This window comes from Lichenihabitans sp. Uapishka_5, from assembly GCF_033947565.1.
GTDB lineage: Bacteria > Pseudomonadota > Alphaproteobacteria > Rhizobiales > Beijerinckiaceae > Lichenihabitans.
The window spans coordinates 1-54780 of the sequence record NZ_JARPVX010000021.1 but is presented as its reverse complement, the minus strand read 5'-3'; the positions used below and the strand labels follow the sequence as shown (position 1 = coordinate 54780).

The 54780-nt window shown below is 68.6% G+C and carries 48 protein-coding genes; 24 read left to right on the top strand and 24 right to left on the bottom strand.

Annotation, left to right across the window (positions count from 1 at the left end; genetic code table 11):
- Both P7D22_RS10440 and speB read right to left on the bottom strand, forming a co-directional pair.
- Positions 1-1387: amino acid permease (locus P7D22_RS10440; protein ID WP_319934166.1), on the bottom strand; the 1387-nt coding region annotated here is incomplete at its 3' end.
- 192 nt (positions 1388-1579) lie between these two features.
- Positions 1580-2620, bottom strand: a complete 1041-nt coding sequence (speB, locus tag P7D22_RS10435) for an agmatinase (protein WP_319934165.1) — start codon at positions 2618-2620, stop codon at positions 1580-1582.
- A gap of 717 nt (positions 2621-3337) precedes the next feature.
- On the opposite strand from speB, the gene P7D22_RS10430 reads away from it, so the two are divergent.
- On the top strand, positions 3338-4225 hold the full coding sequence (locus tag P7D22_RS10430; protein ID WP_319934164.1) for an amidohydrolase family protein: 888 nt from the start codon (positions 3338-3340) through the stop codon (positions 4223-4225).
- Positions 4226-4271: 46 nt separating this feature from the next.
- Here the strand turns inward: P7D22_RS10430 and P7D22_RS10425 are convergent, their stop codons facing one another.
- The 4 genes from P7D22_RS10425 to P7D22_RS10410 form a co-directional block, all read right to left on the bottom strand.
- Positions 4272-5297 carry an ABC transporter permease gene (locus P7D22_RS10425; RefSeq protein ID WP_319934163.1) on the bottom strand — a complete coding sequence of 342 codons (1026 nt, stop codon included), beginning with the start codon at positions 5295-5297 and terminating at the stop codon, positions 4272-4274.
- 70 nt (positions 5298-5367) lie between these two features.
- Positions 5368-6906, bottom strand: a complete 1539-nt coding sequence (locus P7D22_RS10420; protein ID WP_319934168.1) for a sugar ABC transporter ATP-binding protein — start codon at positions 6904-6906, stop codon at positions 5368-5370.
- A gap of 329 nt (positions 6907-7235) precedes the next feature.
- The gene (locus tag P7D22_RS10415; protein ID WP_319934162.1) at positions 7236-8162 is read right to left on the bottom strand and encodes a sugar ABC transporter substrate-binding protein; all 927 of its coding nucleotides are present in this window, start codon (positions 8160-8162) and stop codon (positions 7236-7238) included.
- Positions 8163-8262: 100 nt separating this feature from the next.
- Positions 8263-9114 carry a TIM barrel protein gene (locus tag P7D22_RS10410; protein ID WP_442916073.1) on the bottom strand — a complete coding sequence of 284 codons (852 nt, stop codon included), beginning with the start codon at positions 9112-9114 and terminating at the stop codon, positions 8263-8265.
- A gap of 344 nt (positions 9115-9458) precedes the next feature.
- Here P7D22_RS10410 and P7D22_RS10405 point away from each other — a divergent pair, with 344 nt between their 5' ends.
- The 6 genes from P7D22_RS10405 (at position 9459) to P7D22_RS10380 (ending at position 16639) form a co-directional block, all read left to right on the top strand.
- Entirely contained in the window at positions 9459-10313 is an 855-nt protein-coding gene (locus tag P7D22_RS10405; protein ID WP_319934160.1) for a MurR/RpiR family transcriptional regulator, read from the top strand.
- A gap of 225 nt (positions 10314-10538) precedes the next feature.
- Complete coding sequence (locus P7D22_RS10400; RefSeq protein WP_319934159.1) at positions 10539-12464, top strand: bifunctional 5-dehydro-2-deoxygluconokinase/5-dehydro-2-deoxyphosphogluconate aldolase; 1926 nt, start codon at positions 10539-10541, stop codon at positions 12462-12464.
- Between the two features lie 45 nt (positions 12465-12509).
- Positions 12510-14357: a 3D-(3,5/4)-trihydroxycyclohexane-1,2-dione acylhydrolase (decyclizing) gene (gene iolD, locus P7D22_RS10395; protein WP_319934158.1), complete on the top strand. Its 1848-nt coding sequence runs from the start codon at positions 12510-12512 to the stop codon at positions 14355-14357.
- Between the two features lie 20 nt (positions 14358-14377).
- Positions 14378-15277: a myo-inosose-2 dehydratase gene (gene iolE / locus P7D22_RS10390; protein ID WP_319934157.1), complete on the top strand. Its 900-nt coding sequence runs from the start codon at positions 14378-14380 to the stop codon at positions 15275-15277.
- A gap of 90 nt (positions 15278-15367) precedes the next feature.
- On the top strand, positions 15368-16174 hold the full coding sequence (gene iolB, locus P7D22_RS10385; protein ID WP_319934156.1) for a 5-deoxy-glucuronate isomerase: 807 nt from the start codon (positions 15368-15370) through the stop codon (positions 16172-16174).
- Positions 16175-16330: 156 nt separating this feature from the next.
- Positions 16331-16639 carry a cupin domain-containing protein gene (locus P7D22_RS10380; RefSeq protein WP_319934155.1) on the top strand — a complete coding sequence of 103 codons (309 nt, stop codon included), beginning with the start codon at positions 16331-16333 and terminating at the stop codon, positions 16637-16639.
- A 166-nt stretch (positions 16640-16805) separates the two neighbouring features.
- Here the strand turns inward: P7D22_RS10380 and P7D22_RS10375 are convergent, their stop codons facing one another.
- The 3 genes from P7D22_RS10375 to P7D22_RS10365 all read right to left on the bottom strand — a co-directional run bounded on the left by P7D22_RS10375 (position 16806) and on the right by P7D22_RS10365 (position 20326).
- Complete coding sequence (locus P7D22_RS10375) at positions 16806-17750, bottom strand: substrate-binding domain-containing protein (RefSeq protein ID WP_319934154.1); 945 nt, start codon at positions 17748-17750, stop codon at positions 16806-16808.
- Between the two features lie 82 nt (positions 17751-17832).
- A complete protein-coding gene (locus tag P7D22_RS10370; RefSeq protein WP_319934153.1) occupies positions 17833-18843 on the bottom strand; it encodes an ABC transporter permease in 1011 nt (336 codons plus the stop codon).
- 1 nt (position 18844) lies between these two features.
- Complete coding sequence (locus tag P7D22_RS10365; RefSeq protein ID WP_319934167.1) at positions 18845-20326, bottom strand: sugar ABC transporter ATP-binding protein; 1482 nt, start codon at positions 20324-20326, stop codon at positions 18845-18847.
- A gap of 261 nt (positions 20327-20587) precedes the next feature.
- Between P7D22_RS10365 and P7D22_RS10360 the strand changes: the two genes are divergently transcribed.
- From P7D22_RS10360 to P7D22_RS10350, 3 genes are all read left to right on the top strand, one after another.
- Positions 20588-21577 (top strand): LacI family DNA-binding transcriptional regulator, encoded by a 990-nt coding sequence (locus tag P7D22_RS10360; protein ID WP_319934152.1) that lies wholly within the window; start codon positions 20588-20590, stop codon positions 21575-21577.
- Between the two features lie 29 nt (positions 21578-21606).
- Positions 21607-22665, top strand: coding sequence for a sugar phosphate isomerase/epimerase family protein (locus P7D22_RS10355; protein ID WP_319934151.1), 1059 nt, complete (start codon positions 21607-21609; stop codon positions 22663-22665).
- 225 nt (positions 22666-22890) lie between these two features.
- Positions 22891-23157: a hypothetical protein gene (locus P7D22_RS10350; protein WP_319934150.1), complete on the top strand. Its 267-nt coding sequence runs from the start codon at positions 22891-22893 to the stop codon at positions 23155-23157.
- Positions 23158-23200: 43 nt separating this feature from the next.
- Here the strand turns inward: P7D22_RS10350 and P7D22_RS10345 are convergent, their stop codons facing one another.
- Together P7D22_RS10345 and P7D22_RS10340 are read right to left on the bottom strand one after the other, a co-directional pair.
- Positions 23201-24118 (bottom strand): hypothetical protein, encoded by a 918-nt coding sequence (locus P7D22_RS10345; protein WP_319934149.1) that lies wholly within the window; start codon positions 24116-24118, stop codon positions 23201-23203.
- Between the two features lie 213 nt (positions 24119-24331).
- Positions 24332-25678: a formimidoylglutamate deiminase gene (locus P7D22_RS10340; protein ID WP_319934148.1), complete on the bottom strand. Its 1347-nt coding sequence runs from the start codon at positions 25676-25678 to the stop codon at positions 24332-24334.
- Between the two features lie 104 nt (positions 25679-25782).
- On the opposite strand from P7D22_RS10340, the gene hutI reads away from it, so the two are divergent.
- The 5 genes from hutI (at position 25783) to P7D22_RS10315 (ending at position 32519) form a co-directional block, all read left to right on the top strand.
- The gene (gene hutI / locus P7D22_RS10335) at positions 25783-27045 is read left to right on the top strand and encodes an imidazolonepropionase (protein ID WP_319934147.1); all 1263 of its coding nucleotides are present in this window, start codon (positions 25783-25785) and stop codon (positions 27043-27045) included.
- Positions 27042-28595 carry a histidine ammonia-lyase gene (gene hutH / locus P7D22_RS10330; protein ID WP_442916072.1) on the top strand — a complete coding sequence of 518 codons (1554 nt, stop codon included), beginning with the start codon at positions 27042-27044 and terminating at the stop codon, positions 28593-28595. The genes hutI and hutH overlap by 4 nt, the downstream gene beginning before the upstream one ends.
- On the top strand, positions 28592-29398 hold the full coding sequence (gene hutG, locus P7D22_RS10325) for an N-formylglutamate deformylase (protein WP_319934145.1): 807 nt from the start codon (positions 28592-28594) through the stop codon (positions 29396-29398). The genes hutH and hutG overlap by 4 nt, the downstream gene beginning before the upstream one ends.
- Positions 29395-31068: a urocanate hydratase gene (gene hutU / locus P7D22_RS10320; RefSeq protein WP_319934144.1), complete on the top strand. Its 1674-nt coding sequence runs from the start codon at positions 29395-29397 to the stop codon at positions 31066-31068. Before hutG ends, hutU begins: the two co-directional genes overlap by 4 nt.
- Positions 31069-31166: 98 nt before the next feature.
- Positions 31167-32519: an LLM class flavin-dependent oxidoreductase gene (locus tag P7D22_RS10315; RefSeq protein WP_319934143.1), complete on the top strand. Its 1353-nt coding sequence runs from the start codon at positions 31167-31169 to the stop codon at positions 32517-32519.
- Positions 32520-32813: 294 nt separating this feature from the next.
- Here the strand turns inward: P7D22_RS10315 and P7D22_RS10310 are convergent, their stop codons facing one another.
- Genes P7D22_RS10310 through P7D22_RS10290 form a run of 5 tightly spaced genes read right to left on the bottom strand, consistent with a single transcriptional unit; the run spans position 32814 to position 36567 of the window.
- Positions 32814-33611 (bottom strand): UTRA domain-containing protein, encoded by a 798-nt coding sequence (locus P7D22_RS10310; protein WP_319934142.1) that lies wholly within the window; start codon positions 33609-33611, stop codon positions 32814-32816.
- Positions 33608-34414: an amino acid ABC transporter ATP-binding protein gene (locus P7D22_RS10305; RefSeq protein WP_319934141.1), complete on the bottom strand. Its 807-nt coding sequence runs from the start codon at positions 34412-34414 to the stop codon at positions 33608-33610. The genes P7D22_RS10310 and P7D22_RS10305 overlap by 4 nt, the downstream gene beginning before the upstream one ends.
- The gene (locus tag P7D22_RS10300) at positions 34411-35073 is read right to left on the bottom strand and encodes an amino acid ABC transporter permease (RefSeq protein ID WP_319934140.1); all 663 of its coding nucleotides are present in this window, start codon (positions 35071-35073) and stop codon (positions 34411-34413) included. Before P7D22_RS10300 ends, P7D22_RS10305 begins: the two co-directional genes overlap by 4 nt.
- The gene (locus P7D22_RS10295) at positions 35070-35714 is read right to left on the bottom strand and encodes an amino acid ABC transporter permease (protein WP_319934139.1); all 645 of its coding nucleotides are present in this window, start codon (positions 35712-35714) and stop codon (positions 35070-35072) included. The genes P7D22_RS10300 and P7D22_RS10295 overlap by 4 nt, the downstream gene beginning before the upstream one ends.
- A 22-nt stretch (positions 35715-35736) precedes the next feature.
- Positions 35737-36567 carry a transporter substrate-binding domain-containing protein gene (locus P7D22_RS10290; RefSeq protein WP_319934138.1) on the bottom strand — a complete coding sequence of 277 codons (831 nt, stop codon included), beginning with the start codon at positions 36565-36567 and terminating at the stop codon, positions 35737-35739.
- Between the two features lie 247 nt (positions 36568-36814).
- Here P7D22_RS10290 and P7D22_RS10285 point away from each other — a divergent pair, with 247 nt between their 5' ends.
- The 4 genes from P7D22_RS10285 (at position 36815) to P7D22_RS10270 (ending at position 38958) form a co-directional block, all read left to right on the top strand.
- Entirely contained in the window at positions 36815-37231 is a 417-nt protein-coding gene (locus P7D22_RS10285; RefSeq protein WP_319934137.1) for a hypothetical protein, read from the top strand.
- 91 nt (positions 37232-37322) lie between these two features.
- Positions 37323-37832, top strand: a complete 510-nt coding sequence (locus P7D22_RS10280; protein ID WP_319934136.1) for a copper chaperone PCu(A)C — start codon at positions 37323-37325, stop codon at positions 37830-37832.
- Between the two features lie 46 nt (positions 37833-37878).
- The gene (gene copC / locus P7D22_RS10275; protein ID WP_319934135.1) at positions 37879-38247 is read left to right on the top strand and encodes a copper homeostasis periplasmic binding protein CopC; all 369 of its coding nucleotides are present in this window, start codon (positions 37879-37881) and stop codon (positions 38245-38247) included.
- A 42-nt stretch (positions 38248-38289) separates the two neighbouring features.
- Complete coding sequence (locus tag P7D22_RS10270; protein WP_319934134.1) at positions 38290-38958, top strand: SCO family protein; 669 nt, start codon at positions 38290-38292, stop codon at positions 38956-38958.
- 24 nt (positions 38959-38982) lie between these two features.
- Here P7D22_RS10270 and P7D22_RS10265 read toward each other — a convergent pair whose 3' ends face one another.
- From P7D22_RS10265 to P7D22_RS10255, 3 genes are read right to left on the bottom strand one after another with little or no spacing between them, the layout of a single operon-like run.
- Positions 38983-40200: a M24 family metallopeptidase gene (locus tag P7D22_RS10265; RefSeq protein ID WP_319934133.1), complete on the bottom strand. Its 1218-nt coding sequence runs from the start codon at positions 40198-40200 to the stop codon at positions 38983-38985.
- Positions 40201-40237: 37 nt separating this feature from the next.
- Complete coding sequence (locus P7D22_RS10260; protein WP_319934132.1) at positions 40238-41026, bottom strand: CbtA family protein; 789 nt, start codon at positions 41024-41026, stop codon at positions 40238-40240.
- A gap of 10 nt (positions 41027-41036) precedes the next feature.
- Positions 41037-41255 (bottom strand): CbtB domain-containing protein, encoded by a 219-nt coding sequence (locus P7D22_RS10255; RefSeq protein ID WP_319934131.1) that lies wholly within the window; start codon positions 41253-41255, stop codon positions 41037-41039.
- A gap of 564 nt (positions 41256-41819) precedes the next feature.
- On the opposite strand from P7D22_RS10255, the gene P7D22_RS10250 reads away from it, so the two are divergent.
- The gene (locus P7D22_RS10250) at positions 41820-45929 is read left to right on the top strand and encodes a bifunctional nitrate reductase/sulfite reductase flavoprotein subunit alpha (RefSeq protein ID WP_319934130.1); all 4110 of its coding nucleotides are present in this window, start codon (positions 41820-41822) and stop codon (positions 45927-45929) included.
- 44 nt (positions 45930-45973) lie between these two features.
- Here the strand turns inward: P7D22_RS10250 and P7D22_RS10245 are convergent, their stop codons facing one another.
- A complete protein-coding gene (locus P7D22_RS10245; RefSeq protein ID WP_319934129.1) occupies positions 45974-46984 on the bottom strand; it encodes a LacI family DNA-binding transcriptional regulator in 1011 nt (336 codons plus the stop codon).
- A gap of 99 nt (positions 46985-47083) precedes the next feature.
- Between P7D22_RS10245 and P7D22_RS10240 the strand changes: the two genes are divergently transcribed.
- Positions 47084-48256, top strand: coding sequence for a Gfo/Idh/MocA family protein (locus tag P7D22_RS10240; RefSeq protein ID WP_319934128.1), 1173 nt, complete (start codon positions 47084-47086; stop codon positions 48254-48256).
- Here the strand turns inward: P7D22_RS10240 and P7D22_RS10235 are convergent.
- The gene (locus tag P7D22_RS10235; protein WP_319934127.1) at positions 48247-50235 is read right to left on the bottom strand and encodes a response regulator; all 1989 of its coding nucleotides are present in this window, start codon (positions 50233-50235) and stop codon (positions 48247-48249) included. The genes P7D22_RS10240 and P7D22_RS10235 overlap by 10 nt on opposite strands.
- A gap of 131 nt (positions 50236-50366) precedes the next feature.
- Between P7D22_RS10235 and P7D22_RS10230 the strand changes: the two genes are divergently transcribed.
- Entirely contained in the window at positions 50367-51227 is an 861-nt protein-coding gene (locus tag P7D22_RS10230; protein ID WP_319934126.1) for an oxidoreductase, read from the top strand.
- A gap of 363 nt (positions 51228-51590) precedes the next feature.
- On the opposite strand, the gene P7D22_RS10225 is transcribed toward P7D22_RS10230, so the two are convergent.
- Complete coding sequence (locus tag P7D22_RS10225; protein ID WP_319934125.1) at positions 51591-52004, bottom strand: hypothetical protein; 414 nt, start codon at positions 52002-52004, stop codon at positions 51591-51593.
- Positions 51994-52164 carry a hypothetical protein gene (locus P7D22_RS10220; RefSeq protein ID WP_319934124.1) on the bottom strand — a complete coding sequence of 57 codons (171 nt, stop codon included), beginning with the start codon at positions 52162-52164 and terminating at the stop codon, positions 51994-51996. Before P7D22_RS10220 ends, P7D22_RS10225 begins: the two co-directional genes overlap by 11 nt.
- A 305-nt stretch (positions 52165-52469) precedes the next feature.
- Between P7D22_RS10220 and P7D22_RS10215 the strand changes: the two genes are divergently transcribed.
- Both P7D22_RS10215 and P7D22_RS10210 read left to right on the top strand, forming a co-directional pair.
- Positions 52470-53186, top strand: coding sequence for a DUF1345 domain-containing protein (locus P7D22_RS10215; protein ID WP_319934123.1), 717 nt, complete (start codon positions 52470-52472; stop codon positions 53184-53186).
- Between the two features lie 24 nt (positions 53187-53210).
- Complete coding sequence (locus P7D22_RS10210; protein ID WP_319934122.1) at positions 53211-54530, top strand: NAD(P)/FAD-dependent oxidoreductase; 1320 nt, start codon at positions 53211-53213, stop codon at positions 54528-54530.
- A gap of 53 nt (positions 54531-54583) precedes the next feature.
- Here P7D22_RS10210 and P7D22_RS10205 read toward each other — a convergent pair.
- On the bottom strand, positions 54584-54780 hold a 197-nt coding region (locus P7D22_RS10205), incomplete at its 5' end, for a hypothetical protein (protein ID WP_319934121.1).

The window sequence follows — 54780 nt, the reverse complement described above, 5'->3', positions numbered from 1 at the left end:
TCGGCGGCTGCATGCCGCTGAAGATCAGCACGGCGCAGATCAGCACGCAGACGAACGCCAGCGGCCGGAAGGCGGCGCCGATGTCGAACGGGCCCATCTTGGTCCACGAACGGCGATAGGCGAAGAAGCCCGCCGCGATCGGCACCGCATAGGAGATGTAGAGGAAGATCACGCAGACGGCCGCGATGGTGGTGTAGACCGGCGTGTAGACCGTGAAGGCGATCGACAAGATCACGGCCGTCCAGATCGCCGGCACCGGGGTGCGGTGCGCGGGGCTGACGCGCCGTAGCGTCCGCGAGCCCGGCAAGCCGCCGTCACGCGCGAAGGCGAAGATCATCCGGCTGGCCGAGGTCACCGTGGCGAGGCCGCAGGCATATTGGGCCAGCGCCACGATGACCCAGAGGATCAAGCGCCATGGGTCGGGGATCACGGCGTCGATGATGGCGAAGAAGCCGCCGCCGCCCTGGGATGCGGCCGCTTTCAGGTCGGGCGCCGCCACGACCACGGCCCCGAGCATGAGCCAGCCGAACAGCCCCGACCAGAACACCGAATGGATCATGCCGCGGGGCAGGGCGCGGCTCGCGTCATGGGTTTCCTCGGCCGTATGGGCGGAGGCGTCAAAGCCGGTGATCGTATAGGCGGGCAGCAGCAGCGCCAGCACGAACAGGTAGCCGAGGCTCTCGCTGCGGGGCCACACGCCGCCGCCGATATCGCCGCTGTAATTCGAGACCGTCCACAGGTTGGCCCAGGTGATGTGCGGCGCGAAGGCCAAGGCCAGCACTACCAGCAGGATGGCGCCCGCGAAGATCAGATAGCCCGACAGATCGGTGACCTTGGTGGTGAGCCGGATGCCGAAATGGTTGAACAGCCCCTGCGACACCGTGATGAGCCCCACCACGACGGCCTGCACCGCGATGCTGTAGGGGGTCGGCTCGGCCGGGGTCAGCGCCGCGGTGTCGAGGCCGAGATAGGGCGCGAATGCGTTCACGATGAACAGGTAGGTGCCCACGTTGATGGCGGCCAGCACGGCGATGAGGCCGATCAGGTTGAACCAGGCCGTGAGCCAGCCGAGAAAGCGGCCGCCCAGGATGGAGGCCCAGTGGTAAAGGCCGCCGGCCGTCGGATAGGCCGAGCCGATCTGCGCCATGGCGACGGCGAACAGCAGGGAGCCGAGCGCGCCCAGCGGCCAGACGATGCCGATCGAGGCGCCGCCGAGGCTGCTCAACCCTTGGCTGAAGGAGTTGATGCCGCCCGACAGGATGCAGATGATCGAAAACGAGATGGCGAAGTTCTGGAAGGTGCGCATGCCGCGCAACAGTTCCTGGGCATATCCGAGCTGATGCAGCGCGGCCTTGTCACCGTCGGTGATCGCGTTGTCTTGCGCCATGTGCGGGGTCCCTCCGGTTCGCGCTCCGCCCTGTTCCTGGCAGGTTGCATGCCAAGTGGTGGCGGGCGCCAGCCGGAACCCCGTCTTGGCCTGCAGCCGCGGGCGAGGGCGCGCCGGGCGACCCATGGCCTCATCCACCTCGGTCGCCCTGACAATCGGCGCAGGATACAGGCCGAGGGTGGACCCCGGGCGTCACGGCCGCGGACGGGTTGCCAGGCACAGGATTTCGAACAGCACCTGGGCGGCGATCTGCGCGGTCGCGCTGCTGGCGTCATATTGCGGGGCGACCTCCACGACGTCGCCGCCGACGACGTTCAAGCCGTCGACGCCGCGCAGGATCGCCAGCACCTCGCGCGGCGTCAGCCCGCCGACCTCGGGCGTGCCGGTGCCGGGTGCGAAGCCGGGATCGATGCTGTCGATATCGAAGCTGACATAGGTCGGGCCATCGCCGAGCACCGCCTTGGCACGGGCGATCACGGCCGGGAGGCCTAAAACATCGATCTCCTCTGCGTGGATCACCGTCATGCCGCTCTCGTAGGAAAACTCCCACAAATATTCGGCGCCGCCCCGGATGCCGATCTGGATCACCCGTTCGGGGTCGAGCACGCCGTCGAGCACCGCCTGACGGAAGGGCCCGCCATGGTGGAACTTCGACCCCTCATAGGCGCCGCTGGTGTCGCAATGGGCATCGATATGCAGCATGCCGACCGGTCGCTCGGCTCCCACGGCCTTCAGGATCGAGCCGGTGATCGAGTGGTCGCCCCCGACCGACAGCGGGATCACGCCCGCGGCCACGACCTTGCGGTAGAAGCTCTCGATGTCGGCATGGCATTGTTCCAGGCTGAAGCGGCTTTCCATCGGCACGTCGCCGATGTCGGCCACGCTGGCATCGGACAGCGGGGCGCGGCGCAACACATGCTCGTAGGGCCCGACGCGCTCGACCGCACGGACGGCGCGCGGCCCGAGGCGCGTGCCGGCCCGGTTGGTGACGCCGAGATCCATCGGCACGCCGATCAGCGCCACGTCGAGGCCGCCGAAATCCGGCAGCGTCGCCGCCTCGGGGCGGGATGGGGCGTCAAGCAGCGTCGCCACCTGGGCAAAGGGCCAGACGCGCCGGGCGCCGCCCGAGAACTGCGTGTCGGCCACACGCCGAAACCCGGGATGGAAGATGTCGCCGCCGCTCGCATCGGCGTAGCGCGCCCGGAGGGCCTGGAGTTTGGCTTGATCGACCATGATCGGTTACCTCGGTGGGGGAGCGGTCAAAGAACAGCGACGGCATCCGATTGAAGTTGTCGCGGAACGACCGCCCCACCGAAGCAACATAGCGGAGACCCGGCGAAAGAGACGTTCGATCCCAGGGGCAGGTGCGTGGAACACAGGCGTCAGGCGCATTAATGCTGCAGTGTCAGGCCATGTTTCGCGGCCTTGAACGATATTTGATGTGAGTTCGGCGCCTCGCCCGAGGCAGGACCGAGCATGAGCGACGCGCCATGCCGGCTGGAAGCTGCGCCAGCACGTGCTTCGGTATGGTATATATGCCTTGGGTATGCTTGCTGAGGCCAAATTCAAACATGCCGAGGTCGCGCCGCGGAAGCACTCTCTGCGTCGCCGCCGTCGCGGGCATCTTCCAGACCAACACGGGACCTGCTCGTCTGGCTGGCCCTGGGGCGGAAGCCGTGGCGGTCGTCAGTCAGCAGACCCCAGGAATCGTGCGTCGCAGTCCCGTGTTTGCGGTTGCGCCATCCCTTCGTATGCTGCTGCAGCGGCGTGACGTGTTCGGGAAAGGCAGGGCGTGATGCGCCTCAGACGGGACTGCTTCTGCGTGGCGGCGGCCGCACGAAGCTTCGGCCGGGCCGGCGTGCTGGTCTTCATGGCCAAAGGCGACGACCCGCTGCCGCTCTGTCCCGGCCGTCCGCGGGGGCGGCGCCGTGATGATCCGAGGCGGCTCGGATGACGCCGCGGGTCGACGCCCATTGCCACCTGTGGCGCCTCGAGCGGGGCGATTACGGCTGGCTCGACGGGGACGGGGGGCCACTCGCCCCCATCCGCCGCGATTTCGAGGTGGCGGACCTGCGTGCCGCCGGGGCCGCCATGGGGACGGAGGCGTTCGTGGCCGTGCAGGCGGCGCCAAGCGTCGCCGAAACGCGCCACCTGCTCGACCAAGCGCGGATCGCGCCCGAGATCGTGGGCGTGGTGGGCTGGGTCGACCTCTCCGACCCGGCCGCCGAGGCGGACCTGGAACGGCTTGCCGCCGATCCGCGCTTCGTCGGCGTGCGCCCCATGCTCCAGGACCTGCCGGACCCGGACTGGATCGCCACCCGGCCGGCGCCCGCCGCCATGGCGGCGCTGTCACGCCTCGGCCTGTGCTTTGATGCGCTGGTGACGCCGGTGCACCTGCAGGCCTTGCAGCACTTCGCCGAACGCCACGGCGATCTGCCCATCATGATCGACCACGCGGCCAAGCCCGCCGTCTCGGCCCCGGCCGACGATCCGCGTCATGCTTTGTGGCGGGTCGGCATGCAGGCGCTCGCCCACAGGCCGGGCGTCTGCGTCAAGCTGTCGGGCCTCCTTACCGAACTGCCGGCGGAGCGCCGCCGCACGCCGGACGACGCCGTCGCGGCTTTGCGGCCCTTGGTCGATCACCTGCTCGACTGGTTCGGGCCGGAGCGCCTCGCCTGGGGCTCGGACTGGCCGGTTCTCACCCTCGCGTCGCAGCCCGCCGTCTGGGCCGAGGTCAGCGAGCGCCTTCTGGCGCCGCTGAACGAGGCTGGCCGCGCCGCGGTGCGGGGCGACACGGCGTGCCGCTTCTACGGGCTAACGGTCGACGCCGTAGCCTGACCCCGCAAGGCGATCACCCCTTTGGGTCGCCATCGGCCCGTCAGCGTCAGGCCTTGCGGCGACGTTTCTGGCGGTATTGGTCGGCCACCACGGCGGCCACGATGATGATGCCCTTCACGATGCCCTGGAAATAAGCGTCGACGCCGATAAAGGTGAAGCCCGAGGTCATCACGCCGAGGATCAGGGTGCCGATCACGGTGCCGGTGATGCGCCCGGCGCCGCCCGACAAGCTGACGCCGCCGATCACCGCCGCCGCGATGGCATCGAGCTCATAGCCGAGGCCCATACTGGCCTGGCCGCTCTGCGCCCGCGCCGCCGTGACGAGGCCCGCCATGCCGGACAACACGCCGGCAATCGTATAAACCAGGACGATGTGGCGGCTGACGTTGATGCCGCTGACCCGTGCGGCCTGCGGATTGGCGCCGATCGCATAGGTGAACTTGCCGTAGCGGGTGTAGCGCAGCGCGATGTGGAAGATCACCGCCGTGACCAGGAAGATGATCACCGGCACCGCGCCGGAGCCGATCCAGGTGTAGGTGTCGGCCAGCATCGAGATGGGCTGGCCGCGCGTATAGACCTGGGCCACCGAGCGGGCCGTCACCATCATGCCCAGTGTGGCGATGAAGGGTGGGATCGCCGTGATGGCGATGAGGGAGCCGTTGATGCAGCCCGCGATGCCGCCGATGACGAGTCCGCACAGGGCCGGCACCACGAACGGCAGGCCGGCGAGGGACGGGAACACGGCCCGGGCGTAGCCGGGCTCCTGGGCGAGGCTCGCCGCCACCATGGCCGACACCGCCAGCACCGACCCGGACGACAGGTCGATGCCGCCGGTGATGATGACCTGCGTCACCCCGATGGCGATGAGGCCCACCACGGACACCTGCAGGATCATCACCAGCAGGCGCTGCTGGTTGCCGAGAAAGCTTTGCCCGCGCAGACCCCAGCCGAGCGCCTCGAACAACAGCGCGATGCCGATCAGCACCGCCAGGATGCCGAATTCGGCCGGCACGCGCCGGGTGCGGCGCGGCTTGCGGTCCGCCACCGCGATCGCATCGGTCAGGGGTTCCATGGGCGGGGCCTCCTCGAGCGTGTTGGTCCGGCCATCCTTGGGGCGCGCCGGTTGGGTGTTGTTGTGGTGGTCACGCCGCGGCGAGTCGCATGATGCTGACCTGATCGGCCTCGCCGCGATCCAGGATGCCGGTGACGCGGCCCTCATGCATCACCATGATGCGGTCCGACATGCCCAGCACCTCGGGCAGTTCCGACGAGATCATGATGACCGCGACGCCCTGGCCGGCGAGGCGCGAGATGAGGCGGTGGATCTCGGCCTTCGCGCCGACGTCGATGCCGCGCGTCGGTTCGTCGAGGATCAGGATCTTGGGGTTGGTCATCAGCCAGCGGCCGATCAGCACCTTCTGCTGGTTGCCGCCGCTGAGGTTCTCGATGCGCTCGTGCAGGTCGGGCGTCTTCACCCGCATGGCGTCCTTCATCGTCCCGCATTCGCGCTCGACCTTGCCCTGCTGCACGAAGCCGGCCGCCACATAGCGGTTCGTCAGCACCGCCATCTGCATGTTCTCGAGCACGCTGAGGCTGAGAAAGCAGCCCGTATCCTTGCGGTCCTCGGTCAACAGCGCCATGCCGGCCTTCATGCCGTCACGCGGCGAGCCGATGCGGATCGGCTTGCCATTGAGATGGATCTCGCCGCCGCTCGCGGGCGTCACGCCAAAGATGGTTTCGGCCACATTGGTGCGGCCGGAGCCGACAAGCCCCGCAAGGCCCAGGATCTCGCCGCGGCGGAGGTCGAACGACACGTCGCGGAACACACCCGCAAGGCTGAGGTTTCTGACGCTCAGCACCACCTCGCCGATCTGCGCGTCCTCCTTCGGGAACATCTGGGTGATCTCGCGCCCCACCATGGCCGAGATGACCTGGTCGCGCGTGATGTCCTTCGACGCGTGGGTGGCGATGTAGCGCCCGTCGCGGAAGATCGAGACCTCGTCCGCGATGGTGAAAAGCTCGTTCATCTTGTGCGTGATGTAGACGATGCCCTTCCCCTGGTCACGCAGGTCCCGGATGATGCGGAACAGGTGGTCGACCTCCCGGTCGGTCAGGGCCGAGGTCGGCTCGTCCATGATGAGCACGTCGGACTCATAGGAGACCGCCTTGGCGATCTCGATCATCTGCCGGTTGGCCACCGAATGGTCGCGCACCTCCGAGGCCGGGTCGATGTCGATGGCGAGGCGCTCGAACAGGGCGGCGGTGCGGCGGTTCATCTCGCGGTGATCGACGAAACCGAACCGCAGCGGCTCGCGGCGGATCCAGATGTTCTCAGCCACCGTCATGTAGGGCATCAGGTTGAGCTCCTGATGGATCATCGCGATGCCGGCCTCGAGCGCGTCGAGCGGCGTCGCGATGCGGATCTCGTTGCCTTTCAGCCGGATGGTGCCCGCATCGGGCTGGTACACCCCGGCGATGATCTTCATCAGCGTCGACTTGCCGGCACCGTTCTCGCCCATCAGGGCATGCACGCTGCCCCGGCGGATGCGGAGATCGACGTTGTCGAGCGCCACGACGCCCGGGAAGGCCTTGCGGACATTGCTGACCTCGAGCAGGTATTCCGCGTTGGGGACCACACCCGCCTCGCGGATCATCTTGAAGGTGTGCGGACTGAGCATCAGGCCTCTCCCATCATCGGTCGCGGCGGGCGTTCTGTGGCCCGCTTTACCGCCGGACATGTCGTGTCGATGCGGCGCCGTCTCCTTTGCCGCCAATGGCGCGTCAAGGTTGCGGGAGTGAGACCCGCGGGGGATGATGGCGATCAAGATGGTCGGGCCTCGGGACATGCCGCCGTTGCGGTCGAACGAGCGGACTAGTACGTGCCCGCCTCGGCCCACTCGAACGGCACATCGACGCGGGCGCCGACGGCCTTGCCGTCATCCTCAGCTTTATACGGTCGCCATCAAACCCTGGCTCCGCCCTTCCGACCGGACGTCGGAGCCAGTCGCGTCTACTGCATATAGGACTTGTAGTTGTCCTTGGTGACCTTCTCGAAGGGCACGTCGACGAAGGACGGCACCTTGTCGCCCTTGATGAGCGACAGTGCGGCGTCGACGGCGCCCTTGCCCTGGCCCTTGGCGTTCTGGAACACCGTTACGTAGAGGTTGCCGTTGGCCACTTCCGCGAGGCCGTCCGCGGTGGCGTCGATGCCGCCGATGCACAAGGTCTTCGGGTCGATGCCGGCCTGCTTCAAAGCCAGGATGGCGCCGATCGCCATCTCGTCGTTGTTGGCCGCGACGCCGCCGATCTTGTCGCCCGAGGTGATCCAGTTGTTCATCAGGTCGAGGGCCTTGTTGCGGTCCCATTCGGCCGTCTGCTTCTGGACGATCTTGATGTCGGGCGATTTGGCCGCCACGGCCTCGAAGGCAGCGGTGCGATCAAGCGCGCCGTTGTTGGAAAGCTGGCCCTGCATGATGACGACGTTGCCCTTGTTCTTCATGCACTTGGCGATCTCCTCGCCCTCATACGTGCCGGCGGCCTTTTCATTCGATCCCACGAAGGAGACCCCGGCCGGCAGCGTCTTGTCTTCCGGCTTGCGGTTCACGTAGACGAGCGGAATCTTGGCCGCCACGGCCAGTTGCGTCATCTTCGGCGTCGCCGAGGTGTCGACCGGGTTGACGATGATGGCGTCGACCTTCTGGGCGATGAAGTTCTGGATCTGGCTGATCTGCTTCGACGTGTCGTCATTGGCATCCTCTGCCTGCACCGTGACGCCGTTGGCCTTGGCCTCGGCATCCATGGCGTTACGCACGCTCGTCAGGAAGTTGTCGTCGAACTTGTCCATCGTGATGCCGATGGTGGTGGCCGAAGCGCTTCGCGCCATGCCGGACACCGACAGCGCCACGAGCGCCGCCGTCATCAAAAGCCTTGTCTTCATCGATCCCTCCCTTGTCCGGCTGCGCCGGATGCGTTGCCACTGGCGCCCTTGGGTGGGCGCTCGTTCGTCTTACCAGGCACGTGCGCGCGCCTGGGATGCTTCAGCGTCGCGGCTCAGCCGCGAGAGCGTCGCGGATCACCGCGATACTGGTTTCGAGCAGCCCGCGGATGTCGGCCGCGTCGGACACGCTGTCGGCAAAGGGCTCGAACGACAGAGGTCCCACGTAGCCGCCCGACACGAGGGCGCGGATCTGGCCGAGGGTGTCGAGGCGATCTCCGGCCGTGACCAGCACCCGGTGCGCGTCCTGCATGGCATCGCGCGCCACCGTGCCATCGACCACGCCCGAGATGTGCACGAGGCCCGTGCGGCCCGCAAAAACCTCGGTTTCGTCCGCCACGTGGTGGTGGAAGGTGTCATGCACGAGCCGGAACACGTCGGCGCCGCCGACGGCATCGATCGCCGCGATGGCGTCGCGCTTCAGGCGGAGCGAACATCCGGGGAACCCGAGCGGCTCCACGAGGCCGACGATCCCGGCCTGACGCAGCATCGGCGCCAGCGCCGTCAGCGCATCCCGCAGCGAAGCCGCGCGTTCTGCCGGACCCGCCTGATCGGCCGCATCGTTGAGCGGACACAGGACGATGCCCTTCGCGCCGCAGGCCGCCGCATAATCGATTAGCGTCGCGGCCAGTTGGGCGCGCTCGCGTGTCCAGATGTTGAAAGGATAAAGCGCGTTGATCGACAGGATGGTCAGGCCGCGCTTTTCGGCCTCGTGGAGGACCGTCTCGGGCAGCGTGCCGTCCGCGATCGCAACGCCCGGGAGCTCGTTCCGAAGCTCGACGTCGCCGACGCCGAGCGCCACCGCGAGATCCAGAAAATCCGTGAGGCTCGCCTTGGGCACCACGCGATGGTTGAGGGCGACGGCGTTCACAAAATCTCCCTCCGCAGAATACATTGTTGTTTTTATCTTTGAGCGGATCATGCATTCCAATTTAGGGAGCGTCAAGCGAGGATTGGAACGGTGGCTTTGCCAGGAACTGGCCAGCTGGTAGCCTGTTGAACTCTCAGGCGAGGCGGCGGCCAGAGCCACTGGGCGGCAGCTTGGCCCGACGCTGGCCGTCCCCGAGCGTTGAGTCCTGGATCGACATCGGACTATTTTGGAATGAACGGAAAGGCCGGTCTCCCGATCCGAAAGGTGCCTGCGGCGAAGCAACGGTTCGGGGTCGCGCCGGTCCGAGATCGCGGCAGGCCTGTACGACATGCGGCGGCAAGCCGGCTTCGGGCCGCATTGGGTGGATCATGACGGACACAAGCGAACGATCGGACGACACCGACGAGATCCCCCGGAACTTCGATGCCCTGCGGCAGGCGCTGATCGAGCGGAAGCGCAAGCTGCCGAAGCGCCTGGCCCAGGTCGCGGCCTTCACCATGGCCAATCCGGACGAGATCGCCTTCGGCACGGCGGCTAGCATCGCGCAGCGCGCCGCGGTCCAGCCCTCGACATTGGTCCGCTTCGCCCAGGCGCTCGGCTACCAGGGTTTTTCGGAGCTGCAATCCATCTTCCGCGAACGCCTGCGCGATCGGGTGCCCACCTATGAGGAACGCCTGCGCGCCGTGCGGGACCACTCGGATGCGGCGCTCAAGGTCGGGATCCTGTTCGAAGGCTTCGCCAATGCGGCGGAACACTCGATCCGCCACCTGCGCAACAGTTTGCGCCCCGAGACGCTCGACGATGCCGTGTCGCTGCTCGCCCCCGCCGAGACGGTCTACCTGATCGGTCAGCGCCGGTCGTTCCCGGTCACGGCCTATCTGAACTACGTGCTGGGCAAGCTCGGCGTCAAAAACGTGCTGATCGGCTCCGCCACCGGCAACGACCCGGAAACCCTGGCCTTCGCGACGCCGCGCGATGCGGCGATCGCGGTCAGCTTCACCCCCTATGCGTCGGCCACCGTCAGCTTCGCCCAGCGCATCGCGGATGGCGGAACGCCGCTCGTGGTGATTACCGACAGTCCTTTCAGCCCCCTGCTGCCGCCCGCCACGGCCTGGTTCGAGGTGGTTGAAGAAGACTTCGAAGGCTTCCGACCGATGGCCGCCACGCTGGCCCTGAGCATGGCTCTCGCGGTGGGGATCGCGGAGCGGCGGCGCGCCAGCTAGGAGCGGCCGTCCGAGTCTGGCAGGCCGCGGCACTGTCCCATGCCTGAAAGAACGCTCATTCCATGTTGATGGTTATGAGAACTCGTGTTTCATTTCCGCATCGGCGCTCGCCATCATGGTCGATCCACGGTCGGCCCAACGAGAACGAGACCGTCCCGAAGGAGGACGGCCGGAAACGCGGGGCTGCATCGCCGCACGTCCGAGCCGCGAGGGATCAACACCGTCATGTCCGCAACGCCCGTGCTCGACGTCATCACCATCGGACGCTCGTCCGTCGACCTTTACGGCAGCCAGATCGGCGGCCGTCTCGAGGATATGGCGAGTTTCTCGAAGGCGGTGGGCGGCTGCCCCACCAACATCGCGGTCGGCACGGCGCGCCTCGGGTTAAAGAGCGGCCTCATCACCCGGGTCGGGGACGAGCACATGGGCCGCTTCATCCGCGAGCAGCTCGGCCGCGAGGGCGTGGATGTGTCGGGCGTCCACACCGACCCCGACCGGCTCACCGCCCTGGTGATCCTGGGCGTCAAGGACCAGCACACGTTTCCGCTGATCTTCTACCGCGACAACTGCGCCGACGGCGCGCTCGATGCGTCCGACATCGACGAGGCCTTCGTGGCGAGCGCCGCCGCCGTGATGGTGAGCGGCACCCATTTCGCCCGCCCCCAATCGGCAGAAGCCCAGATGCTCGCCATCCGCTATGCCAAGCAGCATGGCCGCAAGGTGGTGTTCGACGTCGATTACCGGCCGAACCTGTGGGGCCTTGCGGGCCACGGGGCCGGCGAAGCGCGCTACATCAAGTCGGGCGGCGTCACGACGCTGCTGGAACCCGTGCTGCCTTTCTGCGACGTCGTGGTCGGCACCGAAGAAGAGCTGATGATCGCCGGCGGCGCCGATGACGCGCTCGGCGCCATCCGGGCCATCCGGGCTGTCAGCGACGCCCTGATCGTCTGCAAGCGCGGCCCGATGGGCTGCGTGGTGTTCGACGGCCCGATCCCGGCGCGCCTCGAGGACGGCGTCACGGGGCCGGGCTTCCCGGTCGAGGTGCTGAACGTGCTTGGGGCCGGCGACGCCTTCATGTCGGGTTTCCTGCGCGGCTATCTGCGCGGCGAAATGCTCGAACGCTGTTGTGCCTTCGCCAATGCGGCGGGCGCCTTCGCGGTGTCGCGCCTCCTGTGCTCGGTGGAATATCCGACCTTCGCGGAGCTCAGCCATTTCTTGGACAAGGGCGTCCGCAATCCCGTGCTGCGGCACGAGGCCGACCTCAACCACATCCATTGGGCGACCACGCGCGACGCCCTGATCCCCGACCATGCCCGACCCAATACCATCATGGCCTTCGCGATGGACCACCGCATCCAGCTCGAAGCCATGGCCGACGAAGCCGGGGCGCCGCGCGACAAGATCAAGGCGCTGAAGGTGCTGGCGCTCGAGGCCACGGTGCAGGTGGCGGCCGGCCGTCCCGGCTTCGGCATGCTGCTCGACGGCACCCATGGGCAGGACGCCCTGTTCCGCGCCACCGACCAGACCCTGTGGATCGGGCGGCCGGTCGAGCTGCCCGGGTCCCGTCCGCTCGATTTCGAGGGCGACGGCTCGCTCGCGACTTTTCTCAACGACTGGCCCATGGGCCACACGATCAAGTGCCTTTGCTTCACCCGGCCGGACGACCCGGCGGCGCTGACCGAGCGCCAGGACCGCGAGCTCCTGCGCCTGCACGATGCGGCGCGGCGCGGCAACCGCGAGCTGTTGATCGAGATCATCGCGGGCAAGCACGGCCCGCTCGGCGACAACACCGTGGCAGCCACGATCCGCCGCCTGTATGGCCTCGGCATCAAGCCGGACTGGTGGAAGCTCGAAGGGCAGCCGAGTTCTGCGGCCTGGGCCGCCATCGCGGCCGCCATTGCCGACAACGACCCATTCTGCCGCGGCATCATGCTGCTCGGCCTCGACGCTCCGCTGGACGACCTCAAGGCGCAGTTCGCCGCGGCCGCGGCCTGTCCGGCCGTCAAGGGCTTCGCGGTCGGGCGCACCATCTTCGCCGAGCCGGCGCGAGCCTGGCTCGCGGGCCGGATGGACGACGCGGCGGTCCGCGACGCGATGGCGGCCCGGTTCGCGCAGCTCGTCGACGCCTGGCAGGCCGTGCGGCCGGTCTGACCGCATCACCACGCGCAAGAAGAACTCGGGGACGGGAACCACAGCATGGGCACGATCCGGCTGACCGCCGCACAGGCCATGGTCAAATACCTCGGCCAGCAGATGACCGACATCGACGGCGAAACGATGCCGCTCTTCGCCGGCATCTGGGCCATCTTCGGCCATGGCAACGTGTCCGGCATGGGCGAGGCGCTTTATGGCGCCCGCGACACGTTTCCGACCTTCCGGGCCCACAACGAGCAGGCGATGGCCCACAGCGCCATCGCCTTTGCCAAGGCGTCGCGCCGCCGCCGCATGATGGCCTGCACCACATCGATCGGCCCGGGCGCCACCAATCTCGTCACCGCCTGCGCGCTCGCCCACGTCAACCGGCTGCCCGTGCTGCTGATCCCCGGCGACGTCTTCGCCAACCGCCGCCCCGATCCGGTGCTGCAGCAGGTCGAAGCCTTCCACGACGGCACCGTTTCGGCGAGCGACTGTTTTCGCCCCGTGTCCCGCTACTTCGACCGCATCACCCGGCCCGAGCAGGTCATGCCGGCGCTCGAACGCGCCCTGCAGGTGCTGACCGATCCCGCCGAATGCGGCCCCGCCACCTTGAGCTTCTGCCAGGACGTGCAGGCCGAGGCCTACGATTATCCCGAGCGCTTCTTCGAGCCCCGCATGCGCCGCATCCGGCGCCCGCCCCCCGATCCCGTGGAACTGGCCGAGGCGGTGGCGGCGCTGCGGGGCGCCAGGAGACCGGTGCTGGTTGCGGGCGGCGGCGTGCTCTACAGCGCGGCCGAGCCCGAGCTCGCGCGCTTCGCCGAGCGCCACGGCCTGCCGGTGCTCGAAACCCAGGCCGGCAAGTCGGCGCTGCCCGACCCGCACCCGAACTGCATGGGCGCGGTCGGCTGCACCGGGACGGGGGCCTCCAATGCGCTCGCGGCCGAGGCCGACGTGGTGCTGGCGGTCGGCACCCGGCTTGCGGATTTCACCACCGGCTCGGCGACGCTGATCGGCAATCCGGACGCCACGGTCGTGATGCTCAACGTGCAGAGCTTCGATCTCGGCAAGTTCGGCGCCTTGCCGCTGATGGCGGACGCCAAGGTCGGCCTCGCGGCCCTGTCGGCGGCGCTTGGCGACCACGCGGCACCGGCCGACTGGACGGCCCGCATGGGGCACGAGAAGGCGCGCTGGGCCGAGGTGGCCTCGACCTATACGGCCCCGACCAACGCGGCGCTGCCGTCCGACGCCCAGGTGATCGGGGCCGTGCAGCGGGCCGGCCAGCCGTCCGACGTGGTGGTCTGCGCCGCGGGCGGCCTGCCGGGAGAGCTGCACCGGCTGTGGAAGACCGGCGACGCGCTCGGCTACCACATCGAATACGGGTATTCCTGCATGGGCTACGAGATCGCGGGCGGCCTCGGGGTCAAGATGGCGCTGCCCCACCGCGAGGTGATCGTCATGGTGGGCGACGGCTCCTACCTGATGCTGAATTCCGAGATCGCGACTTCGGTAATGCTCGGCCTCAAGCTGACGATCGTGCTGCTCGACAATGGCGGCTACGGCTGCATCAACCGGTTGCAGCAGGAATGCGGCGGCGCGCCGTTCAACAACATGCTGGCCGACAGCCGGCACGTGACGCTGCCGGCCATCGACTTCGTGGCCCATGCCCGGAGCCTCGGGGCCGAAGCCCGAAAGGTCGCGAACCTCGGCGAGCTCGAAGCGGCCTTTGCGGAGGCGAGGGCTGCCAGTGTCACCCAGGTGATCCTGATCGACACCGATGCGGGCCCCTCGACGGAAGCGGGCGGCTTCTGGTGGGACGTGGCGGTGCCGCAGGTCTCGGTGCGCCCCGAGGTCGAAAAGGCTTATGAAGGCTATGAGCGCCAGCGCGGCCTCCAGCGCGCCGTCAACTGATCGAGAAAGACGTTTCATCCATGACAATCCGCATCGGCGCCAACCCGATTGGCTGGTCGAACGACGACCTGATCGAGATCGGCGGCGCCACGCCGCTCGAGACCTGCCTCAGCGAGGCCCGCGAGGCCGGCATCGTCGGCATGGAACTCGGCAACAAGTTCCCCCGGGAGCCCGCGGCCCTGAAGGCGGCGCTGGAGCCCTATGGCATGCGCTGCATCGGTGGCTGGCACTCGATCGAGCTTCTGCGCCGCTCGCCGGCCGAGGAGTTCGCGGCCGCCAAGCCCCACCGCGACCTGCTGAAGGCGATGGGAACGGACGTGTTCATCGTGTGCGAAACCTCGAACACCGTGCACGGCAGCCGCGGCACCGCCTTGTCGCGGCGTCCGATCATGGCGGCCGGCGATTGGGCACCCTACGGGGCCAAGGTCACGGACTTCGCGAGCCGCCTCGCCGACGAGGGCCTGACGCTTTGCTACCACCACCACATGGGCACGATCGTGCAGACGGAGGCCGAGATCGATGCCTTCATGGGCGCCACGAAGGCGCCGGCCAACCTGCTGCTCGACACGGGCCATGCCACCTGGGGCGGCGCCGATCCGGCGAAGCTCGCCAGAACCTATCGCGAGCGCATCACCCACGTGCATTGCAAGGATGTGCGTCTCGACAAGGCGAAGGGGGCCGAGGCCGAGGACCTGAGCTTCCTCGACGCCATTCTGGGGCAGGGGGCGGAGCTTGGCGTTTATACCGTGCCGGGTGACGGCTCGGTCGATTACACGGCCGTGTTCAAGGCGCTCACGGGTTATTCGGGCTGGGTCGTGCTCGAGGCCGAGCAGGATCCCGTCAAGGCCGATCCGCTCACCTATGCCAGGAAGGGCGTCGCACACCTCAAGGCCTGCCTCGCCGAGGCCGGTCTGCCCTAAAGGCTGTCAGGCCGCCGATCACGAGGAATCGCGAAAGTCTGTCTGGTTCAGCAAGAACCCAGACGGACTCCAAGCTTCGGAGTTCCGTTCATGCCCGCCTCACCCCTGCTGGTTCGTCCCTCGCCACCCGACGCCGACGGTCGCATCCATGCGGTCACGCCGGCCAGCGCCGGCTGGACCTATGTGGGGTTCGAGGTCTACGACCTCGCGCCCGGCCAGGCGCTGCGGCGCCACACCGGCGACCAGGAGGCCTGCATCGTGGTGTTGACCGGCCGGGTCATGGCGCGCGCCGGGGAAACCGACTTCGGACCCATCGGCGGGCGGGCGAGCGTCTTCGAGGGGCCGGGCTGGTCGCTTTACGTGCCGGCCCGCTCGGCCTGGGAGGTGACGGCCGAAGGACCGGCCGAAGTGGCGGTGTGCCTGGCACCCGCCAAGGGCACCCTGCCGGCGCGGGTGATCCCCCCAACCGAAGTCGGCGAGGAAACGCGCGGGGTGGGCGCCAACACCCGCCACGTCCGCAACATCCTGCCCGACGCGAGCCCCCATGCCGAAAGCCTGCTGGTGGTCGAGGTGGTGACGCCCGCCGGCCACTGGTCGAGCTACCCACCCCATAAGCACGACCAGGATAACCTGCCGCACGAAAGCCAGCTCGAGGAAACCTACTACCACCGCCTCAACCCGCCGCAGGGCTACGGCATGCAGCGCGTTTATACCGACGACCGCTCGCTCGACGAATCGGTGAGCTTCGCCGACCGCGACGTGGTGCTGGTGCCGAAAGGCTACCATCCGGTCGGCGCCCCGCATGGCTACGACCTGTTCTACCTCAACGTCATGGCCGGACCGACACGCATCTGGCGCTTCCACAACGACCCGGCCCACGCCTGGATGCTGGGCTGAGGCGGGAAGGGCGGCACGCTGCGACGGACAAGTTGGGTCTGGCCGCCGCCCGTCTCCTCGGAGTAGCAGGCTGACGCCCATCCTCGATGAGCTTGACGCCGCCCTCGGCGCACCCTGAATCAGGGCTCGACGCGAAGCCCTGGAGCGAACCCAGCCATGCCGTTCCGATGCGACATCCCTGCGGTGCCGACCGTGCAACTCGACGACGACGTGGCCCGCGTGACGCGTTGGGATTTCGCCCCCGGGGCTGTCACGGGCTGGCATGAGCATGGCTGGCCGTATTTCGCCACCATGCTGGTGGCCGGTACGCTGCGGGTCGATGACGGCACCAAGGTCACGGACGTCCCACTCGAGGCGGGCCATTCCTACCGGCGCCCGTCTGGCATCCAGCATGACGTGATGAACGGCTCGCCCCACCCCATCGCCTTCGTGGAGATCGAGGTCAAGCAGCCCGCGCGTCTGTAGGTCGGGAGGACGGGACCTCGACACGGATCGAGGTCATCGGCCCGATCATCGGGCATCCAACCCCACGGGGCCGTCATGAAGCCGTCGCTGTTCTGCCTACCCATGGCGAAACGGGGCTAACGGCATCCATGGCTGCGCAAGCCTGGATGCCGCTCACGCGTCCGTTTCAGAACGGGGAATCAGGGTAGTAGAACTCCTTCGCATTTGCCTTCGTGACCAGGGTTGCATCCATGATGTAGCGGCCGCGCACCGGGATCTGGTCGTAGAAGTTGGCAACCGTCAGCTCCATCGCGGTCGCGATCATGGCCGGCGGGTAAAGCACGTCGACCGGGATCATGGCGTCGCCGTCCGCCACGCGCTTCACCATGTCTTTCATGCCGGCGCCCCCGACGACGAATTGGACGTCGCTGCGCTTGGCTTGCTTGATGGCCTCCAGCACCCCGACCGCCATGTCGTCATCCTGGCACCACACCGCATCGATCTTGGGAAACTTCGCGAGGTAGTCCTGCATCACCTTGAAGGCATCGTCGCGAGACCAGTTGCCGAACTGCTTGTCGAGCACCTTGAGGCCGCTGCCGGCGATCGCCGCGTCGAAGCCTTTTTGGCGCTCCTCGTCGATCACGATCGGCAGCCCGCGGATCACAACAACCTGGCCGCTGGGGAGCTTGCCCTTCATATATTCGCCGGCCACGCGGCCGACGTCCGGGTTGTTGCCGGCCACGTACAGATCCTGGATGGTGGGATCCGACAAAGCCCGGTCGACCACGGTCACGAACACGCCCTTGTTCTTCACCTGGCGGAGCGGATCGGTCAGCTCGTCGGAGTTCTGTGGCAGGGTGACGAGCGCGTCGATGCCCTGTGTGGTAAGGTCCTCAAGGGCGTTCGCCTGTGAGGCGCCGTCGGGCGAGGTCTTCACGATGATCTTTAGGCCCGGGTGACGCGCTTCCAGCAGCGCCTTGGCCCGTTCGGCCTGGAACACCACGCCACCAGTCCAGCCGTGGTCGGCGGCCGGAATCGACACCGCCACGGTGACGGTCTTGGTTTGCGCCTGGGCCGCGGTTGCGCCCAGCACAAGAACTGCGACCGCGCAGGTCCTCAACAATCGATCCATCTGATTCATCTCCCTGCGGGCCGTGTCTCGGGTGCCGGCCCTTGCCCCGCGCGAACCCTTCGCGCTTGATCCTGGCCGCGTCTTATGCGCGGTTCCGGTTGCTCAACGACCGTTGCACCAGCATCGCCACGATGATGATCGTGCCCTGTACGGCGCCGATAAGGTATTCGCTGACGAAGCTCGACAGCACCATGATGTTGCCGACGATCTCGAGCAGCAGGGCGCCGCACAGCGTCCCCCAAACACGTCCGACGCCGCCCCGCAGGGCCGTGCCGCCCACCACCACGGCTGTGATGGCCTGCAGTTCCCACAGGAGGCCCGTCGTTGCGGTCGCGGCGCCGAGGCGCGGCACGTAGACCATCACGGCCACCGCGACGCAGAGCCCCTGCACCACATAAGCGACCGTGCGCACGCGGTTGATCGGGATGCCGGAATAGCGTGCCACATCCTCGCTCGAGCCGACCGCCAGGAGGTGGCGGCCGAACGCCGTTTTGTAGAGCACGAAGGCGCCCACGGCCGTGATGGCCAGGATCAGGGCGATCGGGAGCGGCACCCCGCCGACACTGCCGAAATAAACGGGGCGGTACAGCGTCCGCAGGTCTTGCGACTTCATGGCGATCGAGCCGCCATTGGCGAGCCAGATCGTCAGCGCGCGGAAGATCCCCATCGTGCCGAGCGTTGTGATGAACGGTTCGATCCGCCCAACCGTTGTGACAAGCCCGTTGAGGAGCCCGCACATCGAGCCGACCCCGGCGGCCAACAGCATCCCCAGCGCGAGCGTCCCCACGCCACCACCGCCGAGCTCCGTGTTCATGAACAAGATCATGACGCTGGCCACGAAGGCCGCCATGGACCCAACCGACAGGTCGATCCCGCCCGAGGCGATCACGAAAGTGGCGCCGACGCCGATGATGGCGATAAAGGCGCTCCGCGTCAGCACGTTGGCGAGGTTGCCCAAGCTCAGAAAACTCGGGCTGACAAAGGCGCCGAAGACCAGCAGGCAAGCCAGGGCCACGAAGGGCGCCGCCGCGACCCAGTCGACCCGCGGCAGGCGGGGCGGGGCGGCGGACGCGTCGCGCAGCGTGTCGGCCATGCTAGGCTCCCACCGCGACGGCCGACGTATGAACATCGGCGCCCGTGGCCAGGACCGCGATGTTGCGCTCCGTCATCGCCTCGCCCGCGAGTTCGCCGACGATGCGTCCGGCCCGCATGACGAGGATGCGGTGGCAGAGGCCGATCAGTTCCCCCATCTCCGAGGAAATCACCACGACGGCCTTGCCGGCGGCGGCGAGCTCGGCCAGCAGACGGTAGATCTGTTCCTTGGTGCCGATGTCGATGCCGCGGGTCGGCTCGTCGATCACCACCACCCGCGGCTCCCGCAGCATCATCTTGGCGAGCAGGAGCTTCTGCTGGTTGCCGCCTGAAAGCTGTCCGGCCAGCATGGTGCGGCGCCGCGCCCGGATGTCGAACCGCGCGATGGCGTCCTCCAGACCCTTTGCTTCGCGTGTGCGGCTGACCAGGATGCCGCGGCAGAACCGGTGAAGCGCCGCAAGCGTGAGATTGACGGCCAGGGGCTTGGCGAGCAGCAGGCCTTTTCCCTTGCGGTCTTCGCTCAGGTAGACGAGCCCTGCTGCAAGGCTGTCGCGCACGGAGCGGAACCACGTGGCGCGGCCCGCGAGGGTGACCCGGCCCTGTGCCGGCCGCAGGCCGAGCAGTCCCTCGAAAGTTTCGGTTCGCCCGGCGCCGATCAGGCCCGCGAAGCCGAGGATTTCGCCTGGTCGAAGCGTGAACGCGATGTCGGACGAGGCGCCGGGGACCGACAAGTCTTTGACGCAGAGAAGCGGCGTCGCCTCGGGTGGGGTGGCGCGCGGTGGGAACAACCGGGCCATGTCGCGTCCCACCATCAGATGCGCCATGTCGAGCGGCGTAAGCGTCCCGCCGGGCAGCGTCGCAACATGTTTGCCGTCACGCAGCACCGTCACCACGTCGGCGATGGCGGCGACCTCCGGCAGCCGGTGGGAAATGTAGAGCACCGCCACGCCATCGCGCTTGAGCTCGCCGATGATGTTGAGCAGCGCTTCCGTTTCATGCGGTGTCAGTGAGGCGGTGGGCTCGTCGAGGACGATGACCCGCGGCCGTCCCGCCAGCGCCCGTGCGATCTGAACGAGCTGACGCTGAGCGATCGACAAGCGTGCGACCGTTTGCCGAGGATCGATGGCGGCCCCGAGCCGTTCGACGGCCCCGGCAGCCAGCCGGTTCATGGCCCGGTCGTCCAGGACCAGGCCGTGGCGTAGCTCGCGGCCCATGAAGATGTTCTGCGCCACGGTCAGGTCAGGCGCCAGGAGGATCTCCTGATGCACCAGCACGATACCCCGTTGCTCGGCATCGACGGGGCCGCGGAACGCCACGGTGGCTCCATTGAGGTGGATCGCCCCGCGGGTCGGCGCCAGATACCCGGACAGGAGCTTCATCAGAGTCGACTTGCCGGCGCCGTTCTCACCGATCACGGCATGGACTTCGCCTGACCGCAGCTCGAGCCCGATGTCGGTCAGAACCTCGACTGGGCCGAACTGCATGGCGAGCCCGCGCGCCTCGAGCACGGGCGCGGGGTTGTGTCGTTCGATCGAGACCGCATCCGCGGTTGCGCCAACCGTCAAATGCCTTCCTCCCCAGGACGCCTGCGAACATTGCGCAGGTAGTGCGGTCGTCGCCCGAAACGCGCGACCTTAGCCTCAATGATGAAACCGTTTTCATCGAACGTCAACTCTGCTATGCGTTTGCGGTAGGGCGCACGGCGGGGCAGTGGAGAAACCTTGAGCGACGGGCGGACAGCCACGATGCGACAGGTCGCGGAACGCGCCGGGGTGGCTCTGGCGACCGTCAGCCGCGCTTTCAGCGCGCCCACGAAACTGTCCCCCGCTACCCTGCGGCGCATCGAGCAGGCGAGCGAGGACCTTGACTACACGGTGAACCTGAATGCCCGCGCGCTTCGCGGGCAGGGCAGTGGCGTCATCCTGGTTTTGTTGCCCGACATCGGCAATCCGTTCTTCTCCCTGCTGCTGAAGGGCATCGAGGAAGGCGCGCGCGAGGCCGGGCAGGCCGTGCTGATTGGTGATACCGCAGGCGAACCGGCCTTGCGCGAACGCTCGGCCCTGCAGGTCCAGGCCCGTGCGGCCGATGCGCTGATCCTGCTCGATGGGCAGGTGCCTTTCGCGGCGGGGTCGCGTGGGCGGGCGCGTTTGCTGCGTGCTCCTGTGGTGGCGGTCAGCGAGCGCGTGCGGGACGAGGTTGTGCCCTATGTGGGCATCGACAATGTGGCCGCGGCCCGGGACGTCGCGACGCTGCTGGCCGATGCCGGGCACCAACACGTCGCCCATATCGGAGGACCGGATGGCAGCAGTTTGTCGGCCGAGCGCGCCGAAGGCTTTCGGGCTGGCGCGGCCGCCCGGGGCCTGTCGATCCTCGGCACCGTCGTCGGGCGTTTTACCACCGAGTCCGGCCGCAAGGCCGCCGAGGCGATCCTGTCCTGGCCCCAGCGCCCCACGGCGGTCTTCGCGGCCAGCGACGAGATGGCGATGGGCTTTATCGCAGCCGCGCAAGCCCGTGGCGTGAGCGTGCCGGACGAAATCGCAGTGGTCGGCTTCGACGATATCGCATTTTCCGAGCTGTTCGCGCCCGCGCTCACCACGGTGCGCCAGCCCCGCCATGCCATGGGCCGCGCGGCGGCCGATCTGGTGGTGCGTTGGCGTGCCGGAAGCCGGCGCTCGGTCATCCTCCCGCATGAGGTCGTCATGCGGGACAGTTTCGGCCCACCGCGGCGGCGATGATCGATGGCGCACACAGCAAGAGGACGCTCATGCCCACCACGCTGAAAGGCCCCGGCCTGTTCCTGGCGCAGTTCGCCGGCGACGCCGCGCCATTCGACTCCCTCGACGCCATCTGCGGCTGGGCGGCCGGCCTGGGCTACAAGGGCGTCCAGATCCCGAGCTGGGATCTTCGGCTGTTCGACCTCGGTAAGGCGGCCGAGTCGAAGACCTATTGCGACGAGGTTGCCGGAACGGTGGCGGCCCACGGTCTCGCAATCACCGAATTATCGACCCATCTCCAGGGCCAGCTCGTCGCGGTCAATCCGGCCTTCGACGCCGCCTTCGACGCCTTTGCGCCCGCCGCAGTCCACAACAACCCGAGCGCGCGCCAGGCCTGGGCGGTAGAGCAGGTGAAGCGCGCCGCCAAGGCGTCGCGCCACCTCGGGCTCAAGGCCAGTGTGTCCTTCACGGGTGCCCTTGCCTGGCCGTTCGTCTACCCCTGGCCGCAACGGCCTGCCGGGTTGATCGAAACGTCGTTCGCCGAGCTCGCCCGACGCTGGGTGCCGATCTTCGACGCCTATGACGAGGCCGGTTGCGACATCGGCTTCGAACTGCATCCGGGCGAGGACGTGTTCGACGGCGTCACCTTCGAGCGCTTCCTGGCGGCGGCCGGCAACCACCCGCGCTGCGCCATCAACTACGACCCATCGCATTTCGCGTTGCAGGGCCTCGACTACCTCGCCTTCATCGACATCTACCATGAACGCATCAAGGCATTTCACGTGAAGGATGCCGAGTTCAACCCGGACGGGCGGCAAGGCTTCTACTCGGGTTTCCAGCCATGGATCGACCGGGCGGCCCGGTTCCGCTCGCTGGGCGACGGGCAGGTCGACTTCGGCGGCATCTTCTCCAAGCTGGCGCAGCATGGTTATGACAGCTGGGCGGTGCTCGAATGGGAATGCTGCCTCAAGCACCCGGAGGATGGGGCCCGCGAGGGTGCCGCGTTCATTGCGTCCCACATGATCCGCGTCACCGAAAAGGCTTTCGACGATTTTGCTGGAGCGGCCCCCGACGAAGAGCGCAACCGCCGCATGCTTGGCATCGACTGACCGCGGACGGCCGGGGCGCGGCTCCGATCTCGTTCATCGGATAGCAACCCGCCGATGCGTAGGATGATCGCAGGCGCGTCGTCCGCGTACCGCTATCGTGTTGGCGGATGGGCGGCGCGCCACGGCCTCCGAAATCCCAACCCCTGTCGCCGCTTTCGCACGGATTGCCCTCACAGCCCTGACCCTGCTGGCGTCCTGGCCTATATGGTTGGGTCAGGAGTGCACATGAAAACCTATACCTATCAAATCGGCGAGGGGCCCGGTGACGACATCACCAAGCTGATCCACGCGGAACAGGTTTACGCCGACAGCCTGGGCGAGGCCGTGGACAAGGCCAAGGCAATCACGCGGGCGCGGCCGGCCCGTGCGAACGAAACCACCGTGTGCCTGGTGCTGGGGGAGAACACCGAGCCGGTCTGGTTTCACACCACCGACGAGATCCGGGCTGGCGATGAGCGCCTTGCCGTCGAGGGCCGGGATGGGGTGTCGTAACGTCGGCTTTGTCGATAGATCGGGCGCGCGCCGCCCGGCGCCGTCAGCCAGCCATGCGATAATCGAATCCGAGTTGCACCGGCGCGCTTGGGGCGCGCTCGTGTAGCGCGGCCGCGAGATGCGGGTCGATGTCGAGATCCTGGCGGATCAGCCCGTGCGACCATCGCTGACGCGCGCGTGGCCGCTGCCAAGGCGGGCAGTCGACGATCGGATACCAGCACACCCCGGCCATCGTGGCGCCGCGCGCTTCGGCGGCGGCGACCTCGGCCAGGATGTGGCGCAGCCAATCCCCCTTGGTCCAGCCTGGGTGGCGGCCGTGGTGGCCCGGGTGGCCGTCGTGCCAGCTCGTTTCCGACACCATGATCGGCAGCCCGTAGCGGCGGGCGGTCTTGTTCAGCACCTTGCGCAGCGCCGTGCGGGCCGTGTGCGGGTAATAATTGACGCCGACCACATCGACCAGGCCCGCCCCGACGAGCGCGTCGGTGGCGGCGAACTGGCGTTCGCCGATGCCGGTGATCGGATCGGTGGACAGGATGCGGACGTCTGAGTGGTGATCCCTGGCGACGCGGGCCATGGTCACGGCCAGCGCGACCGCCTCGTGATGGGGCATGCCGCAGAGCGCCGGATACAGCGCCGGCTCGTTCACCGGACAGATCCAGAGCGGCGCCGACGGGTCGGCCGCCGCGACGGCCCGGCGCGCATGCGCGACCGCATCCTCGGGCGGATCGAAGTGGTTCAGGTCCCAGATGACGGTCATGCCGGCGCGCTGCGCGGCCCGCAGCCGCGGGCCCGGCTCGTGGCGCCACGGCAGGCCGTCGCGGGCCCGGACGAGGCCGTGCGCCTGCGCGATCCCGTAGTGCCGCTCCATGTGGTCGTCCGGCAGGTGGCGCGTCGTGGCCAGAAGATCGTGCCCGTTCCAGCCGAGCCGGCCACATTCGAAGCCTGCGATCACCTCCACCATTGGCCGCTTCGACTCTCCCTACCCGAGCGCCGACCCTAGCCGGGAGCTCCGCCCGGAGGAAGGGATGCGGCCTGCGGCAAAGGTCGTCGATGTTTCGGTCTCACCATGGCGCCACGCTCGGCCGAGCGTCCGGCGGCGACACCAGCGAACGCAGCCTCGGACGGGGCGCATGCGCCCAGGCCCGATCGGCTCCGCCACTGACCTGGCCAAGCCTCACAGGGCCGCCCGCACGGCCGCCATGGTGGTGTGGAATCGTGGCGCGATCGCGTCGCGGCGGATGTGCTGTCCCTGCTCGACGAGGCGTCGGCCCCGCACCCAAACCCGGTCCACCGTCACGTCGCCGACGAAGATCCAATGGTCGAGCATCGCCTCGGTCGACACATAGGGCGCGGCGCTCCGGTCGAGCGCCACGAGGTCGGCCGACGCACCCACCGCGAGGCCGCCCGGGGCGCCGAGCGCCTGTTCGCCGCCCGTGATCGCCCGCCCGAACAGGGCCTCGCCGGTTGATCCTCCGGGCACGGCCACGACGTTGCGGCGGCGCGTGGCAAGACGCTGCGAATATTCCAGCTGCCTGAGTTCGCCCGCCACGGAGATCGAGACGTTCGAGTCCGATCCCACGCCGAAGCCGCCGCCCGCTTGAAGGAAGCGCGCCGGAAAGATGCCGTCGCCGAGGTTGGCTTCCGTGATCGGGCAAAGCCCGACGGTCGCGCCGCGCGCCACGGTGGCCAGCACTTCGGCTTCGGTCATCTGGGTCGCGTGGATCAGGCACCAGCGCGGATCGACGGGGGCGTGATCGAGCAGCCATTCGACCGGTCGCGCGCCCGACCAGGCGAGGCAATCCTCGACCTCCCTTACCTGTTCGGCGACGTGGATGTGGATCGGGCCGTCCGGGTGGAGAACCAGCAGCTCGGCCAGTTGCGCCGGCGTCACGGCCCGGAGGCTGTGGGGCGCGAGGCCGAGGATGGCGCCGGGCACGGAGGCCAACCAGTCCCGGCAGCGCCCCACGAGCCGGCCGTAGGCGTCCGGCGAATGGATGAAGCGGCGCTGTTCGGGCAGCGGTGCCTGCCCGCCAAACCCGGATTGGGCGTAGAAGACGGGCAGCAGCGTCAGCCCGATGCCGGTTTCCTGGCTCGCCGCGACGATGCGCCCGGCGAGTTCGGCGGGATCGGCATAGGGCGAGCCGTCCCGGTCGTGGTGGAGATAGTGGAACTCCCCGACGCGACCGAACCCCGCTTCCAGCATCTCCATGTAAAGGTGCTCGGCGACGGCCTGCATCTGGTCCGGCGTCATGGTCAGGGCCACGTGATACATGGCCTCGCGCCAGCTCCAGAACGAGTCGGCCCCGGCCCCGCGGCGCTCGGCCAAGCCCGCCATGGCGCGCTGGAAGGCGTGGCTGTGCAGGTTCGGCATGGCCGGAACCAGGGTCGTGACCCGCTCGTCGCCCGCCCGGGGCTCGACCCCCGTCTCGATCGCCCCGATCGTGCCGTCCGCGACCGTGATGCGGACCTTGTCGGCCCAGCCCTCATCGATCAGCGCCGAATCCGCATGGATGGTCGTCATTCGGGTCTCCATCACGATCGCCACGGCCACCTGCCGCGCTCGGAGGCGCTTGCCAACTTTCGTTCAATGTCTATACATATAGCGAGATCAGGAAAAGGCCGCTCATGCAAGAGTTCGCTGCGCTCGGACAGGCCGCCGATGCCCCGCCGGACGGCTACGTGCTGCGCCGGGCGAGGCTCGCGACCCTCGCCGGGGGGGAGGGGCCGCTCGGCCTCGTCGAGGATGGCGCCCTCGTGATCCGGCACGGCCGGATCGCCTATGCGGGACCGGCCGGGGCGATGCCGGCGAATCTTGGCGACGGCCTGCCGGATTATGACCTCGAAGGCCGCTGGGTGACGCCGGCGATGGTCGATTGCCACACCCATCTGGTGCATGGCGGCGAGCGTTCGCGCGAATTCGAGATGCGGCTCGAGGGGGCCAGCTACGAGGCGATCGCGCGGGCCGGCGGCGGCATCGTGGCCTCCGTGGCGGCGACGCGTGCCCTGGGGGTCGAGGCGCTGGTCGCGGCCGCGTTGCCGCGGCTCGACGCGTTGCTGCGGGAAGGCGTGTCGACGGTCGAGGTCAAGTCCGGTTATGGGCTCGATATCGACACCGAGCTCAGGATGTTGCGGGCCGCCCGGGCACTCGGCCGGGCGCGGCCGGTGCGCATCGTCACCACCTGGCTCGCGGCCCATGCGGTACCGGCGGAATACAAGAACCGCACCGCCGCCTATCTCGACGCCGTGGTGCTGCCGGGGCTCGATCGAGCCCATGCGGAAGGCCTCGTCGATGCGGTCGACGGCTTTTGCGAGGGCATCGCCTTTTCGACGGACGAGATCGCCCGCGTTTTCACCCAGGCACGTGGGCTTGGCCTGCCGGTGAAGCTGCATGCCGAGCAATTGTCCGAGCGTGGCGGCGCGGCGCTCGCGGCCTCTTTCGGGGCGCTGTCGGCCGATCATCTCGAATATCTCAGCCCGGCGGGGGTCGCGGCCCTGCGGACGGCTGGCACGGTGGCGGTGCTGTTGCCCGGGGCCTATTATGCGCTTCGTGAACCCCAGGCACCGCCCGTCGTGGCGCTCCGCGCCGCCGGCGTGCCGATGGCGCTCGCCACGGATTGCAATCCCGGCACGTCGCCGCTCACATCCCTGCTGCTGACCATGAACATGGGCGCCACGTTGTTCGGCATGACGGTGGCCGAATGCCTCGCCGGCACGACCCGCGAGGCCGCCCGCGCGCTGGGGCTCCAGGGCGAGACCGGCACGCTCGAGGCGGGCAAATCCGCCGACCTGGCGATCTGGGACATCAACGGCCCGGCCGAGCTCGTCTACCGCATGGGCTTCAACCCGCTCCATGCGCGCGTCTTCAAAGGAACGAGGTGCCTTCCATGAGCCTGACCCTGCAGCCCGGCCGCGTTCCGCTGCACGTGCTCGAACAGCTTTACCGCGACGGCACCGCGGTGAAGCTCGATGCCGGCTGCGACGCGGCGATCCGCAAGGCTGCCGAACGCATCGCCGCCATCGCGGGGGGCGATGCGCCCGTCTACGGCATCAACACCGGCTTCGGGAAGCTCGCCTCGATCCGCATCGCGCCCGGTGACGTCGCCACCCTGCAGCGCAACCTGATCCTGTCGCATTGCTGCGGCATCGGATCCTTGCTCGAGCCGGCCACGGTGCGGCTCGTGATGGCGCTGAAACTCATCTCGCTCGGCCGGGGCGCTTCCGGGGTGCGGCTTGAGCTCGTGCGCCTGATCGAGGCCATGCTGGAAAAGAACGTGATCCCGGTGATCCCTGGGCAGGGCTCCGTCGGGGCGAGCGGCGATCTGGCGCCGCTGGCCCATCTGGCGGCCGTGATGATCGGCGAAGGCGAAGCGATCCTCGACGGCACGCGCATGCCCGCCGCCGAGGCGCTGCGCCGTGCCGGGCTCGCGCCCGTGGTGCTGGCCGCCAAGGAAGGCTTGGCGCTGATCAACGGCACGCAGGTCTCCACCGCGCTGGCGCTCGTCGGCTTGTTCCGGGCCGCCCGGGCGCTTCGCACGGCCTTGGTCACCGGGGCGTTGTCGACCGATGCCGCGATGGGTTCCTCGGCGCCCTTCCATCCCGAGATCCAGGCGCTGCGCGGCCACCAGGGGCAGATCGATGCCGGCGCCGCCCTGCGGGCGCTGCTGGCCGACTCGCCGATCCGCGCCAGCCATGTCGAAGGCGACGAGCGCGTCCAGGACCCGTATTGCATCCGCTGCCAGCCGCAGGTGGTGGGCGCCTGCCTCGACATCCTGCGCCAGGTGGCCCGCACGCTCGAGATCGAGGCCAATGCGGTCACCGATAACCCGCTCGTGCTGTCGGATGGCGCCGTCATCTCGGGCGGTAACTTCCATGCCGAGCCGGTCGCCTTCGCGGCCGATCAGATCGCCCTCGCGATCTGCGAGATCGGTGCCATCGCGCAACGCCGGATCGCGCTGCTGGTCGATCCCGCGCTGTCGTTCGGCCTGCCGGCCTTTCTGGCCAAGGCGCCCGGCCTCAACTCCGGCCTGATGATCGCCGAGGTGACGTCGGCGGCGCTGATGAGCGAGAACAAGCAGATGGCCCATCCGGCCTCGGTCGATTCGACGCCGACCTCGGCCAACCAGGAGGACCACGTGTCCATGGCGTGCCACGGCGCCCGTCGCCTGATGCTGATGACCGACAACCTGTTCGGTATCCTGGGCATCGAGGCCATCACGGCCGCCCAGGGCGTCGAGCTGCGCGGGCCGTTGCGGACAAGCCCGGAGCTCGAGAAGGCGCTCGGGGCGATCCGGGCCGTCATTCCGTCGCTCGATGTCGACCGCTATCTCGCGGGCGACATCGCCCAGGCCGCCGCGCTTGTGGCCGATGGCGTCATCGAGGCGAGCTTGTCGCCGAACCTGCTTCCAAGCCTGCTGCCAAGCCCCGAGGCGGCGCGATGAGCCCGGTCGAGGTCGCGGAAGGCGGTTCGCCGGTCATCCTGGCGTTCCCCCATACGGGAACGTGGGTTCCGGCGGAGATTGCGGCGCGGTTGAACCCCGAGGGTCTCGGGCTGCGCGACACCGACTGGCACATCGAGCGGCTTTACGACGGGCTGCTGCCCGATGCGACCACGGTGCGGGCGACGTTCCACCGCTACGTGATCGATGCCAACCGGGACCCGTCCGGCACCAGTCTTTATCCAGGGCAGAACACCACCGCGCTGGTTCCGACCACCACCTTCGACGACGCGCCGATCTGGCGCGACGGGGCCGCCCCCGATGCGGCCGCCATCGCCGACCGGGTGGCGCGCTTCCACGCGCCCTATCATGCGGCCTTGGCGGCCGAGATCGCGCGCGTCAAGGCCCGGCACGGCGTGGCGGTGGTGTACGATTGCCATTCCATCCGCTCGCGAGTGCCGTTCCTGTTCGATGGCACGCTGCCGGACTTCAACATCGGCACCGATGGCGGACGCACCTGCGATCCCACCATTGAGGCCGTCGCGGTTGCGGCCTGCCGGGAGGCCGCCGGGACTACGAGCGTCCTCAACGGCCGCTTCCGGGGCGGCTGGACGACGCGGCACTACGGCCACCCCGAGGCGGGCGTGCATGCCATCCAGATGGAACTGGCGCAAAGTTCGCATCTCGAAACGGAGGTGCCGCCCTTCGCCCTCGATTCCGCCAAGGCCGCGCGCCTGCGCCCGGTCCTGCAAACCCTCCTGACGCGCCTCGCCACCGTGGCCGCAACCCTGAGCTCCCTGCCATGACCAACACGCGCCACAACATCCGCACGGTCCGGGCCGCGACCGGCACGGAGCTGACGGCGAAGAGCTGGCTGACCGAGGCGCCGCTCCGCATGCTGATGAACAACCTCGACCCCGACGTCGCCGAGAACCCGAACGAGCTCGTGGTCTATGGCGGCATCGGCCGGGCGGCGCGTACCTGGGAGGATTTCGACCGCATCGTCGCGACGTTGCGCACGCTCGAAGCCGACGAAACGCTGCTGGTGCAGTCCGGCAAGCCGGTGGGGGTGTTCCGCACCCACGCGGATGCGCCGCGCGTGCTGATCGCCAACTCGAACCTCGTGCCCCATTGGGCCACCTGGGATCACTTCCACGAGCTCGATCGCGCCGGGCTGATGATGTACGGCCAGATGACGGCCGGCTCCTGGATCTATATCGGCACCCAGGGCATCGTGCAGGGCACCTACGAAACCTTCGTGGAAGCGGGCCGCCAGCATTACGGCGGCAGCCTGCAGGGCCGCTGGATTCTGACCGGCGGCCTCGGCGGCATGGGCGGCGCGCAGCCGCTCGCGGCCGTGATGGCCGGGGCCTGCTGTCTCGCGATCGAGTGCAACCCGGATTCGATCGATTTCCGCCTGCGCACCCGCTATGTCGATGCCAAGGCGACGAGCCTCGACGAGGCCCTGGCCATGATCGAGCGCTGGACGGCGGCCGGCGAAGCCAAGTCGGTCGGCCTGCTCGGCAATGCCGCTGAAATCCTGCCTGAGATGGTGCGTCGCGGCATCCGGCCCGACATCGTCACCGACCAGACCTCGGCCCATGATCCGATCAACGGCTACCTGCCGATCGGCTGGACCATGGCGGAATGGAAGACCAAGCGCGACACCGACCCCAAGGCCGTGGAACAGGCCGCCCGCGCTTCGATGCGCACCCATGTCGAGGCCATGCTGGCCTTCCATGCGGCCGGCGTGCCGACGATCGACTACGGCAACAACATCCGGCAGGTCGCCAAGGATGAAGGGCTCGCCAACGCCTTCGCGTTTCCGGGCTTCGTGCCGGCCTATATCCGCCCGTTGTTCTGCCGCGGCATCGGCCCGTTCCGCTGGGCGGCGCTGTCGGGCGATCCGGAGGACATCTACAAGACTGACGCCAAGGTGAAGGAGCTTCTGCCCGACAACCACCACCTGCACCGCTGGCTCGACATGGCCCGCGAGCGCATCAGCTTCCAGGGCCTGCCGGCGCGCATCTGCTGGGTGGGCCTGGGCGACCGGCACCGGCTCGGCCTCGCCTTCAACGAAATGGTGCGCAACGGCGAGTTGAAGGCGCCACTGGTGATCGGGCGCGACCACCTCGATTCGGGCTCGGTCGCTTCGCCGAACCGCGAAACCGAGGCCATGAAGGACGGCTCGGACGCGGTGTCGGATTGGCCGCTCCTCAACGCGCTGCTGAATTGCGCGTCGGGCGCCACCTGGGTGTCGCTGCACCATGGCGGCGGCGTCGGCATGGGGTTTTCGCAGCATTCCGGCATGGTGATCTGCTGCGACGGCACCGAGGAGGCCGACAAGCGGATCGGTCGCGTCCTGTGGAACGACCCTGCCACAGGCGTGATGCGCCATGCCGATGCGGGCTATGACGACGCCCTCGATTGCGCCAAGACGCAAGGGCTGCGCCTGCCGGGTATCCTGGGCAACTGAAGCCGCGCCGCGGGCGTTTCGCGACGCCTGCGGCCTGTTGAACTAGGGAGCCGCCACAACGGGCGTCGTTGGCCCTGCGTGCGTCCGAGGAGATGCGAATGCCCCGAACCGATCGGCTCAAGCTCGGCACCTTCGTCTACACCTTCGGGTTCCATCCGGCCGCCTGGCTGCACCCCGGCAGCGACGTGAACGGCGCCAACGACATCCGCCACCTGATCCATTGCGCCAAGGTGTCGGAAGCCGCGAAGCTCGACTTCATGTTCTTTGCCGACAGCCCCGCGAGCGCGGTCGGCCAGGCGGACGCGCTCGCCCGCAACCCTACCAAGATGAACCGCTTCGAGCCGATCACCGCCATCACGGCGCTGTCGCAGCACACCGATCGCATCGGCTTCGTGGCGACGGCCTCGACGAGCTATTACGAGCCCTACAATATCGCGCGATTGTTCGCTTCGGCCGACCATCTGGCACGCGGCCGCATCGCCTGGAACGTCGTCACGTCGGATCACGACGAGACCGGCTACAACTACAACCGCGAGGGGCTGCCGCCCCATGCCGAGCGCTACGAGCGCGGCGAAGAGTTCCTCGACACCGTGTTCGGCCTTTGGGACAGCTTCGAGGACGACGCGCTGCTGCTCGACCGTCAGTCCGGCCTTTACCACGACAAGACCAAGCTCCACAGCCTCGACCACAAGGGCAAGCATTTTCAGGTGCGCGGGCCCTTGAACGTCGCCCGCACGCCCCAGGGGCGGCCGGTGATCGCCCAGGCGGGCGGCTCCGAGCAGGGCATGGAGCTGGCAGCCCGCACGGCCGAGATGGTGTTCTCGCTCGCCTCGAACGTCGACCGCAACCGCGCCTTCTACGCCAATGTGAAGAACCGCATGGCGCGCTACGGGCGCAGCCCGGACGACCTGAAGATCCTGCCCGGCATCGTCATCAACGTCGGCGAAACCCATGCGGAAGCGGAAGCCAAGGCCGAAGCGCTGGTGCAGCTGATGCACCCCGATGTCGGGCTGCTGATGCTGGGGGAGTTTCTGGAGGCCGATCTGCACGGCGTCGCGCTCGACGCGCCCTTCCCGATGGACCGCATGCCCGAAGCCGCCAAGGGGTCGAAGGCGATGTTCGAAGAGCTCAAGCACTTCGTCACGCAGGGCCACACGATGCGCGAGCTCATCACCCATTATGCGCGGCGCCACACCGGCAACGGCCTGACGGGCTCGCCCACCGCGGTGGCGGATTTCATGCAGGAATGGTTCGAGACCGGCGCTGCCGACGGCTTTATCCTGATGTGCCCGACGCTGCCGTCGAGCTTGGAGGATTTCACGCGCCTCGTGGTGCCGGAGCTTCGCCGGCGCGGCCTGTTCCGCGACGACTACGAAGGCACGACGCTGCGGGCGAACCTCGGGATCTCGACGCCGCCGAACCGTTACGCGGTCGCCCGGCGGGAGGCGTGACGCGGAGGCTGCGGCCTGTCTGATCCCCGGCTGCGTCGATCGCGCCCTGTCACGGTCCTCATTCCGGGGCGGAGCAGACCAGGGGCCACGCCTGCGCAGCAGGTGGGGTGGTCGGCGGAGGGGGCGCAGCCGAACCCGGAACCGGTGTGCTTCGGCCTGCGACGCCGAAGCTTCCCGGTTCCGGGTCTGCGCTGCGCTTGCCCGGAATGAAGGAAGCGATCGTCAACGACGCCGCTTGGCTTGAGATCGGAGATCCTGCCCTGCCGGCTTGTGGGCGCCTTTGCAGGCCCGGCCTCAAGGAGCTGACGATGCCGGGCCCGGACCGGCCTCGGGACTGAAATTCGCCACGAGTTGGTGGTCGCTGCCCGGATACAGCAGCCGGACGCCCGTGACCCACTCGGTCGCCACGGTGGTGCGTCGCACGATCTCGAGGCAGGCCTCGCCGACCGCGAGTTCGAGCAGCTTCGCATCCGAGGCCCCGGCGTTCACGGCCCGCACGCGATGGCTGGCGACGCTCCAGGGCACGGCGTGAAGCAGCCAGGCCCCCGGTGCGAGCGTGGAAAAATCCTGGCCGGCCGCCCCATCGGCGGTGGCCGGGTTGATGAGCCGGGTTTCGAGGCAGAAGGGGCGATCGTCCGCGAGGTGCAGGCCCTCGAGCCACAGCACCTCGGTGCCCCCGATCGCCGCGCCGACCAGCTGGGCGTCGTCCGGCCGCCCCGGGCGGAGGCGACGCTCGATCAGCGTGAAACGATAGGCACGGCCCGAGCCGAGCACCTCGTCGCGGATGTCGGCGATCGCCATGACGACCGACTCGGCGCGCGGCTGCGCCACCTGGGTGCCGCTCTTCTTGCGCCGCACCAGGTAGCCGTCCCGCGCCAGCTGGCCGAGCGCCTTGTTCATCGTCATCCGCGACACGCCATATTGGTCGGCGAGCTCGGTTTCGATCGGCAGCTGGAATCCCGGCGGCCAGCGTCCGCCGACGATCAGCAGGCGGATCTCCTCGATGATGTGGTTGTGCCGCGTGGCCCCCTTCGATGCGGTCGTGGTCCGGTGTGGCGCGGGCCCGCTGCCCTTGGGTGTTCCGGTGTTCACGAAGGCTTCAGCAACATGGCTGCGCCGCGGTCGAGGTAGGTTTCGAGGAACTGCGTCAGCCGCGGATGGCGTGAGCCGCCGAACAGATCGGTCGGCGCCCCGTTCAACAGGACGCGTCCGTGATCCAGAAACACGATGCGGTCGCCGACCGTGGCCGCGAAGCCGATCTCATGGGTGACGATGACCATCGTCATGCCTTCGCCACCGAGGTCGCGCATGACGTTCAGCACCTCGCCGGTCAGTTCGGGATCGAGCGAGGCGGTCGGCTCGTCGAACAGCAGGATCTTGGGCTCGAGCGCCAGGGCCCTGGCGATGGCGACGCGCTGCTGCTGGCCGCCCGACAGTTCGGACGGATAATGCTTGGCCCGGGCCTCCAGGCCGACGCGCCGGAGCTGGGCCATGCCGCGCCCCTCCGCTTCCGCCCGGGGGAGGCCCTTCACGGTGACGAGGGCCTCTGTGACGTTGCCGAGGGCCGTCATGTGGGGCCACAGGTTGAACTGCTGGAACACCATGCCGATGCCCTGGCGGACCTTGCGGATGCTGTGCGCCGGCAGGCGGATGCGCTTGCCGTCCGGCGTTTCCTCGAAGCCGAGCGGCTGCGCGTTGACCAGGATGGTGCCGCTGGTGGCTTCCTCGAGAAAGGCGATGCAGCGCAACAGCGTCGACTTGCCCGAGCCGGACGGGCCGATCAGGCAGGTGGTGGCCCCGCGGGTGATCTCGAGGTCGATGCCATGCAGCACCTCGGTCTTCCCATAGCTCTTGCACAGGTGGCGGATCGAGATCGCGGAAGCGTTGGACGTCATGAGAACCTGTATTTCGAGAGCCGCGATTCGGCTCCCCGCCCGGCCCAGCTGCAGAGTTCGACCAGCGACCAATAGATCAAGGCCAGCAGGAACAAGGATTCCACGAAGGCATATTGCTGCGAGCCGAGCGCGCTGATCACCGCCATCGCTTCCGGCACCGCGATGATCGACAGCACGGCCGTTTCCTTGACCAGCACCACCGCCATGTTGACGCATTGCGGCAGCACCAACATGGTCATCTCGGGCACCATGATGCGCCGGACGATCTCCGCCTGCGTCAGCCCCACGCATTGGGCCGCTTCGATATGGCCGAGCGGGATCGCCGCGAAACCGGCCCGGAAGATTTCCGAGAAGTTGGCGGCCGCATAGGCGCTCAAGCCGATGAGGCCGGCCGGGATGGGGTCGAGCTTCAGGCCGATGAAGGGCCCGCCGAAATAAAGCAGGAAGATCTGCACCAGGAAGGGGGTGCCGCGCAGCACGTTCACGATAGAGCCCAGCAGGATGCCGAGCGGCTTCGGTCCGAAGCGCCGGGAGGCCGCGACCCCGAAGCCCCCGAGGGCCCCAAAAACCATCGCGGCCAGCCAGATGCCGAGCGTGACCTCGAGTCCGGCCAGCACCTCGGGCAGGGCGGCCACGATCACCGACACATCGAAGGTCACGACAACCGTCCCCGGCGCAGAACACGCTCGCCGACACTGCCGCCGGCCGCCACGATCCAGTTGATGGCGAGGTAGAGCCCGCCCGCCACCGAATAAAACAACAAGGGCCGGTAGGTGGAGGCGGACAGGTTCTGCGCCATGCGGGTCAGCTCGACCACGCCGACGACCGAGATCAACGACGAGGCTTTCAGGATCAGGATGGCTTCATTCACCAGGGCCGGCACCGTGAGGCGCAATGCGATGGGCGCACGGATGCGGCGGAACTGCTGCCAGGGCGACAGCCCCGCCATATCGGCGGCCTCGAGAAGGCCGCGGGGCACGCTGATGAAGCCGCCGCGCAGATTCTCGGCCTGATAGGCGGCGGTGCAGAGCGACAGGCCGATCAGGGCCGCCACGAGGCTCGGCACCGCGATGCCGAGGCTGGGCAGGAGGTTGTAGATCAGCAGCAGCTGGACCAGCAGCGGCACGCCCCGGAAGAAGCTCACGAAGACGATCGCGGGCCAGCGGAGCCAGAGCCGCGGCGACAGCTTGGCGGCGCAGACCAGGATGCCGATGGCGAGCCCGATCGCGATCGCGGCGGCGCTGATGGCGACCGTATAGCCGGCCGCCGTCAGCATCAGTTCGAAGAGCCGCAGGGACATCGCGGGTCCGTCGAAGCCTGCGTCAGAAGGTCGGCTCGGGCGCCACGTCCGGGGTGTCGAAGGCGAGGCCGAACCACTTCTGCTGCAGGGTCTTCATGCGCCCGTCGGCCTTGATCTTCACCAGCGCTGCCTGCACGGCGTCCAGCAAGGGCTGGTCGTCGGGCTTCTTGGTGCCGATGAAGCCGAAATAGCTCTTTTGGCCGAACGCTGGCGTCACCACCGCAAAGGTGTCGGGCTGCTTCGACGCCACATAGGCGATGTTGGGCAGCGAGTTCGCGACCGCAGCGACGCGACCGGCGGCGAGATCCGCATAGGCTTCGTTGTAGCCCGGATATTCGCGGGCTTCGACCGGCTTCGGCAGCGTCTTGCCGAAGGTCTGCAACTGGGCGAGCTGCGCCGTCGCCTTGCCGGCGCCGACCTTCTTGCCGGCGATGTCGGCCGGCGTCTTGATGGTGTCGTCCTTGGCGCCCTTCAGGATGGCGACCGTCGCCTCGGCGATCGGCGACAGGAACCGGTAGCGCTCGGCGCGCGCCTTGGTGATCGTCGCCGGGCCGGCCACCATGTTGAACTGCCCGGACTCGAGCGCCGGGAACACGCCGTCCCAGGGCAGCGCGACCCATTCGATCTTGACACCGAGTTCCTTGCCGACCTCGTTGAACAGGTCGACGTTGAGGCCGGCATGCTCGCCCGCCTCGTCGATGAAGTCGAAGGGCGCGAAGGCGGTCTCGGTGCCGACCTTGAGGACGCCCGCCGCCTTGACGTGCGCCAGCGCATCCTCCGCCCTCGCGGCGATCGGCGCCGCCATTGTCAGGGCCAGTCCGACGACGGTCTGCAGGAGAATACGTCTGTTCATGCTGGTTCCCCATGAAAGGCAGGGCAACACCGCGGCGCGTCCTGCCATATATGCTTAGACATATCAGCGCAGTTTCGCTTTCGATGTCAATTGTGGAGCCCGCGGCGGCTTGGGTAAAATCGCGGCAAACGCGTTGATTCAACGCCTTGTTTTTCGGCAGAACCCAGTCGATGGCCGCCGTCGTGGCTCGGCGCGCCCGGGGTGACGGGACATCGCGGTCATGGTCCGGAGGGCGGGGGAGCCCCGCATGCCGCTTGACAGCGCCTGCCGGCCGCGCTGCGGTGCGGGCGTGAGGGACTTCCGTTCATCGGCCGTGCGGCAGGCGCTTGCCGCCATCCTGCTCGTCGCCTTGACGCTGTCCGGCCTCGGGCGGGCGATGGCGATGGTCGATGCGCCGGCCGTGGCCGAGACCCTGGCGGGCGTGACGGTTCCGATCTGTCACCACGATGCAGGCGACCCCGCCGACCCGCAGCCCCCGGGCCATCACGATTGCTGCGACGCTTGTGCGCTTTGCGCGCCGGTCTTGGCTCCACTTGCGCCTGTCGTGGCGCCGGCCCGGGTGGAGCATCGGGCCGCCCATGCGGAAGCCCTGGGGTGGGCGCCCGTCATCGCGCGCGTGCCGACACCGCGCCAGTCCCAGGGGCCTCCGAACGGGGTGATCTGAGGCCCGCGATCCCAAAGCTCCACCCATCGGCAACGCCAGGGCGGCGCGTCTGCGCCCCTCCAATGCCGCACGCCATTCAGGACACACACCCATGTCGAACCCATTCCGAGCCGGCCAACTGGCCGCGCTCGTCTGCTTGTCGCTCGCGCCGTCGGTCGCGCTCGCCCAGACTGTTGCGGCCGGCGACCTCGTGATCCAGCGACCCTGGGCCCGCGCCACGCCGAACGGCGCCCCTGTGGCGGGCGGTTATCTGACGATCACCAACCATGGCACAGAGGCCGACACGCTGACCGGCGGCTCTTTGACGGCCGCCGGTGGCTTCGAGGTTCACAGCATGAGCACCGAAGGCGGCATCATGCGGATGCGGCCGGCGGGACCGCTCACCATACCGCCCGGCGGCAGCGTGACCTTGTCGCCGTCCGGCACCCACATCATGTTCACGGACCTCAAGCACGGGCTGAAGCAGGGCGAGACCGTGGACGGCACGCTCAGCTTCACGCAGGCCGGCACGGTGCCGGTGCGCTTCGTAGTGGAGGGTATCGGGGCCAAGGCCCCGGGGGGCTCCGCTCAGCCGGCGATGCCCGGCATGCACATGGATTGAGGCAAGCTCCGGTGCCGATCTCCCCCATCCTTCGAGGGCCCAAACCATGACAGCATCAAATCACGCCGCGATCCTGCTCGCCGCGGTGCTCAGCCTTGCGAGCGCGCCGGCCTTTGCGCATGCGCACCTCAAAGCCGCCACGCCGTTGCCGAACGGCAGCGTCGCGGCGGCCTTGGAACTGACTCTCACCTTCTCGGAAGGCGTGAACCCGACGTTCACCGGCGCCACGCTGACCGGGCCCGGCAAGGCCGCCGTGGCGACCGGCAAGGCCAAGCTCCGCGCCGGGGACGACACGACGCTCATTGTGCCGGTGGCGGCGCCGCTTGCGACCGGTTCCTATGAGGTCACCTGGCACGCGCTTGCGACAGACGGCCACAAGACGAGCGGCAGCTATGGCTTCACCGTCGCGCCATGACCGTGTCCGGCTCCACCGGTTCTCCCATCCTGTGAGGCAGGCATGATCTCCCGTGCGTTCCTGGCGGTCGTCGGCGGCATCGCGGCCGTGGTGGTGCTGGGGTTGGTGACGCTTGTCGCCGTTCAGCAGCGTGACAGCTACGCGGAGGGCCGGGTCGGCGGCGCCTTTGCGCTGCTCGACATGTTCGGCAAGCCGGTCACCGATGCCGATCTGCGCGGCAAGCCGAGCGCCATCTTCTTCGGCTACACGTCCTGCCCTGACGTTTGCCCCACGACGCTGTCGAGCCTGACGACGGCGCTCGGACGCCTGGGCGCCGCGGCGGACCGGCTCACCGTGGCCTTCGTCACGGTCGACCCCGAGCGGGACACTCCGGCCCAGATGCGCGACTACCTGTCGTCCTTCGACCCGCGCATCCGCGGCCTCACCGGCACCGAAGCCCAGACCGAGGCCATCGCCAAGGCCTATCACGTGGTCCACCGCCGCGTTTGGACGGGCGGCGGTTCCTATGCGGTCGACCATTCCTCGACCGTCTATCTGATGGACGAAGCGGGCCGGCTCGCGGGCGAGATCAATTATGGCGAGGACCAGGACCGCGTCGAAGCGAAGCTCGCCGCCCTGGTGCACACGGTCGATGACCCGTCCGCCCCGGCGGCGCGGGTCGATCTTTGGTCCGATGCGGTCCGGCTGGCCCGGCAGCTTTGCGGCCTGTGAGGAGGCGCTTGGGGCGCCCAACCGTCACGCTACGTCAAATGGCGCATCGAGCGAGGCGGCCGGCGGCGTGAACCAGGCCGGGCCGTCGGCGGTCATGTGGATGTGATCTTCGAGCCGCACCCCGAAGGCGTCGGGGATGCAGAGCATCGGCTCGATGCTGAGGCACATGCCTTCGCGCAGCGGCGTCGCGTCGCCACGGACGAAATAAGGCGGCTCGTGAATTGACAGGCCCAGCCCATGCCCGGTCCGATGCGGCAGCCCCGGAAGCCGATAGTGCGGGCCGTAGCCTTGTTGCTCGAGGAAGCGCCGCACGGCGTCGTCGACGCTTTCGCAAGGCGCCCCCAGGCGGGCCGCCGCGAACGCGACCTCCTGAGCTTCGCGCTCATGCGCCCAGACGCGGCGCTGTTGAGGCGTCGGCGGGCCGAACACATAGGTGCGGGTGAGGTCGGATTGGTAGTTCGCGAGTACGCAGCCCGTGTCGACCAGCACGGTGTCGCCCGGCTCCAGCACCTTTGGCGCATCGACGCCGTGTGGAAAAGCCGTGTCGGGGCCGAACAGCACGATGCAGAACGAGGCGCCGGACGCGACCCCGCAGGCCTTGTGGGCGGCATCCACGAAAGCCGCCACGTCGCCGGTCGCGATGCCGGGGCGCAGGATGGTGGCTGTGGCGCGCTGCACCGTCAGCGTGATGTCGAAGGCCCGCTGCATCAGGGCGATTTCGGCGTCGGACTTGCGGCTCCGCAGATCGTCGGTTAGCGCCGCGGCGGAGCCGATCCGCCAGTCGCCCGGCAAGGACGCCCGCAGCCGTTCGGCGCGGAAGAAGGGCGTTTCTGCATCGAGCGCCAGGTGCTTGGCCATGGCGCCCTGATCGAGGAGCCAACGCGCCACCATGGCCTCGGGCACCTCGTGCTCTTCCCAGGTGAGGATCGACGCCTCGGTGCCGGCGAGCCGCTCGAATGTGCCGCGCTCGAAAGCCGGCACCACGAAGGTCCAGGCGCCGCTGGCCGTCAGCACGGCGCCGCATAGCCGTTCGCTGCCGGACCAGCGCACCCCGGTGAAGTAGGTGAGCGTGCGGCTGGCGTCGAGGGTGAGCGCCCCGACGCCCGCCACCCCCATCGCCGCCACGAGCCGCTTACGCCGTGCCTGGTACTCGGCCGCGTCGATCGGGCGGATGCCGGCCGTCCGGTCGGCAAGGCGGGCGAGGGCCTGGTCGGCATCGGAGCCGCCGCACCATGGCGTCATGCTGGTGTCCCTCAGCCGCGTGGTGCCGGCTCGCCCGTCAGATCACCGCGGCGTCGAGCCGCCGCACGCCCTCGCGGGCAGCGACCCGGTGGGTCAGGCCGCCGAACATCAGTCCGAGCGCCGTCCACAGGATCACCTGCGCGCCCAGGGACGACAGGCGGAAGGCCCAAAGCGTGACGGCTGGGAAGTCGGCCGGCACCTCGTTGACGGCCGGCATCAGCGCCGCCACGCCGATCATCGCGGCCAGATAGGCGCCGCCGGCCCAAAGGGTGGCATTCCAGCGTCCCTGCGAGGCGACCAGCCGATTGCGCAGCATCGCGCAGGCGATGGTAGCAGCCAGCGACAAGGCCATGAAGGCGAAATACAGCCCCGTCCGCAGGCCGATTGTATCCGGGTCACCGACCGAAGGCGGGTTCGCCGGATATTTCAGGTTCGGCACGATATAAACGGCCACGAGGCCGAGGCCCGCCAGCAGGGCCGCGGTGGCACGGGGGCCGAGGTCGCCGAGGCGGCCGTAGCAAAGCGCGAAGACCAGCGCGAAGAGGCCGCCGAAGGCCGTGCAATAGACCATCACACCGGTGAAGAGGCCGATGCCGGCCTGCGTCGGCCGGCTGACGATCTCCTCCTCGGCCTCTCGGGGCGGGGCCGGCAGGCCCTTGGCCTGCGCCGCGTCGGCGGCTGCCTGGGCCTTGGCCTCGTCCATCTGGGTTTCGAACGCGATGGCGCGGTCGACCTGTGGTTCGCCGAACACCTTCAAAAAGGCAAAGGTCAGCAGTCCCGCGACAAGCCCAACCAGCATGCCGCGCAGCAGGAGTTTCCCAACCATGGTGATCCCCTCAGTGGCAGGGGAAGCCGAGCAGGTGCCGGCCGTCGTGCAGGAATTCATGCACAACCGTGCCCCGCACCAGGGCGGTGGCGCCTTCTTCCGCCCCCACGAAATAGATGGCGATCAGCAGCACAAGGCCGCCGAGGATCACCCACGGCAGCGCCTCCTTGAGCGGAATGGCCGGAGGGGAAACCGGACGGGCGCCGGGAGCAAAGGTGAAATCGGACATGAACAGTCTCCTCGGGATGTCGCGTCCCGGTTCGAGGGGTGCCTGGTCCCGAGGGAGGTCTGACTCTCGCGCGCCGAAGGGCGCAGCGATCACAGTGGCGCGACCGTGCGGATTTTCACCGACTTCCGCACCTCGAGACAATGCGGGGCGAGCATAGGAATCTGGACTGTGCGGAGTCAAGGAAAGTCGGACATGCGCGGCCAGGGCGGTCGTCGCGCCGCGAGCGTGTTGCCCGGAACTGGCTCCAGCGATCGCGTTACCTGCCGCTTTGCCGCCCAGGCGTGCCGCCGCTTTAGCCAGACCGGGCCTCGATGCCGGATCCGCCCGCTGTGACCGCCGCTGGCATGGTCTGTGCACAGCAACGTCCGATCGCCTGCGCGATCATCCGGCGTTCAACGACGAAGGCCGGACGGCACCGCTGCCGACCCTGAACCGCCGTGCCCTTCGGGCCGACGACATCTGGAGGCGTGCCTTGGTGAATTTCGATCGTTCCTCCAGCCTCGCTCGCCCTGGGCTTGGCTGCGCCGGCTCAAGGGCGGCGCGCGGCTTGACCGGGGCCTGACCATGGCGACGGCGGTCAAAGGATCCTGCCCGTATTGCGGCGTCGGCTGCGGCATCGTCATGCAGGTCGAGCACGACCGCATCACCAAGGTGTCGGGCGACAAGACCCATCCGACGAATTTCGGGCGCCTATGCACCAAGGGCAACACCTGCGCCCAGGCCATCACCGGATCGGGGCGCCTCGAGAAGGCGCATCTGCGCCGCGGCCGGGGACAGGATCAGGTGCCGGTGGATCGCGAGATCGCCATCGCCGAGACGGCGCGGCGGCTGCGGGCCATCATCGACCGCGACGGCCCGGATGCGGTGGCGTTCTATGTGTCGGGGCAGATGTCGCTCGAGGCGCAATATCTCGCCAACAAGCTCGCCAAGGGGTTCATCCGCACCCGCCACATCGAATCGAACTCGCGGCTCTGCATGGCGAGCGCCGGCAGCGGCTACAAGCTGTCGCTCGGTTCCGACGGGCCGCCTGGCTCCTACCAGGATTTCGACACGGCCGACCTGTTTCTGGTGATCGGCTCCAACATGGCCGATTGCCACCCGATCCTGTTCCTGCGGATGATGGATCGCATCAAGAAGGGCGCCCGCCTGATCGTGGTCGATCCGCGCCGCAGCGCCACCGCCGACAAGGCCAGCCTCTTCCTGCAGATCCGGCCCGGCACCGATCTGGCGTTGTTGAACGGTCTGCTGCACCTGCTCCATCGGAACAACCAGTTGGATCGGGGCTTCATCGCCAGCTTCACCGAAGGCTGGGAGGCGATGCCGGACTTCCTGGCCGATTACGGGCCCGAGGCGGTATCGGCCATCACCGGGCTTGCGGTCGCCGACATCGTCCGGGCCGCCGCGATGATCGCTGCCGCGCCGGAGGTGATGACGTGCTGGACCATGGGGCTGAACCAGAGCATCCACGGCACCTGGAACGCCAATGCCATCTGCAATCTCCACCTCGCCACGGGCAAGATCTGCCGCACCGGCAGCGGCCCGTTCTCGCTGACCGGCCAGCCGAACGCCATGGGCGGCCGCGAGATGGGCTATATGGGCCCCGGCCTGCCGGGGCAGCGTTCCGCCTTGTCGGAGCAGGATCGCGCCGCCGTCGAAGCGTTGTGGCAGATTCCGGCCGGCAGCCTGAGGGCCGAGGCGGGCGGCGGTACGGTCGCGATGTTCAAGGATATGGCGGCAGGGGCCATCAAGGCCTGCTGGATCATCTGCACCAATCCGGTGGCAAGCGTCGCCAACCGGGACAGCGTGATCGCCGGGCTGCGGGCGGCCGAACTCGTGGTGACGCAGGACGCCTTCCTGGACACGGAAACCAACATCTACGCCGACATCCTGCTGCCCGGGGCGCTGTGGGCCGAGGGCGACGGTGTGACGATCAATTCCGAGCGCACCCTGACGCTCACCCCCAAGGCGGTCGAGCCGCCCGGGGACGCGCTGCCCGACTGGATGCTGATCGCCCGCGTGGCGCAGGCGATGGGCTACGGCGACGCCTTCACCTATGCGTCGGCTGCCGCGGTGTTCGACGAGATCCGGACCGCCTGGAACCCCGCCACCGGCTACGACATCCGGGGCGCCAGCCATGACCGCCTCCGCGACGGGCCGCTGCAATGGCCGGTGGCGTCCCCCGACGATGCCGGGCGCAATCCCATCCGCTACCTGAACGACGGCGTCAGCCAGGCGCGCTTGACCGCCGGGGACGGCTCCGTGCCCCGGCTCGCCTTCGCGACGCCTTCCGGCAAGGCGCGCTTCTTCGCGCGGCCGCATGCCCCCGCGGCCGAGATGCCCGACCGCGACTTTCCCCTGGTGTTCAACACCGGCCGGCTGCAGCACCAGTGGCACACGATGACCAAGACCGGGAAGGTCCCGACGCTGAACAAGCTGAACCCGGGTCCCTTCGTCGAGATCCATCCCGAGGACGCGGCGGAACTCCGCATCCGCGATGCCGACAAGGTCGAGATCCGCTCGCGGCGTGGCAAGGCCGTCCTGCCGGCCGTCGTCACCGACCGGGTGCGGGCCGGCACCTGCTTCGCGCCGTTCCATTGGAACGACAGCTTCGGTGACGACCTCGCGGTCAACGTCCTCACCAACGACGCCGTCGATCCCGTGTCGCTGCAGCCGGGGCTCAAGCTCACGGCGGTGGCGATCCGCGCGGTCCGGGACCCCGTTGCGCCCGATGCCGGAAAGGAGATGCCTCGCGTGAAACCCTTCTCCGGCCCTCAAGGGGGCGGCTCGGGCCTGTTCGCGGCTCCCGCTACGGGCGAGACCCTGGCGTTGCGCGCCATGACGGGCCTCGGCGTGATGCAGGCGCCGGCGTTCACCGCGGCGGAGCAGCGCTACCTCGAAGGTTTCATCCTGGGGCTCGACGCCGCGGTGGCGCTCGGCGGCGTCGAGGCGCCGGCCCTGCCGCCGGCGGCCCCCTTCGCGGAAGAACGCCGCCTGCTGGTCGACGGCATGCTGGCCGGCCTGTTCTCGCGCCGCAAGGGGGCAGGCGCGGCGCCGGCACCAGCCGAGCAGGCCGCCACGATCCTGGTCGCCTGGGCGTCGCAGACCGGCACCGCGGAAGCGGCTGCTGGCGATCTGGCCAAGCGCCTCACGGCCGAGGGCCATGCGGTCCGGTTGTGCGGGCTCGAGGCCGTTTCGGTCACCGACCTTGCCGAGGCGCAGACCGGCCTGTTCCTCGTCAGCACCTTCGGCGATGGCGAGCCGCCCGACAATGGCGTCGCCTTCTGGGATCGCTTGACCGGGGGCGCCGTGCCGTCCCTGGCGGGGCTGCGCTATGCGGTCTGCGGCTTCGGCGACCCGAACTACGACCAGTTCTGCGGCTTCGGCCGCAAGCTCGACCAGCGGCTCGCGGATCTTGGGGCCGCGCGCCTGCGCGACCGGCTCGATTGCGAGCCCGATGCGACCGACGCGGCGGGGCTGTGGAGCGAGGCGGTCGGCGCCGCATTGCGCGACCCGTCGGCCCCAGGCGCTCCTTCGGCACCCCTGGTGGCAGTGCCGGAGGCGGCGGGGCCGACCTTCAGCCGCCGCTCGCCCTACGGATCGATCCTGACCGGCAACAGACTGTTGACCGGGGCCGGCGGCGGCAAGGAGGTCCGGCAGTTCGTCTTCGCCACCGGCGACGCCCTCGCCTATCAGGCCGGCGATGCGCTCGGCGTCTGGCCCCGCAACGACCCGCGCCTCGTCGCGGAACTGCTCGACGGCGTCGGCCTGAAAGCCGAGGCCCCCGTGCGCCTCGACGGCCTCGGCGACATGCCGGTCGGCGAGGCGCTCGAACGCCATCTCGAGATCGGCCGCGCCAGCCCCGATTTCGCGGCGTGGTGGCGGTCGGCCAGCGGCGACGTCGCGCTCGGGCAAGCCTTGTCGGGCGACCGCGAGGCGGTGTCGCGATGGTTGTGGGGCAAGCAGGTTGCCGACATCGTCCGGCTGGCACCCGGCCGCATGGAGGCCCAAAGCTTCATCCAAGGCTTGAAGCGCCTGCAACCGCGGCTGTATTCCATCGCGTCGAGCCCGAAGCGCCATCCCGGCGAGGTTCACCTCACGGTGTCGGTCGTCCGCTACGGCGCCAACCGGAGCGGAACAACGTCGTCGTTCCTGGCCGACCGCGCCGAACAGGGGACCGTCCCGGTCTTCATCCAGCCTTCGGCGCATTTCCGGCCGCCCGCCGATCCCCAGGCGCCCGCCATCATGATCGGCCCGGGCACCGGCATCGCGCCCTTCCGGGCCTTCCTGCAGGACCGGGAAGCGCAGGGCGCTTCCGGCCGCAACTGGCTGTTCTTCGGCGAGCAGCACCGGGCGACGGACTTCTATTACCGCGACGAACTGCAAGGCTGGCTCGACAGCGGCCACCTGACGCGGCTCGACCTCGCCTTTTCGCGCGACCAGGCCGAGAAGGTTTATGTGCAGGACAAGATGCTGGCAGAGGGCGAAACGCTGTGGCGCTGGCTCGAGGCCGGTGCCTACATCTATCTCTGCGGCGACGCCGGCCGCATGGCAAAGGATGTCGGGCGCGCCCTGCAGGCCATCGTGGCCCGCCACGGCGGCATGACCGAGGAGGCCGCCGCCGCCTATATGGGCGCGCTGTCGGCCGGCAAGCGGTTCCTGAAGGACGTGTATTGAGGCGATGAGCGATCGCGCCGCCCGTCGGCGGTTGGCGCGACGGGTCAACAATTCTCGGCCGTATAGATCCGCACCGGGGTCGGCCGGGTGAGGACGTCGCCCTCGATGCGGCCGAGCAGGCGCGCCATCGTGTCGGCCACGACCTGCACCTCGCTGGCGGCATCCTGGTCGACCACGGCGTGGATGGCGCGCCGCTGCAGCAGCGCGCGGCGGTCCTCCGTCAATTCATGGGTGATGAACACGACATCCGGGCGGCCGGCGGCCATCAGGCTCGCCACCACCGCATCGGCACCCGCCGAGGTCAGGTAGAGTCCGGCGAGGCCGGGGTGCCGGCGCAGCGCCGTGGCCACGATGGTGCCGGCCCGGTGGGCGGTTTCGCGGCTTTCCTCGACGGCCACCACCCGGCAGGCCGGATGGTGCTGCGCCAGTACGCTGCGAAACCCCGCTTCGCGCGCCCGCTGCCCGAACATCGACAGAAGGCCCGTCACCATCAGCACGTCGCCCCCTGTGGGGCCGAGGAAGCGGCCCATCAGGTCGCCGGCCACGCGGCCGGCCTGCAGGTCGTCGGGCCCCACATAGGCCTGGCGGCCGCTGTCGGGGATGTCGGTCGCCAAGGTCGCGACCGGGATCGCGGCGGCGGCCCGGCGCAGCGCCGCCGCGATCTCCTGGCCGGCGGGGCTCGCCACCACGAGGCCGTCATGCTGCCGGGCCAGCCGGTCGATGATCTCCGGAATGCGCTCCGGCCGGTTCGGGTCGAGGTGATGCACCAGGAACTGGAGGTTCAGCTCCGCCGAAGTAGCGTTGAGCTTCGCGAAGGCCTGTCCGAGCGCCGCGTGGAACGGGTTGGTGGCCGCCTCGATCAACACCGCAACCCGCAGGCGATGCGCGTAGCCGCCGCCGAGCCGCCGGTCGAGCTTCAGCCGCCGTGCCGCCGAAAGCACGCGGCTCTCCTTGGCCGGCACGACGCCGCCGCGCCGGTTGAGCACGCGGTCGGCCGTCGCGATGGACACGCCCGCCAGCGTGGCCACGTCCTGGATCGTCGGCTTGCGGGCCATCGTCGAACCCCGGTGACGGTTGAGGGGAACCCATCAAATCCGCTGTGTCGCGCCCTGAGGCAAGTCCGCTACGCATCGCGGCCATGGAGGGGGAAACGCATGTTCAACGGCGAACCACAAACCGCGCGGCCGATCCGCTGGGCCATGGTGGGGGGCGGGCGGGGCAGCCAGATCGGCTACAGCCACCGCGCCGCGGCGCTGCGTGACCGCGGCTTTGCCCTGGTGGCGGGGGCCTTCGACATTGATCCGGCGCGCGGCCGGGATTTCGGCGTCGGGCTCGGCCTTGATCCCGCGCGTTGTTATTCCGATTACCAGGCCCTGTTCGCCGGCGAGGCGGCGCGGCCGGACGGCATCGAGGCCGTGTCGATCGCGACGCCCAACAATACCCATTTTCCCATCGCCAAGGCGGCGCTCGAGGCGGGCCTGCATGTGGTGTGCGAGAAGCCGCTGTGCTTCACCGTGGCGGAGGCCGAAGCCCTGCAGCGCCTCGCCGAGGCGCGCGGCCGGGTGGTCGGCGTCACCTACGGCTACGCCGGCTATCCGATGATCGAGCAGGCCCGCGCTATGGTGGCGCGCGGCGACCTCGGTGCCATCCGCCTGGTCAACCTGCAATTCGCGCACGGTTTCCACAACACGGCGGTGGAACTCGACAGCCCGTCGACCCGCTGGCGTGTCGATCCGCGCTTCGCCGGGCCGAGCTATGTGCTCGGCGACATCGGCACCCACCCGCTCTACCTCAGCCAGGTGATCGCGCCCGAGCTCAAGATCGCGCGCCTGTTATGCGCCCGGCAAAGCTTCGTGGCGAGCCGAGCCCCGCTCGAAGACAATGCGATGACGCTGATGCAATACGAGGGTGGCGCCTTCGGAACCGTGTGGTCGAGCGCCGTCAATGCCGGCGCCACCCACAGCCAGAAGGTGCGCATCGTCGGCGCCAAGGCCAGCCTCGAATGGTGGGACGAGCACCCGAACCAGCTGTCCTTCGAGGTGCAGGGCGAGCCGGCCCGGGTCCTCGATCGCGGCATGGCCTATCTGCACCCGGACGCGCTGGCACTCGACCACATCAGCTCCGGTCATGCGGAAGGGTTGTTCGAGGCCTGGGCCAACCTGTACCGCAGCTTCGCCATCGCCATGGAGGCGACCGACCGCGGCGACGCGGCCCGCCTCGCCACGCTGCGCTATCCCGGCATTGCGGCGGGTGTCGCGGGGGTGCGCTGGGTGGAAACCTGCGTCAGGTCGGCCGACGCCGGCGGGGTGTGGGTCGATTACGGCTGAACCGCCCCGGAGAGCGGGGTGGCGGCCGGCGGCTCGCCGATCCTCGACGCAAGGCCATGCAGTCGCTCCGCCAGGGTCCGCATGCTGGCGTCGCCCTTGTGCAGGATCTGGCTCGCGCCCTGCAGGCGTCGGCGGTCTTCCCAGGTAAGGTCGAGCGCCGTCAACACCACGACGGGCGTGGTCGCATGCTCCGGGATGGCCCGCATCGCCTCCAGAAAGGTGAAGCCGTCCATCACCGGCATGGTGAGGTCGAGCAGCACGATGCCGGGCCGCACGCTTGCGAGCTTGTCGAGACCGTCCTGGCCGTTCTCGGCTTCCGTCACCGACCAGCCGTCGCGCTCCAGCGCCTTGCGGATGCGGGCCCGCGTGTCGGCATCGTCGTCGATCACCAGGGCATCGTTCTCGGGCGGCCGGAACCGGTCCATGACGCTCTTGAAACGGTCCCAGCGCACCGGCTTCATTACATAATCGGCGGCGCCCAGCGAGGCCGCCAAGGCGCGCTGTTCCACAAAGGTCACCATGATGACCGGGATGGCGCTGAGGTCGGGATCGGACTTCAGGGCGCTCAACACCGACCAGCCGTCGACCCCCGGCATCATCACGTCGAGCAGGATGGCGCGCGGCCGCAATTCGCGCGCCAGCACCAGCCCCGTTTCGCCGTCGCCGGCCGTGCGGACCTTGAACCCTTCGCGGTGCAGGAACTTGGTCATCAGGGCGCGCTGGTCGGCGTCGTCGTCGATGGCGAGCACCAGGTCGCTGCCGCGCGCCGCCTCGTCCTCGGGCTCGACCGCCGGCTCGCTGCCTTCGACCCGGTAGGCGGCCGGAAGCCTGACCGTGAAGGTGGTGCCCTGGCCGCTGACGCTCTCGACCTCGATGACGCCGCCGAGGATCTCGCTCAACGCCTTGGTGAGCGACAGCCCAAGGCCCGTGCCGCCATATTTGCGCGTCGTCGAGGCATCGGCCTGGACGAAGCGCTGGAACAGCCGGGACACCTGCTCGGCCGTCATGCCGATCCCGGTATCGACCACCCGGAACACCACATGGTCGCGGGCCTCGAACAATTCGCGGTCGACCGACAAGGTGACGGTGCCGCGTTCGGTGAACTTGGCCGCGTTGCTGAGGAGGTTCAGCAGGATCTGCCGCACCTTTGTCAGGTCCGACACCATGCGGCCGAGGCCCGGCGCGATCGCTACGTCGAGGTGGTTGTTCTTCTTCTCGACCAGGGTCTGGGCCGTGTTGGCGATCTCCTGCACCACGGGGGCGAGGTCGAAGGCCTCGGGATACACGTCCATCTTGCCGCTCTCGACCTTGCTGAGGTCGAGCACGTCGTTGATGAGCCCCAGCAGGTGCCGCGCGTTGCCCTCGATCTTGCGCATGTCGGGTTCGAGCTCGGCCGCGTCCGCCCCGTCGGCCATTTCCTCCTGCAGCATTTCGCTGTAGCCGATGATGGCCGACAAGGGCGTCCTGAGTTCATGGCTCATGTTGGCGATGAAGGCGCTCTTGGCGAGGTTTGCCTGCTCGGCGGCCTGCTTGGCGGCCTCCGTCCGGGCATGGGCCTCGTTCAGCGCCGCCTCGTTGTCGACCAGGACCCGATTGGCCTGGTTGAGGCGCTTCAGCGTCGCCTCGTTCTGCACGATGGATCGCCGGAGCGCATGGCAGATCCAGACCATGCCGGCTCCGATCAGCACGTATTGGCAGAGCCAGGACGCTTCCACGTGGCTGAGGGAGCCGTCGCGGGTGTAGAACCACGCCGCTGCCAAGCCCGAAAGGACCAGGGTAAGCGTTCCGCAGCCCCACCCGAAGGCGAGGCTGACGGCCAGTAGGACCGGGATGTAGAGCAGGAACGGCGCCACGAAGGCGGGAGCCAAATATCGAAGCAGCGTCGTGGCGCCCACGAGCAGCAGTGTCGCGCCATAGCGGGTGAGCGGCGTCAGACGCCGGCGGGCCACGGTGCCGATCAGTTTGTGCAAGCTGCTCATGAACCCATGAGTGTCATGCCGCGGGGGGTTTTGAAAGCGACCCGTCGTTCCGCGCGGCCGCCTGTCCCCGCTTGGCTGACGCCCTATCTGCTGGATCGGTCGATCATCGATCGACACGCAGGATTTTCAGCATGACGTCGTCCGACCAACCCGTCTGGTTCATCACCGGCTGTTCCACCGGCTTCGGCCGCACCCTCGCGGAGGCGGTGCTGGCGCGCGGCTGGCGCGCCGTGGTGACGGCCCGCAACCTCGATGCTGTCAAGGACCTCGTATCCGGGCACGAGGCGCAGGCTCTGGGCCTCGCGCTCGACGTCACCGATCCGGCAGCCATCACGGCGGCCGTCGACGCCGCCCAGGCCCGCTTCGGCCAGATTGACGTGCTGGTCAACAACGCGGGCTACGGCTATCTCGCGGCCATCGAGGAAGGCGAGGACGGGCCGGTGCGCGCCATGTTTGAGACCAACGTCTTCGGGCTCGTGGCCGTCACCAAGGCGGTGCTGCCCGGCATGCGGGCGCGTCGCAGCGGCGCGATCGTCAACCTATCGTCGATCGGTGGGCTCGTCAGCTTCGGCGCGACGGGCTATTACCATGCAACCAAATTCGCGGTCGAAGGCCTGTCGGAATCCCTGGCCGTCGAGGTCGAGCCCCTCGGCCTGCATGTCGTGGTGGTGGAGCCCGGCCCCTTCAGAACCGATTTCGCCGGCCGCTCGATCGGCCGATCCGCCACGGAGATCGACGATTACGCCGCCACCGCCGGGGAACGGCGCAAGCAGACCTTTGCGCGCGACGGCAAGCAGGTCGGCGATCCGGTGCGGGCTGCCGAAGCCATCATCCAGGCCGTCACGGCCCCAAAGCCGCCCCGCCACCTGCTGCTGGGCAAGCCCGCCCTCGACCTGGCACGACAGAAGCTCGCGGCGCTGAAGGCCGATTTTGACACTTGGGAAGCGGTCACGCTCGGTGCCGATTATCCGGAAAGCCAGCAGGGCGCCTGATCGGGGCACGACACGCGCCACAGTTGCGGCCAGTGGCCTGAAGGCGGCGGCCGACGCTCCGGGTTCGGTGGAGCGTCGACCGCACGCACCGCCGAGGCAAGTCAACACGGGGTGCGCAACATCACCATGCCGCACAAGTTCTGCGATCGCGTGTCGGGAATACCTCGACTTCACGCTTCCGTGTCAAGACGTTGCTAGCGTTGAATGCGGCGTGTGGCAGGGCTACGCTGATCCTGCCACACGCCGCACCTGTCCTGGGGGTTTACGGGGGCGGCGTCCCGGCAACACAGGACCACCGTCGGCGAAGTCTGGTTGGCGAACGCCGCTTGTCTGACCTTGCGAGCCCCGCGGGAGCTTTGGGGATCAGGCCGCTTTGCCGAGATCTGCGAGATCCTGACGCTTGACCTTCAGATCGCAGAAATCCTGGAACGCCTGATCATGGCCGCGCGTCAGTCGCGCCGCATGATGCAACAGCCTGCCGGCCCGCATGGCTTCGAGGGGTACGAGCTCGGATCGCGCCGCCATCACACGGGTGCCGTGGATCGCCACACCGGCTTCCGCGAGACGACACGCCCAAAAGGTCAGCAACACGTCGTCGGTTTCGGCCAAGCCGGCCGAAAAACGGTGGAGATCGCTGCCGCGCTGCGTGTCCTGGTACAGCCGGGCTGCCTCGGCGAGCGGCATCATGGTGTCGTCGTCGAGGGCCGGGGCCCTGTCCGCCTGCGCGGCGTGCTGGAAGACGTCGCGGAAGCGTCGGCTGACGGCCTCAGCGCGCATGGCCGTAGACCTGCCGATGCGCGGCACCGACCAGCGTCTCGCGATCGACGTTCATGTCGTTCAGCTCGCGCGCATCGATCTTGGCGATTTCGTTCAGGGCGCGATGATAGGCGCGGCGATTGGAAAGGGCGACGCGCAGGGTGGTGATGAACTTGGTCATGGGGTTTCTCCGTAATTGAACCCAAGATAGTCCTGCGTTTCACGCATGACTATGCGCATTGCTGCAACGCAGCATAAAGTGCGACGCATGCGTTGCTCACCGCGGGACCAAGCTATGCGCTGCCAGAACTACGGCCTTCCCGCTCGAAGAAAGCCTGGGGGCAGGGGGCTCTCTCCCGCGTTGCGACGGAAGCGCCGCCTTGCTAGGGAGGGGTGCGAGGACGTGGGCCTGCGGCGTTTAGTCAAGCTGCCGATCACGGCGGCATCGCGGGTCCTGTCCGTCGATCGCTCGAACCGGATGCCGCTGTGGCCAACACCGCCTCGCCTTCTCGAACACGCCCGGTCTACCACGCCCTGCTGGGGCCTCTCGCGTCGCGCCCTCGTTTGACGAGCGGGATCGTCGTCGGCCTCGTGATCTTTGTCGCGTCGAGCTTGTTGCCCTCGGAGCTGGAACGCAGCACCCGCGCCATCCTGGCCTGGGACGTCACCTGCCTGTGGTTCGTGCTGCTCACCCTCCAGCACATGCGGGGACGGGACCAGGGCGACATCAAGGCCCGGGTGGCGGCCCAGGATGAAGGCCAGGGCATGATCCTGGCCCTGGTGCTGATCGCCGCGGCGACCAGCCTCGCCGCGGTCGCGGTGGAACTGTCCCTGGCCAAGGACGCGCATAGCCTGATGAAGGGCTTTCGCGTCGGGTTGGCGCTCGCGACCGTGATGATCTCCTGGTTCACGACGCAGCTCGTCTTCGCGCTGCATTACGCCCATGAATATTACGCGCCCGACTGGACCACCCCGGACGAAACCGACGTCATCGGCGGTCTGCAGTTCCCCAACGATCCGGCGCCCGATTATTGGGACTTCCTGCATTTCGCCGTGGTGATCGGCGCCGCCTCCCAGACAGCGGACGTCGCCTTCACCAACAAGCGCCTGCGTCGCATCGGCACCGTGCATGGGCTCGTGGCCTTCACGTTCAATACGGCGGTTCTGGCTTTGACCATCAACCTCCTGTCGGGCCTGTTCTGATTGCTGCCACCGAAAGCGCTGACCATGGGGCCCCCGGTCGATCCCGTCACCTCAGACGCCCGCCTGCCGGCCGAGGCCGATGTCGTCATCATCGGCGGCGGCATCATCGGGGTTTGCGCGGCGCTGCACCTTGTTCGCAAGGGCGTGACGGTGGTGCTTTGTGAGAAGGGCACCATCGCGGGCGAGCAGTCGGGCCGCAACTGGGGCTGGGTGCGCAAGCTCGACCGCGACCCGCGCGAGATCCCGCTCATCGTCGAGAGCCTGCGCCAATGGGAGCGCATGAACGAGACGATCGGCGACGACACGGGCTTCCGCGCCGCCGGCATCGCCTTCGCGGCCGACGGTGAGGCCGACATCGCCCGCCACGAGGCTTGGCTCGAGCAGGCGCGACCCTACCAGATCGACGCCCGGATGATCTCGGGAGCCGAGCTCGACCGGCATGTGCCGGGCGCCTCCGGGCGCTGGAAGACGGCGCTGTTCTGCCCCACCGATGGCCGTGCCGAACCCCAGATGGCGGCGCCCGCCATGGCCCGCGCGGCCCGCAGGGCCGGGGCCACGATCCTCACCGGATGCGCGGTGCGCGGGCTCGAGCGGTCCGGCGGGCGGGTCTCGGCGGTGGTGACGGAGCGGGGCCGCATCCGCACCACCACGGCGGTGCTGGCCGGCGGCGCCTGGTCGCGCCGCTTCCTGCGCGACCTCGACGTGTCGCTGCCGCAGCTCAAGGTGCGATCGAGCGTCATGCGCACCGCGCCGCTCGTCGGCGGCCCTGAGGCGGCCTTTTGGTTCGCCGGCGCCGCTTATCGCAAACGCCGCGACGGCGGCTACACGATCGCCGACGGCCATGTGAACGTGGTGCCCGACAGCATCCGGTTCCTGCCGCAGTTCTGGTCGACCTTCCTGAACGAGCGGAAATCCCTCAAGCTGCGGCTCGACGGCCGCTTCGCGCGTGAATGGACGGAGGCCCGACCGGTGCCGCTCGATCGGCCCTCGCCTTACGAGGCCACACGCGTGCTCGACCCGGCACCCGACCGGGCCGTCAACCGCGCTGCACTGCGTCGGCTCGCCGCCGCTTTTCCGGCCTTTGCCAAGGCGGAGGTGGTGCAGGAATGGGCCGGCATGATCGATGTGACGCCGGATGCGGTGCCGGTGATCTCGCCGGTGGACGCGGTGCCGGGGCTCATCGTCGCCACGGGCTTCTCGGGCCATGGCTTCGGCATCGGGCCCGGGGCCGGTCGCCTGGTGGCCGATCTCGTGACCGGCGCGGCCCCGGTGGTCGACCCGCATGATTTTCGCCTGTCGCGGTTCAGCGATGGCTCAAAGCGGCGGGTGCTGTCCGGCCTCTGAACTTCCGCAGCCGTTTAGTCGACCGCGAAGGCCTTACAGGCAGGCTGGACGCTTCAGCGCGATTCCCGCACCACGAGGCCCAGCAGGAACCCGAAAAAAGCTGCGAAGACCATCGTCAGCAGGGGATCGAATCGCGGCCGGTCGCGCACCAGCGCCCCACCCTGGGTGTAGGCCGCGACGACCTGGTCCCGCACGGTCTCGGCCCGGCGGAGCGGCTCGGGCGCAGGGGCGCGAGCCGGGCGCGCGGGGG

Coding starts and splice junctions, on each gene's coding strand:
- speB (WP_319934165.1), bottom strand. CDS start 2,620: ATGGTCGATCAAGCCAAACTCCAGGCCCTCCGGGCGCGCTACGCCGAT.
- P7D22_RS10430 (WP_319934164.1), top strand. CDS start 3,338: ATGACGCCGCGGGTCGACGCCCATTGCCACCTGTGGCGCCTCGAGCGG.
- P7D22_RS10425 (WP_319934163.1), bottom strand. CDS start 5,297: ATGGAACCCCTGACCGATGCGATCGCGGTGGCGGACCGCAAGCCGCGC.
- P7D22_RS10415 (WP_319934162.1), bottom strand. CDS start 8,162: ATGAAGACAAGGCTTTTGATGACGGCGGCGCTCGTGGCGCTGTCGGTG.
- P7D22_RS10410 (WP_442916073.1), bottom strand. CDS start 9,114: ATGTATTCTGCGGAGGGAGATTTTGTGAACGCCGTCGCCCTCAACCAT.
- P7D22_RS10405 (WP_319934160.1), top strand. CDS start 9,459: ATGACGGACACAAGCGAACGATCGGACGACACCGACGAGATCCCCCGG.
- P7D22_RS10400 (WP_319934159.1), top strand. CDS start 10,539: ATGTCCGCAACGCCCGTGCTCGACGTCATCACCATCGGACGCTCGTCC.
- iolD (WP_319934158.1), top strand. CDS start 12,510: ATGGGCACGATCCGGCTGACCGCCGCACAGGCCATGGTCAAATACCTC.
- iolE (WP_319934157.1), top strand. CDS start 14,378: ATGACAATCCGCATCGGCGCCAACCCGATTGGCTGGTCGAACGACGAC.
- iolB (WP_319934156.1), top strand. CDS start 15,368: ATGCCCGCCTCACCCCTGCTGGTTCGTCCCTCGCCACCCGACGCCGAC.
- P7D22_RS10380 (WP_319934155.1), top strand. CDS start 16,331: ATGCCGTTCCGATGCGACATCCCTGCGGTGCCGACCGTGCAACTCGAC.
- P7D22_RS10375 (WP_319934154.1), bottom strand. CDS start 17,750: ATGGATCGATTGTTGAGGACCTGCGCGGTCGCAGTTCTTGTGCTGGGC.
- P7D22_RS10370 (WP_319934153.1), bottom strand. CDS start 18,843: ATGGCCGACACGCTGCGCGACGCGTCCGCCGCCCCGCCCCGCCTGCCG.
- P7D22_RS10365 (WP_319934167.1), bottom strand. CDS start 20,326: ATGCAGTTCGGCCCAGTCGAGGTTCTGACCGACATCGGGCTCGAGCTG.
- P7D22_RS10360 (WP_319934152.1), top strand. CDS start 20,588: ATGCGACAGGTCGCGGAACGCGCCGGGGTGGCTCTGGCGACCGTCAGC.
- P7D22_RS10355 (WP_319934151.1), top strand. CDS start 21,607: ATGCCCACCACGCTGAAAGGCCCCGGCCTGTTCCTGGCGCAGTTCGCC.
- P7D22_RS10350 (WP_319934150.1), top strand. CDS start 22,891: ATGAAAACCTATACCTATCAAATCGGCGAGGGGCCCGGTGACGACATC.
- P7D22_RS10345 (WP_319934149.1), bottom strand. CDS start 24,118: ATGGTGGAGGTGATCGCAGGCTTCGAATGTGGCCGGCTCGGCTGGAAC.
- P7D22_RS10340 (WP_319934148.1), bottom strand. CDS start 25,678: ATGACGACCATCCATGCGGATTCGGCGCTGATCGATGAGGGCTGGGCC.
- hutI (WP_319934147.1), top strand. CDS start 25,783: ATGCAAGAGTTCGCTGCGCTCGGACAGGCCGCCGATGCCCCGCCGGAC.
- hutH (WP_442916072.1), top strand. CDS start 27,042: ATGAGCCTGACCCTGCAGCCCGGCCGCGTTCCGCTGCACGTGCTCGAA.
- hutG (WP_319934145.1), top strand. CDS start 28,592: ATGAGCCCGGTCGAGGTCGCGGAAGGCGGTTCGCCGGTCATCCTGGCG.
- hutU (WP_319934144.1), top strand. CDS start 29,395: ATGACCAACACGCGCCACAACATCCGCACGGTCCGGGCCGCGACCGGC.
- P7D22_RS10315 (WP_319934143.1), top strand. CDS start 31,167: ATGCCCCGAACCGATCGGCTCAAGCTCGGCACCTTCGTCTACACCTTC.
- P7D22_RS10305 (WP_319934141.1), bottom strand. CDS start 34,414: ATGACGTCCAACGCTTCCGCGATCTCGATCCGCCACCTGTGCAAGAGC.
- P7D22_RS10295 (WP_319934139.1), bottom strand. CDS start 35,714: ATGTCCCTGCGGCTCTTCGAACTGATGCTGACGGCGGCCGGCTATACG.
- P7D22_RS10290 (WP_319934138.1), bottom strand. CDS start 36,567: ATGAACAGACGTATTCTCCTGCAGACCGTCGTCGGACTGGCCCTGACA.
- P7D22_RS10285 (WP_319934137.1), top strand. CDS start 36,815: ATGCCGCTTGACAGCGCCTGCCGGCCGCGCTGCGGTGCGGGCGTGAGG.
- P7D22_RS10280 (WP_319934136.1), top strand. CDS start 37,323: ATGTCGAACCCATTCCGAGCCGGCCAACTGGCCGCGCTCGTCTGCTTG.
- copC (WP_319934135.1), top strand. CDS start 37,879: ATGACAGCATCAAATCACGCCGCGATCCTGCTCGCCGCGGTGCTCAGC.
- P7D22_RS10270 (WP_319934134.1), top strand. CDS start 38,290: ATGATCTCCCGTGCGTTCCTGGCGGTCGTCGGCGGCATCGCGGCCGTG.
- P7D22_RS10265 (WP_319934133.1), bottom strand. CDS start 40,200: ATGACGCCATGGTGCGGCGGCTCCGATGCCGACCAGGCCCTCGCCCGC.
- P7D22_RS10260 (WP_319934132.1), bottom strand. CDS start 41,026: ATGGTTGGGAAACTCCTGCTGCGCGGCATGCTGGTTGGGCTTGTCGCG.
- P7D22_RS10255 (WP_319934131.1), bottom strand. CDS start 41,255: ATGTCCGATTTCACCTTTGCTCCCGGCGCCCGTCCGGTTTCCCCTCCG.
- P7D22_RS10250 (WP_319934130.1), top strand. CDS start 41,820: ATGGCGACGGCGGTCAAAGGATCCTGCCCGTATTGCGGCGTCGGCTGC.
- P7D22_RS10245 (WP_319934129.1), bottom strand. CDS start 46,984: ATGGCCCGCAAGCCGACGATCCAGGACGTGGCCACGCTGGCGGGCGTG.
- P7D22_RS10240 (WP_319934128.1), top strand. CDS start 47,084: ATGTTCAACGGCGAACCACAAACCGCGCGGCCGATCCGCTGGGCCATG.
- P7D22_RS10235 (WP_319934127.1), bottom strand. CDS start 50,235: ATGAGCAGCTTGCACAAACTGATCGGCACCGTGGCCCGCCGGCGTCTG.
- P7D22_RS10230 (WP_319934126.1), top strand. CDS start 50,367: ATGACGTCGTCCGACCAACCCGTCTGGTTCATCACCGGCTGTTCCACC.
- P7D22_RS10225 (WP_319934125.1), bottom strand. CDS start 52,004: ATGCGCGCTGAGGCCGTCAGCCGACGCTTCCGCGACGTCTTCCAGCAC.
- P7D22_RS10220 (WP_319934124.1), bottom strand. CDS start 52,164: ATGACCAAGTTCATCACCACCCTGCGCGTCGCCCTTTCCAATCGCCGC.
- P7D22_RS10210 (WP_319934122.1), top strand. CDS start 53,211: ATGGGGCCCCCGGTCGATCCCGTCACCTCAGACGCCCGCCTGCCGGCC.